Source organism: Gemmobacter caeni (assembly GCF_003054195.1).
GTDB classification, from domain to species: domain Bacteria; phylum Pseudomonadota; class Alphaproteobacteria; order Rhodobacterales; family Rhodobacteraceae; genus Gemmobacter; species Gemmobacter caeni.
On sequence record NZ_QBKP01000014.1, the window covers coordinates 54611 to 111182 of the forward strand.

A 56572-nucleotide genomic window follows, 5' to 3' on the forward strand; every position below is an offset into this window, starting at 1 on the left:
TCATGGCATATTACCGGCGCGACTGGATGCGGGAATTCGTGACCCGGCAGCCGCGCATGTATGATGCCTCGGTGCTGGATGGCTTGCGGCAGGGCATCACCTTTTACGCCTCGACCTGCATGCTGGCGCTCGGCGGTGGCCTCGCGTTGCTGGGCGATACCGCCCCGCTGGAGGGGCTGGCCGTTGCGTTTTCCCTGCATGATGATCCGGCGCTGGTGATGAAGGTGAAGATCGTCTTCATCCTGTCCTTCGTGGTGAACGGTTTCCTGAAATTCGTCTGGTCGCACCGGCTGTTCGGCTATTGCTCGCTTCTGATGGCGTCGGTTCCGAATGATCCGGAGCATCCCGCCGCCTATGACCGCGCCGCCCGCGCCGCCGAGGTGAACATCACCGCTGCCAAGAACTATAACCGGGGCCTGCGCTCGGTCTATTTCGCGATCGGCGCTCTGGGCTGGCTGGTCGGGCCCTGGGGGCTGTTCCTGACCATGACGGCAACATTCGCCACGCTGATCCGGCGCGAATTCGCCTCGCAGTCGCGTGCGGCCATGCTGCCGCGCCTGTCGGAAGACCCCTCAGACCACCACTGACAAACGGGCCGCGACCGCCTGCGCGACGGCCTCCCCCGACAGACGGGCACCGCCGGCGGTCTGCACGAGGCCAGCCCCCGCCAGCGCCTCGCCCGCGAACCAGATGCGGTCGCCCACAGACTTTCGCAGCACGTCCCGTGCCCCCGCCTTGCCGGGCCGCGCCGCCGCATAGGCCCCGCGCACCCAGCGCTCGCCGCCCCAGCGTGTCATTGCGCCCCGCCCGATATGGCGCCGCACATCCGAGCCGAACATGTCGGCCAGCCGGTCGCAGACGAAGTCCACCCCGGCCTCGGCCCCTGCCGCCTCGATCTCCCATGCGAAATCGCCGCCGACGAATCCGACCATCTGGTCGAGGTCGAAAGGAAAGCACAGAAAGTACAGATCATGCCGCGCATGGCGCTCCATCAGCAGATCGTCGAAGGGCGCAAGGCCCAGCCGCGTGCCACTGACCGCGACGGGGATCTTGGTCAGCAGCCCCATCGGCAGATCGAAAATCGCCTCCTGCTGTGCTTCGGGCAGCGCAGGGGCAAAGGTGATGCCATCGAATTGCAGCACCCCGGTCGAGACGGTCACGATCACAGCCCGTGCGCGCTGCGTACCCCGATCGGTTTCCACCTCGACCCCCGGCCCGTCCCAGCGGATCTGCCGCACCGGCGTGCGCAGCCACACCGGCACATCGGCCCCCCAATGGTGGATCAGCGCACCAAATCCTTCCCGTGTGAAGTAATTGGGGTCCAGATCCGCCGCTGCCCGGAAATCGGCGATGGAGATTTCGTCATCATCGGCACCGAAATCCATCGGCCCCGCAAAGGTCGACGAGGCGCGCAGATAATGGCAATCCGCCAGCACCGCGGACAGCCGGTCCTCCGCCCCTTGGTGCGCGGCAATGCAATCCGCCATCGCCCGCTCTGCCGCCCGCATCCGCGCCAAATCGTCATCAGAGGCCCGGCGCGATCCGAAGTACAGGTGATCCAACCCCATGTCGTGATGATAAAGCGTCCAGCCCGCCGCCTGTGCTTCGGGAAAGAAGGGATTGCGATCGGCGGCATGCAGCCAGGCGCAGCCGACGTCGAAAGGCACGCCGAAATCGGCGGTCGTGGTCCAGGCCCGCCCCCCGATCCGGCCCATCGCCTCCATCACCGTGAAACTCAGCCCCGCCGTGCGCAAGGCGCGCGCCGCAGCCAGACCTGCAACTCCGGCACCGACAATAACAACATCGACGTCCCCGCCCATGAATCCCTCCGCCGAAAATTTCCGTGAAAAAATCAAAGAACGGCAAAGCCGCAGACGCAGCATGCACCCGGCAGGGGATTCGGGGAAGCGTTCAGCGGCGGGCGGGCAGACGCCCCTCGCGCAGCCAGGCGGCAAGGATCAGGACGCTGGCCAGCAACAGCCATGCCCAGCCTGGCAGCAGGGCGGCAACCCGTACATCCTGCGTGAGGTAGGCCCCGCGCGGAGTGATGCCCAGCCAGCCGCGCCCGGCAGCCACCCGGCCCGGTGCAACCTGCCGCAGGTCGAAGGCGCCGTCCTCCAGCCGCAGCACGCCGCCGCCGGATTGCGCCAGAACCGGCTCCAGCACATCGGGCGCAGCGATGGTGCGTTCAAACTCTTTCGGCGCCGGGGGGCCAAGCGCCACGACCGTCTGCAACTCGCCCTGCTTCAGGCGGTAAAGCCCGACCTGTGGCGCGGCGATATCGGCCTCGTAATGCCCCGGCTCCACCTCGGGCAGCACCAGTTCGGTTTCTTTGCCATCCGGTGCGGTCAGCGTCACCGGACCAGGCGGCACTTCGGCCAGCGTGCGCCGGGTGACGATCAGACGCCCCGCGGCGCCCGCATGGGCCGACAGGGTTTCCTCTTCCAGCTCGGGCTCTTTCAGCATCCAGTGGGCTAGGCGGCGCAGCAGCTCCAGCTGCGGCCCGCCCCCCTCGTAGCCGCGTCCCCAGAGCCAGGCCTGATCCGAGGCCAGCACCGCGATGCGCCCCTGCCCTTCGCGCGCCAGAACCAGCAGCGGCTTGCCCTCGGCGCCTTCCATCACGACCTGACCGGCGCCACGCGCCGCAATCTCGATCTGGCGGAACCAGCGGCCCCACCCGGATTCGGGCGCCCCGGTCTCCAGCCCCTGCGTCACCGGATGGCGATGCCCCAGCGCAGTGATCTTCGGGCGAAAGCCCCCCTCCAGCACGCGGCTGGTGGTCGTGACCGGCAGGATATCGGCAAGGGGCGAGCGCCACAGACTGTCGGCCGTGCCGAACTCCGGCCCCGCCGCCACCAGAACCGTACCCCCACGCGTGACGTAATCGCGCACGTTTTCAAGGTATTGCAGCGGCAGGATACCGCGCAGGCGGTAACGGTCGAAGATGATCAGATCGAATTCCTCGATCTTCTCCACGAACAGTTCGCGCGTCGGAAAGGCGATCAGCGACAGTTCGTCCACCGGAATGCCATCCTGCTTTTCCGGCGGCCGCAGGATGGTGAAATGCACCAGATCCACCGACGGGTCGGATTTCAGCAGGTTGCGCCAGACCCGTTCGCCCGCATGCGGCTCGCCCGAAACCAGCAGCACCCGCAGCCGGTCGCGCACCCCGTTGATCGCGGTGACCGAGCTGTTGTTGCGGGTGGTCAGCTCGCCCTCCGAGGTCTGCACCTCGAATTGCAGGATGTTCTGGCCGCCATGCGGAAGGGTGACCGGCAGTTCCAGATCCTCTCCGACCGGCACGGAATACCAGCGCGGCTCGCCGCCATCTATGGCGATGGACAGCTGCGCCTCGCCCTGCAATGCCTCTGGCACGGCGCCGTCATCCTCGATCCGCAGCGTCAGCGTCAGTTCTTCGCCCAGAATGGCGAAGGCGGGCGCGTTCTTGACAATCAGGCGGCGGTCCCAGTCGGCGCGTTTGCCGGTCAGCAGCAGGTGCAACGGTGCGGGCATCTGTGGCGCAAGTTCGGTGTCATGCACCTGCCCGTCCGAGACGATCACCGCTCCGGCGACCCGTGCGCGGGGTTCCTCGGCCAGCGCCTCGGCCAGGGCGGTCATCACGCGCGAGCCACCATCCCCCGGCGCATCGCGCACCGTGATCTCGCGCAATTCGGTGCCGGGCATCGCCGCCACTTCGGCCCGCAGGCGGGCCAGCGCCGCCTCTGTCTGCGCCTCGCGCCCGCCGATGCCCTGACTTGCGGTGCGGTCCACCACAGCGATCACGATGTCCGACAGCGGCGCGCGGTCTTCTTCTTGCAGCGAGGGATTGGCCAGCGCCACCAGCGCCACAATGGCAGCCAGCCCGCGCAGCCACCACCCAGGCAGCCTGCGCCAGAAGGCCAGCGCCACCAGTACCACGGCCACCACACCCAGCGCAGCAATCACTGCAAGCGGCAATTGGGGGTCCAGCACGATACCGCCAGCCAGAACGGGTTTCATTGGCCCAGCCTTTCCAGCAGCGCGGGCACATGCACCTGATCGGATTTGTAGTTGCCGGTCAGCACATGCATGATGAGATTGATCCCGAAGCGATAGGCGATCTCGCGTTGCCGGTCCCCGCCAGAACCGCGCCCGACCGGATGCGAGGGGATGCCGATTTCATCCACCGCCCAGGCCGCCGCCCAGTCATTCCCGCCGATCACAACCGGCGTCACGCCGTCATTGAGATTACGAAACGGCATGCCCTCGGCCTGGGCCGCATCGGGGGGTGCCGCCTCGACCCAGACCGGCCCGGAATAGCGGCCCGGAAAATCCTGCAACAGATAGAAGGTGCGGGTCAGGACGTGATCTTCGGGCACAGGCTCCAGCGGCGGGATGTCCAGGCCCGAGGCGATGAGTTGCAGCCGCTTCGATTCCGGCGTGGTGCCGCCGCTGACGCCCGCATCCCGCGTATCGAACAGGATCATGCCGCCGGTGCGCAGAAAATCGTTCAGCTTGCGATAGGCATTGACCGAAGGCAGCGGCTGGTCGGCGGTGACCGGCCAGTAAAGGAAGGGAAAGAACGCCAGTTCGTCGCGTTCGATATCGACGGCCATAGGGTCGCCCGGTTCGACGGTGGTGCGTTCGAACAATCTCATCGACAGGCCGCGCAGCCCCGCCTGCGCCAGATCATCCACCCGCTTGTCGCCAGTCAGGATATGGGCGAGACGCACCTCGCCCGTCGCCTCGATGGCAAAGGCATCCTCTGCCGCATCGGCCCGCGCGGCGGGCGCCGGGAAGGTGAGCATCAGCGCCAGCATCAGCCGCGCCGCCAGCCCGCGTGACAAACGGCCCGAAATGCCCAGCGCCGCCAGAATATCAACCAGCATCAGGGCCAGCGCAGCCCCGAGGAGCGGCCCTTTAAGGGGACGTTCCGTGTCGCGCGCGGCGCCCTCGACCGGGGTGCCCGCAGGCCAGATCGCCGCTTGCAGCGTGGTGTCCGCTGCGGTCACATTCAGCGCCACGCGGCGGTCTTCCTCCTCGTAAAGACCGGGCAGCAGGTCGGGGCCGGGGCGCCCCACCGCCAGAGCCTCTCCCGTCACACCCGGCAGATTGCCCGCATCCTGCGCCACGCCGAAGGCATCCAGCACCTGCACCGGCGCAAAGCTGTGCCCGGCCAGCGCGCGATCTTCGGTCATCCCGATGCGGGCAGCCGTAACCAGCCGGTCCAGCATCTGCACGAACAACCCCGACAGCGGCAGCGAGGACCATTCGGCATTGGCCGTGACATGGAACAGCACCACCTGCCCCGCGCCCGTCTCCTTGCGCGTCACCAGCGGCGTGCCATCGGCCAGCGCGGCAATGGTCCGCGCGGCCAGTTCCGGCCCCGGTTCAGCCAGCACCTGCCGGGTCACCGAAACCTCGTCAGGCACCGCCAGACCGAAAAACGGGCTGCCCTCGGCAAAGGGCGCCAATGTGCGGGGGTCGCCCCAACTCATCGCGCCGCCAAGATTACGGCCCCCCGCGCGCAAACGCACTGGCAGCAACGGGTCATCCTCGCCCGGCGCCCATTCGGCGGCGGCCAGACGCGGCCCGGCGAAGCGCAGGAGCGTGCCCCCCTCGGCCACCCATTTCAGCAGCGCCTCGGCCTCGGCGTTGCCCAGCCGCGCAACATCGGTCAGCACCACCACATCGGGGCTGGCCAGCAGCACATCCGACAGGCCGCCCTCGATCAGATCAGCCTCGGGCGCCATCGCCTGCCGCAGATAATGCGCAGGCGACAGCAGGATCAGCCCCTCGGCATCCGCCTCGCTGCCTACCAGCGCCACTTTGCGCCGCTTGAGGCTGTCATCGGTCAGCGAGACCGCCCCCGCCGTCGGCTGACCAGCGATTTCAAACCGCGTCAGCCGGTTGCGCAACTCGGGCGGCAGGTCGAGCGTCCCCTCGGCCACACCCTGCCCGGTGGCGAACACCAGCGTGGTGCGGGCCAGTTCGCGTTCGATCCCGGCAGGGTCCGGGCCACGCGCGGAAATCTCGATCTCCTGCTGCGCGCCGGCAGGCAGGCGCAGCGCGGCAAGCTGCACTGCCCCATCACGGAACACCGGCGGCTTCAGCGCGATCACCGGACGCGGTGTTTCAAACACGGTCAGCGGGCCATGTGTAGCCATGGCGGCTGCCAGATCGGCACGCCCCGGATGGTCCAGCCCGTCGGACAGCCAATAGGTTTCAAACCGCCCCTCGCCCAGCGCAGCGGCCCAGGCCGACAGATCGGCAGGCGCGAAAGGTTGCGGTACCAGCCCGGCCAGACGGTCGCGGATGGCAGCAGCGCTGTGGAACACCGGAGCCTCGGGCCGGTCGGTCAGACGGATCAGCCCGACCGTGCGCCCGGCACGGCCGGCCGCCTCGGCCTTGGTCATCGCGCGGTCGATGCGGCGCGGCCAGTCACGGGCATCGGCCCAGGTGCCATCCACCACGATCAGCAGCGGGTCATCCGTCGCAGCCGCAGGCGGCGCGGGGTTCAGCACCGGCCCGGCAAAGGCGATGATCGCCGCCGCCAGCGCCGCCATGCGCAGCAGCAGCAGCCAGAGCGGCGTGCGCTCCGTCTCGGCATCCTCGTCGGTCAGGCCCAGCAGAAGGGCCACACCCGGAAAACGGCGACGCAGGGGCGCGGGCGGCACCGCACGCAACAAAAGCCACAGCAGCGGCAGTGCAGGCAAAGCCAGCAGCAGAAGCGGCGCGGTGAAACCGACAGGGCCCAGCATCCACATCAGAGCGCGGCCTCCAGCGCCCGGTAAAGCCACAGCAGAGCCGGTTGCGGCGCGGTGCCGGTGTGATGCGTGGTCACATGCCAGCCCGAGGCGGCGGCAAGTTCAGCCAGCCGCGCCTTGCGTTCGGCCAGCCGCGCCAGATAGCGGTCGCGCAGGTCACCCGCACGGCGGGTTTCATGGCGCAAGGTGCCGCCCATGGATTCAAAGATCGTGCGGCCGTCGAAAGGAAATTCCTCCTCCGCCGGGTCCAGCACCTGAAGCAGAACGCCCCGCGCGGCGCGCGCCGTGGCGGCTTCCAGCGCGGCCTCCACCCCCGCCAGATCGCCAAGGAAATCAGAGATCAGCACGACGCGGCCATGGTGCGGCAAGCCGCCAACCTCGGGGCGGCCGTAATCCTCGGCGCTGTCCTCGGCCAGCGCCAGCGCCAGCCGTTCGGCCTGCGCCCGGCCCGAACGCGGCGCGATGTCACCGCCCGCCAGCCCGACCCGCTCGCCCCCGCGCAGCAGCAACACCGCCAGCGCCAGCGCCAGAAGCCGCGCACGGTCGGCCTTGGTCGGTCGGTTCTTCGCGCCGGAAAACCGCATCGAAGCCGCCGGATCGACCCAAAGCGCCACACTCTGCGCCGCCTGCCATTCGCGTTCGCGCACGAAATGCGCATCCGACCGGGCAGAGCGACGCCAGTCGATACCGCGCGCGCCATCCCCGGCATGGGCCGGGCGATACTGCCAGAATTCATCCCCCAGACCGGCGCGACGGCGGCCGTGGTCGCCCAGAACCACCGCCTGCGCCAGATGATCCGCCGCCGCCAGCAACGGCGGCAGTGTGGCGCCCAGCGTTTCGGCCCTTGCACGCAGGTCGGGGGAAGCGGTCACGCGGCGGCCTCAAGCCCGAGGCTGCGGGCCGTGGCGGCGGCAATGACATCGGCAAGGCTTTCGCCCCGCGCCCGCGCGGCAAAGGTCAACGCCATGCGATGCACCAGCACCGGCTGCGCCAGCGCCGCCACATCGGCAACCGACGGGGCCAGACGCCCCTCCAAAAGAGCGCGCGCGCGCACTGCCAGCATAAGCGCCTGCGCCGCACGCGGCCCCGGCCCCCAGGCCAGCGTACCGGCCAGCGCGGCCCCCTCGGGTTCACCCGGACGGCAGCCGCGCACCAGATCGAGGATCGCCTCGACCACGCTGTCGCCCACCGGCATGCGGCGGATGACCTCTTGCGCGGACAGCAGTTCTTCGGCGGTGAACACCGGATGCACCACCGCCTCGGTCGCGCCGGTGGTGGCCAGCAGGATGTCACGTTCCGCCTGACGCACCGGATAGGCGACGTCGATCTGCAACAGGAACCGGTCAAGCTGCGCCTCGGGCAGCGGATAGGTGCCCTCCTGTTCAATCGGGTTCTGCGTCGCAAGCACATGGAACGGGCGGCCCAGCGGGCGGTGCTGCCCGGCGATGGTCACCTCGCGTTCCTGCATCGCCTGCAACAGTGCCGATTGCGTGCGCGGGCTGGCGCGGTTGATCTCATCCGCCATCAGAAGCTGGCAGAACACCGGCCCCTCGATGAAACGGAAGGCGCGGCTGCCATCGGCGGCAGTTTCCAGCACTTCGGAGCCGAGGATATCGGCGGGCATCAGATCGGGCGTGAACTGGATGCGGTTGCCATGCAGGCCCAGCACGGTGGACAGCGTATCGACCAGCCGCGTCTTGCCCAGACCGGGCAGTCCCACCAGCAGCGCATGCCCGCCACACAGGATCGACGCAAGCACCAGATCGACCACTTTTTCCTGCCCGATGAAGCGCTTGTCGATCATGGCCTTGGCCGCTGCCAGCCGGTCGCCCAGCGCCTCGATCCGCGTCACCAGTTCATCGGTCATGACATCTGCCCTTCGTAGACTATATTCACATTAGAACGGATCACGGGCGCGGGCACAAATGACAAAAGCGAAATCGGGACCAAAGGTCGAAACTTCGGGAATTCTGGAACAGGCGCAGCGCGCGGCGAAGAAAGGCCCGCCGCCGGTGCATCTGTGGAACCCCGATTATTGCGGCGAGATGGACATGCGCATCGCCCGCGACGGCACATGGTTTCACGAGGGCACCCCCATCGGCCGCGCACCGCTGGTGAGACTGTTCGCCTCGATCCTGAAGCTGGAGGACGGGCGCTTTTACCTCGTCACCCCGGTGGAAAAGCTGGGCATCGTGGTCGAGGATGCGCCCTTCATCGCGGTGGATTTCACCCGCGAGGGCACGGGTGACAGCCAGCGCCTGACCTTCACCACCAATGTCGGTGATGAAGTGACAGCGGGGCCGGAGCATCCGATCCGGGTCGAGCGCCACGGGACGGAAGGCGAACCCGCCCCTTACGTCATGGTCCGGCGCGGGCTGGAGGCGCGGATCGACCGCAAGAGTTTCTACCGCCTCGTCGAAATCGGTGTCACGCGGCCCCATGAAGGGGCGGACTGGTTCGGGCTGATGTCGGATGGTGCCTTCTTTCCGGTCATTCCCGCCGCAGAACTGGGCAGCTGACGCGCAGGAGCCTCCGCACAAGGCAGCCTGCGCGGGCGCACAGGACAATGGCAGTGCCCTTGCGCTAACAGAAGCGCATTCCTGACCGAGGTTGCCATGATCCCCGCCCGTTTCTCCCCTGTCCTGTTCGGCCTGATCCTGTCGGGGCTGATGTCCTGGATCGTCAGCGGCATCGCCACCCTGCGCGCCCTTGGCCCTGCACCGGGCTTTTTGGGCGAATGGATGGGAAGCTGGCTCACCGCATGGGCCGTGGCTTTCCCGGTCGTGCTGCTGGTGGCGCCGGTCGCCCGCCGCATCGTGGCCCGGCTGACGGTCTGACGCCGCAGCGCGGCGCTTCGCCCTTGCCGCCCTCGCCGCCTGCTTTTATCATGCGTCAAAGGCCCTCAGGGCCAAGCCATGATCCATGAGGACAGCCATGACCATCGAAGCCCCGGAAACCCAGGTCGTCACCACTTGGAAAGTGGCCTGCGACGGAGGCGAAGGCGCGCTTGGCCACCCGCGCGTCTGGCTGACCATTCCGCAGGATACCGGCTTCGTCGAATGCGGCTATTGCGACAAGCGCTATGTGATCGACCGCGATCACGCCCACGACGACCACTGATCCCCGCACGATACCGCCGCTGACTGACCGGCAATTTGCTGGCTCGTCGATGCCGGGCAGGGTCGTGGCTTTTGACGACAGGGCGAATCGCCTGCCGCTGGCCGCAGGGCCGCGATGCGGGGCCAGTACCCGGCACCACGGCGTTGCGCCCGTCCCTTTCGCCTTCCGACGATCAGGCCAGCGCCACAGCAAATCGCGGCCCGGTCACCGGAAGCTCCGCCAGTCCCATCGCCCGATAGGCGGCCTGTGCGTCGGTATTCGCCGGATGGGTCGAGATGGTCAGCCCGCTGCGCCCTTCTTCCAGCGTCAGTTCCCGCGCCGCTGCGATCAGCGCCCGGCCCACGCCCGCCCGCCGGAAGGGCTGCTGCACGAACAGGTGATCCATCACATAGCCCACCTGCCCCGTCACCAGGTTCTGCCGCGCGACAAGCAGGGCATAGCCCACCGGATGCGGCGCCGGGCTGTCACTCAGACAGGCGACCATAAGCCGCGTTGCCGGGCTTTGAAATACCAGCCGCGACAGATCGGCGGGGGTGATGGTCGCCGCATCGCCATGATGCGCGGCCAGCGCGATCAGCATGCGATGCACCTCGGGCAGATGCACGGGTTCGGCGGTTCGGACGTTGACGACAGACATATGGAAGGTTCCTTTGCGTTTCGCCCGCTTGGGAACCCCGATCCTCATGGCCTGCCCCTCGCGGGCGGCCTGTGGGTCATTTGGAAATGCTGACCGGCCGCCTATGTAGCGTCGGACCAATAAAACGAGACGAGGGCGATCAGGTTCAGCATGGCGCGCACCATGGCGCCGCGCCGCGCGCGCGTCAAGCCCCGCGTTTGGCGCTGATCGCCCCGAGGATGGCGCCCAGCACCGCCCCTGCGGGCATCCAGAAGAACGCCACGCTCATCGCATAGGAGCCTTCGGCCTGCGAGACCGGCATCACATAGGTCAACCCGACCGCGATCCCCAGTGCGACCAGCGCCCCCAGCACGAAACCGGCCAATGCACGTCCCAGAACCCGCATCCATGCCTCCGATGGGTGGCAGACCGCCCCCGTTCGTGCCAATACTGCCATGAAACCGCGCGGAGAACGACCATGACTTTCGGCAAGGGCTGCCATCTTCACCTCATCGACGGCTCGGCCTTCATCTTCCGCGCCTATCACGCGCTGCCGCCGCTGACGCGCAAGACCGACGGCCTGCCCATCGGCGCGGTCGCCGGGTTCTGCAACATGCTCTACCGCTATATCGAGGGCAACAAATCCGGCGACGCCCCGACCCATGTGGCGGTGATCTTCGACCATTCGTCGAAAACCTTCCGCAACGAGATCTTTCCGGCCTACAAGGCCAACCGCCCCGAACTGCCCGAAGACCTGCGCCCGCAATTCCCCCTGACGCGGGAGGCCACGCGGGCCTTCAACATCGCCTGTATCGAGACCGAGGGCTACGAGGCCGATGACATCATCGCCACCCTGTCCTGCAAGGCCCGCGATGCCGGGGGCCGGGTGACCATCATCTCTTCCGACAAGGATCTGATGCAGCTCATCGGCGATGGCGTCGTGATGTTCGACGCGATGAAGAACAAGACCATCGACCGCGACGAGGTGTTCGAGAAATTCGGCGTGGGACCGGAACGGGTGGTGGATGTGCAATCGCTGGCCGGGGACAGCGTGGATAACGTGCCGGGTGCGCCCGGCATCGGCATCAAGACGGCGGCACTTCTGATCACCGAATACGGCGATCTGGAAAGCCTTCTGGCGCGGGCGGGCGAGATCAAGCAGCCCAAGCGACGGGAAACGCTGGTGAATTTCGCCGACCAAATCCGGGTTTCCAAGGAACTGGTCACGCTGAAATGCGACACGCCGCTGGATTTCTCGCTGGAAAGCCTTGAAGTGAAGGAGCCGGAGCCCGAGGCGCTGATGGCCTTCCTCAACGCGATGGAATTCCGCACCCTGACCAAGCGCGTCGCCGACAAGCTGGACATCACGCCCCCCGCGATGCCCACCGCCGCCCCCGTTGCGGGCGAAGAGGTGGCAGAGCCGGTCGCCCTGCCCTTCGATCACAGCGCCTATGAGGGCGTCACCACCCCCGAGGCGCTGGACCGCTGGATCGCCCGCATCCGCGAGGCGGGGCATGTGGCGTTCGACACCGAAACCACCAGCCTTGACGAGATGCGCGCCGATCTGGTGGGCATCTCGCTGGCAGTCGATGCAGGGGCGGCCTGCTATATCCCGCTGGGGCATCGGCAGGGCGGCGGCGATCTGTTCACCTCCGATGCGCCGGTGGAAGGGCAGATGCCGCTTGAAGCCGTCATCGCCGCGCTGAGGCCGGTGCTGGAGGATGCGGCGATCCTGAAGATCGGGCAGAACATCAAATACGATCTGAAGATCATGGCGCGCCACGGCGTCAACCTGTTCCCCATCGCTGACACCATGCTGATGAGCTATGCGATGTTCGCGGGCCTGCACAATCACGGCATGGACGAACTGTCTGACCGTTACCTTGGCCACAAGCCCATTCCGATCAAGGATCTGATCGGCAGCGGCAAGTCGCAGATCACCTTCGACCGCGTGGCCATCGCTGATGCTGTGAAATACGCGGCCGAGGATGCCGATATCACGCTGCGGCTCTGGCAACGCTTCGCGCCGATGCTGCATCGCGCGCAGGTCACGACGGTCTATGAGACGCTGGAACGTCCGCTGATCCCGGTTCTGGCCGAGATGGAGATGGCGGGCGTGAAGGTGGATCGTGATGTGCTGTCCCGCATGTCAAACGCCTTCGCGCAAAAGCTTGTGCAGCTTGAAGAGGAAATTCAGGGCATCGCGGGCAGCAAGTTCAACGTGGGTTCCCCCAAGCAACTGGGCGAGATCCTGTTCGACCAGATGCAGATCCCCGGCGGGCAGAAAGGCAAGACCGGCGCCTATGCCACTGGCGCCGATGTGCTGGAAGATGTGACCACGCTGGAAGACACCCATCCGCAGGGCGCGCAACTGGCGGCCCGCGTGCTGGACTGGCGGCAGATCGCCAAGCTGAAATCCACCTATACCGACAGCCTTCAGGACCATATCAACCCCGATACCGGACGGGTGCATACATCCTATTCCATCGCCGGGGCCAACACCGGGCGTCTGGCCTCCACCGATCCGAACCTGCAAAACATTCCCGTCCGCAGTGAGGAAGGCCGCCGTATCCGCGAGGCTTTTGTGGCGCCCGAAGGCCGGGTGCTGGTCAGCCTCGATTACAGCCAGATCGAATTGCGCATCCTTGCCCATATCGCCGACATTCCGGCGCTGAAACAGGCGTTCCGTGACGGGCTGGATATCCATGCCATGACCGCCTCGGAAATGTTCGGTGTGCCGGTGGAAGGCATGGACCCGATGATCCGGCGGCAGGCCAAGGCCATCAACTTCGGCGTGATCTACGGGATTTCCGGCTTCGGCCTTGCCCGCAACCTGCGCATTCCGCGGGCCGAGGCGCAGGGCTTCATCGACCGTTACTTCGAACGCTTCCCCGGCATCCGCGCCTATATGGATGACACCATTGCCTTCGCCAAGGCGCACGGCTTCGTGCAGACCCTGTTCGGCCGCAAGATCCACACGCCCGAGATCAACGCGAAAGGCCCCGGCGCCGGGTTTGCCAAACGCGCCGCGATCAACGCGCCGATCCAGGGCACGGCGGCCGATGTGATCCGCCGCGCGATGATCCGCATGCCTGCCGCCATTCAGGGCATCGACGCGAAGATGCTGTTGCAGGTGCATGACGAACTGCTGTTCGAAGTGGCCGAGGATCAGACTGACCGCCTGATCGCCACGGCCCGTGAGGTGATGGAAAGCGCCGCCGAACCGGCGGTGAAGCTGAGCGTTCATCTGCAAGCCGATGCCGGACGCGGCCCGAACTGGGCGGCGGCGCATTGATTTCCGACTGGCCCGCTCTGAAGGCGTTTGCGCTGGGGCTGGGCCTGCCCCGGATCACGGTGGAACACCCCTGGGGCAACGAGGCGCTGAAGGCGCATGGCAAGATGTGGTGCTGGTGGTCGCCGCTGGTTGATGCCGCGGTCTTTCGCGCCGAACCGGAAGAACGCGAGATGCTGATGCAGGCGGATCCCGCCACCTTCTTCCTGCATCCGCATTATGCCCGCAGCGCGCTGCTTCTGGTGCGGGCCGGACACATCGACCCCGGCTGGGCCCGCCCGCGCCTGATCCGTGACTGGCGCGCGGCGGCACCGAAACACTGGTTGCGGGACTGGGATGCCGCGCAGACCCCGGATGGTCCGGGCCGCGAAACCGGGTGAAAGAAACGGCATCCGCTGCTAGAGTGTCCCGATTGGAACCAAAGCAGACAGGACAATGCCGGATCAGACGCACAAGGGTCAGCTTGCCGATCAGGCGTTTCTGTTCGGCCCCGAGGACGGGCGCGCGCCGGAAGACGGCGCCACGGCCGATCCGATCGACATGCAGATCGTGGCAAGCACCTATCGCTCTATCGTCGATCAGGATGCTTTCGAGGATATGATCGCAAGCTGGGCCGCCAAGCTGGACCAGATCGAACCGGAAACCGGGCGCAGGCGGGGCCTGTCGCAGCAATTGTTCGGCCAGTTGATGATGGCTCGGCACACGCTGGAAACGCTCGACATCCCGGCCGAGAACGACCCCCTGAAACGCGCGATTACTGATGTGCCGGGGCCTGCGGTCGTACTGACACCCGATGGCCGGGTGGCCATGGCCAATATCGCGGGCGAGCGCGCCTTTGCCACCAAGCAGGGCGCCTTTCTGGATACCGAGGTGATCGCCCCCGCCTCGCTTCAGGATTACACGGCACTGATGCGGGCGGCGCGCGGCCAGGGCAATGCGGCGCAAGCCATCCTGACCGTGATCCCGCCCCCGGAAACAGAGCTTCCGCCCTTTACCGCCGAAGGCTACATGATCGCCGTGCGCGGCCAAAGCGGTGCGCATGTGGCGCTGCGCTCGCTCGAAATCGCGTGGGAGCCTTCGGTCTCGGCCCGCCTGCGCGAGGCCTTCGGGCTGAGCGCCGCCGAAGCGGAGGTGGCGCGGCTGTTCTTCCTGCTGCGTGACATTGACCGCATCGCCGAGGCACGGGCTGTGTCGCGCCTGACCGTGCGCACGCAGGTCAAGACCATCATGTCCAAGGTCGAGGCCCCGACAAACGTCGATCTGATGCGGCTTCTGGCGATGATCGCAGGGCGCGAGGCGATGGGCCAGCGCGGCGAAAGCCCGGTCTGGCAGGATCCGCTGGGCCGCGAGGACCGCATCGAGACGCCAGACGGCCGGGTGGTGACCTGGACATGGATGGGCGCGCGTGACGGCCGCCCCGCCGTGCTGCTGCGCGGCTTTCCGATGACCTATATCCTGCCGCCCGAGGCCGAGGACCGGCTGCGCCGCGCCGGGGTGAAACTTTATGCCCTGTCGCGCCCCGGCTATGGCAACAGCTCGCTCCACAAGGATCTGGATGTACGGCAGGACAATCAGGCCGCCCTGCGGATATTTCTGGACAGGGTCATCCGCCAGCCCTGCCTTGGCATCGGTATGTCCAACGGCTTTGTTCCGCTGCTGGAGGAACAGCAAGCCAATCCGGCGCGATTTCATGCGCTGATGGCCATTGGCTATACCGGCGTGCTGGACCGCAGCGGGATACACCGCCTGCAACCGATCCAGCGCACCATGATGCGGATGGCGGCACATACACCCTGGCTGGCGGAACTGGTGGCGAAATCGGCGCATCGCATGATGCGGCAACATGGCGTCGACTGGTATCTGGAGCGGGCCTACCGCACCCGCCCGCTGGACATGCGCACCTGTCAGAACCCAGAGGTGGCGGCGCTGATCCGCAACGCCTGTGAACACCTTCTGAAACAGGGACATGGCGCTTTCGTGCGCGACCTGCAACTGGCGGGTGCGCCAATCGACGCGGCCATCGAGGCGCTGACCATCCCGCTGCTGTTTCTCGCCCCCGTGCTGGACGGGGTGTTCGACGAGATGCGCTACCGCCAGATCGAGCGGCGCAACCCCAGGATCCGGGTCGAGCCTGTCGCCGATGCGGGCGAACTGATCTTCTACCAGCAAAGCCGCCTGATTGTAGACCGGATCATCGAACTGTCGCGTGCGCCGCAGCCCGCCTGACCGGGGCGGTTCTGTTGCAATGGCAGGCATTCTGGCGGATAACCACGGCGATGACCAAGTATTCCTATCAGATCGAAAATGCGGTCGCGCTGCGCGGCTCGATCTCTGTCGGCGAGTTGTCCGATCTGCTGGGCGTATCGGATCAGACCATCCGCAGGGTCATCAAGCCGCTGGTCGATGCGGGCAAGGTGCGCAAGGTCCATGGCGCCATCGTCGCGGTGTCGAAGCCGGTGGATGCGCCCTATCACGCCCGGATGCAGCTCATGCGGCAGGAAAAGACCGCCATTGCCACGATGGTCGCCTCGATGGTGCAGGACGGCGAAAGCCTTGCCATCGACACCGGATCGACCTCGGGCTTCATCGCGCAGGCGTTGCAGATCCGGCGCAACCTGACGGTGGTCACCAATTCCACCTTCGTCGCCTCGACACTGGCCACCGTACCGGGCAACAAGGTCTATATGGCGGGCAGCCAGTTGCGCGACCATGACGGCGCCGCCTATGACCGGCAGGCCTTCGCCACCATCGAACGGATACGGGTCGGGCGCTGCATCCTGTCAGCCTCAGCCGTCGATCCCCGGCGCGGCTTTCTGGCCTTCGAGCAATGCGAGGCCGATATCGCCGATGCCATGCAGGCGATCGCCGAAGGCACGATCATGGCGGTGGATCATTCCAAATTCACCGAAGGGCGCCGCCCGCCCAGCGCCTTTCAGGTGCAACTTGCCCCCGACAGCCAGATCGTGACGGACCGGCCGCCTGCCGCCGATTTTACCGAAGTGCTGGCGCCGTTCCGGCTGGTGTCCTGCCAGACCGGCGCCTGAGCCTCAGGCCTTCACCCGCGCCATCTTCGGGTCGTAAAGCGGCGCCAGAGAGACTTCGGCGGGCACCCGGATCGTCGCCACCTCAAGCTCATACCGGCCTGACAGCACATAATCGGCACTGACCCCTTCGGGGTTGCGGACATAGCCCATACCGATGGACCGGCCGAGCGTATGGCCGAAGCCACCCGAGCTGAGCCAGCCGACGCGCTGCCCGTCACGATAGATCGTTTCGCGGCCACTGAGGATGATGTCGGGCGAGGTGGTGAAGGTCGCCATCATCTTGCACACCCCGCTCGCCCGCTGCGCCGCAACCGCCTCGCGGCCCCGGAAGGGGATGTCTTTCTTCAGCTTCACCGCCCAGCCAAGGCCCGCCTCGTCCGGTGTGTGGTCCGGCCCGATCTCGGCGCCCCAGGCCCGATAGCCCTTTTCAAGACGCAGCGTTTCAATGGCGCGGTAGCCCGCATTGCGCAGCCCATGCGCCGCGCCCGCCTTGTGCAGCGCGGCATAGACGGCGCTGGCGTATTCCACCGGGAAATGCAGTTCCCACCCCAACTCGCCCACATAGGTGACCCGCATCGCCAGCACCGGGCAACCGGCGATGCCAATGGTCTGGGCCGTGCCAAAGGGGAAGGCGGCGTTCGACACATCTGCCCGCGTAACCGCTTGCAGGATGGCGCGCGCGCGCGGCCCCATCAGCGACAGCACTGCATGGGCCGAGGTGATGTCGAACAGCTGCGCATTCATGCCTGCCGGGATATTGCGCGAAATCCAGTCAAAATCACGGGTGGCGAAGCCGGTGCCGGTGACGATGTAGAACTCGTCCCGCGCCCGGCGCACCACGGTCAGATCGGCCTCGATCCCGCCCCGGTCGTTCAGCATCTGGGTATAGGTCAGGCTGCCGACCGGACGCCCCACATCATTCGCGGCAATCCATTGCAGCGCAGCCTCGGCATCCGGGCCTTTCAGCGCGAATTTGGCGAAAGAGGTCTGGTCGAACAGCACCGCCGCCTCGCGGCAGGCGCGATGTTCGCGGCCCACCGCATCGTGCCAGTTCGGCCGCTGGAAGGTGTAGATATCCGCCTGCCCCTCGCCTGCCGCCAGATCGGCGAACCAGTTCGGCCGTTCCCAGCCCAGCTTTTCGCCGAACACCGCGCCATCGGCCTTCAGCGTGTCATACAATGGCGATTTGCGGCAGGGCCGGGCCGAATGGTGTTCCTCGCTGGGCCAGGCCATCGTGTAATGCTTGCCGTAAGCCTCATAGGTCCGGCTGCGAATCCAGTCGGTATCGAAATGGGGGCGGCCGAAGCGGCGGATGTCGGCGGGCCAGAGGTCAAAGGGTGCCTGCCCCTTGGCCACCCATTCCGCCAGCGCCATGCCCGCCCCGCCACCCGAGGCGATGCCGAAGGCGTTGAACCCGGCACCGACGAAGAAATTCCGCTGTTCCGGTGCCTCGCCCAGAATGAACATCCCGTCGGGGGTAAAGCTTTCCGGCCCGTTGATCATCTGTTTCACGCCTGCCCGTTCCAGCGCGGGCACACGGCCCAGCGCCAGCTCCATGATCGGGGTGAAATGGTCAAAGTCATTGTCCAGCAGCGTGTAATGGAACCCCGGCGGCAGAGATCCGTCGCGCCAGAGCTTCGGGTTCGGCTCGTAGCCGCCCATCACCAGCCCGCCAACCTCTTCCTTCCAGTAAGTCAGGCGATCAGGGTCACGCAGCGTGGGCAGGGTAGAGGTCACGCCCTCGATCCGTTCTGTGACGATATACTGGTGCTCCACCGGCACGAGCGGCACGTTCACACCATGTGCGGCGCAGAAGGGGCGCGTCCACATGCCGGCGCAGACCACGACCTTTTCACAGTCGATGCGACCCTGTTCGGTGACGACACCCCGGATCACCCCGTTCTGGATGTCTACCGAAAGCACCTTCACATCTTCGAAGATCTGCGCCCCGGCCATGCGCGCGCCCTTGGCCAGCGACAGCGTGATGTCGGACGGGTTGGCCTGCCCGTCAGTCGGCAGGAAAGCCGCGCCGACGACATCGCCGATGTCCATCAGCGGCCACAGATCCTGCGCCTCCTGCGGCGACAGAAGCTGCATGTCCAGCCCGAAGCTGTGCGCCGTGGTCGCCTGCCGCTTCACCTCGGTCCAGCGTTCCTCGTTGCAGGCCAGCCGCAGCCCGCCGTTCATCTTCCAGCCGGTCGCCTGCCCCGTCTCGGCCTCCAGCTTCTTGTAAAGGTCGATGGAATAGCCAAGCAACTGCGTCACATTCGCATTGCTGCGCGCCTGACCAACAAGGCCCGCCGCGTGGAAGGTGGTGCCCGAGGTCAGCTTCTTGCGTTCCAGCAGCACGACCTCGACGCCCATCTTGGCCAGATGGTAGGCGGTCGAGCAGCCGACGATACCGCCGCCGACGATCACGACCTTTGAGGATGAAGGAAGGCTGGTCATCACAAAGTCCTCACAGGGATTGATAAGCGTGATAGGCCGCGCGGAAGGCGGCAAGGTTTTCGGCGGTATAGGCGCCGTAGTCGAAATCCAGCGCCGAGGTCAGTTCGCTGACCATGCTCCACAGCGTTTCGCGCAGGAGAGAGGCGCATTTCATCGCGGTATATTGCCGCCACAGCGCATCGCTGACCGGCTGACCGTGGTAAGCGGCCAGCAGTGCCAGTTCCTCGGCCCCGGTAAAGCCGTTGTTCGAGGCGATCCCGCCCAGATCGAACAGCGGGCTGCCGAGACCCGCATATTCCCAGTCGATCAGCCAGAACCGGCCATCGCCCTTCAGGATGTTGCCCGGCAGCAGGTCGTTATGGCCCAGCACCGTGGGGGTGGGGCCGATGGCGGCCTCCAGCGCCGCCGCCTGATCCATCAGGCCGGGCAGGAGCGCGATATGGGCCGAGTCGTTGGCAGACAGCCGCCGGGCATAATCGCGCAGGATATGGAACACCCAGAACGACAGGACAGGGCCATCCAGCCGGGCAAAGACATCGTGATGCACACGGCGCAGCAGATCGGCCAGCGCGGGGATCGTGGCGGGGGCGGCGCGGTCCTCGGGTGTCAGCGGCCGGGCATCGACGAAATCCACCACCATCACCCCCGGCGCGGCATGGCGCACGGCGGGGCCGATGCCCGCCGCCTCGGCCGCGCGCGACACCGCCAGTTCGTTCCAGCGCAGGATGCCATGTTCGGGGATGTCGACGCCGAAGCGCACGACGAAGCGCGCGCCGCCATCCTCGACCAGCAGGTTGAGGTTGGTCTTGCCCCCCTCCAGCGGCGCCACCCGTGTCGGCGCGGTGAAACAGGGCAGCGCCGCCGCACGATCCAGAAGCTGTTGCAGCGTCTCAGGCATGGTCCTCCCCCCTCTTGCGGTTCACTGCGGCGGTGATGATCCGGTCGCTCATGATGGCGAGGAAGGCCACCGCCAGACCGGCCACCACACCCTTGCCGACATTGGCCTTGGTCAGCGCGATATAAACCTCCTGCCCAAGGTCGCGGGTGCCGACCAGCGCGGTGATGACCAGCATCGACAGTGCCAGCATGATGGTCTGGTTCAGGCCCAGCAGGATTGAGGGCATTGCCAGCGGCAGCTTCACCTTCCACAAAAGCTGCCGCGGCGTGCAGCCAGAAACCAGCCCGGCCTCGACAAGCTGGCTGTCAATGCTGCGGATGCCGTGGGCGGCATAACGCACGGCGGGCACCACGGCATAAAGCACGACCGCAATCATGGCCGAGAAATCACCGACCCGGAACAACATGACCACCGGGATCAGATAAACGAAGGTCGGCAGGGTCTGAAGCGTGTCGATGACCAGCGTGAGCACGGTATTGGCCCGCGCGTTCTGTCCGGCCCAGACGCCCAGCGGCACGCCGATCAGCATGGCGATGACGACAGAGACACCGCAAAGGTAAAGCGTGATCATCGCCTCGGGCCAAAGCCCGCTCGCCGCGATGAAACTGGCCATGGCAAGGCCCATGGCGCCCAGCCGCCAGCCCCCGATCTTCGCAGGAATCGCAAATGCCAGCGCCAGCCCCCAAGGCCACGGGATACCCAGCAAGAGTTGCTTCACCGGCACCAGAATCCAGGTCAGGGCAAAGACTTTCACCGCCTCGATCTGGTCATAGAGGTTGAGGTTGATCCATGAAATTACCCCCTGCCAGAAGCTGCCGGTGCTGAGCTGCCAGCTTTCGGGAAAGCTGTTCAGCGCGGGCAGCAGCACGCCCAGCGGGTAGCTGACCAGCAGCACCACTAGCAAGGCAAGGCTGCGCGGGTGGCGGGCCATCCACCCCCCTTGTGCCTGCACCACCGGGCCACGGCGCGCGATGGCCTGGCTCAGCCTATCCAGCGCCACGGCAAGGATGACGATGCCGAACCCGGCCTCGACCCCCGCGCCCACGTCCAGCTTGCGCAGCGCGGTCAGCACCTGAAAGCCCAAGCCCCCCGCCCCGATCATCGAGGCGATGATGACCATGTTCAGCGTCAGCATGATCACCTGATTGACACCGACCATCAGCAGGCCCCGCGCCGCAGGCAGCCGCACCTTCCACAGGTTCTGGCGCGGAGTGCAGCCCGACATGCGCCCAGCCTCGACAATTTCTTCCGGCACACCGCGCAGGCCCAGAGTGGTGATCCGCACCATGGGTGGCATCGCGTAGATGATCGTCGCCACAAGTGCCGACATGGCGCCAAAGCCGAACAGGAACAGGATGGGCACCAGATAGGCAAAGACCGGCACGGTCTGCATCAGATCCAGCAGCGGGCGCAGGCCTGTGTCGACCCAGCGGAAGCGGAAGGCCGCGATACCCAGCAGGATGCCCAGCCCGACGCCCAGCGGCACCGCGATGGCGACCGAGGCCAGCGTGACCATGGCGCTTTCCCACAGCCCGAACAGCAGAAGATACAGGAAGCTCGCCACGACCAGCGCCGCCAGCCGGAAGCCGCCAGCCCGATGCGCCAGAAGGCCGAAGCCCAGCACGACGACCAGCCAGCTGACATGCGGCAGCACCGGCACCGCCTGCTGACCCTGCCCGATCTGGAACCCGTCGATCAGGAAATCGCGCAGTACGAAATAGGGCGCCTCGACCAGCGCCGACAGCAGCCGCGTCAGATCGCGGAACCGCAGGGGGCCAAGGGCCGCATCCTCGACCAGCCATTTCATCGCGGTCGAAATCGCGCGGTCAGCGTGCAACTCCCAGCCTTTGGGGAATTTGGTCAGCCATTTCCAGCCCGTCGCCGCCCCGATCTGTTTTGACGCCAGCGACAGCACCAGCGTCACCAGCGCAAGCCCGCCCCAGAACAGAAGATCGGCCGGGCGCCAGCGTCTCATCGCGCGACCTCGCGGCCGATCAGGATGTCGATGACGGTGCGGCCATCGATCTCGCCCATGGGCGCGCCATCCCCGGCCAGTACGCGGAACGGCAGGCCCGCCGCCTCGATCCGGTCGGCGGCCTCAGCCACGCGCAGACTTGCAGTCAGATCACCGGCGAACGGCCCCGGCCCCAGCGGTTTCGCCGCCGTGCCCAGCCGCACCACCTTGGCGCGCGGAATGTGCTGGGTGAATTCGGCGACGTAATCGTCGGCGGGATTCAGCACCAGTTCCTCGGGCGTGGCAGTCTGCACGATGGCGCCATCGCGCATCACCGCGATGCGGTCGGCCAGACGGATCGCCTCGTCAAAATCATGGGTGATGAAGACGATGGTCTTGTGCAGCCGCGCCTGAAGACGCAGCAATTCATCCTGCATCTCGCGCCGGATCAGCGGGTCCAGCGCCGAGAAGGGTTCATCCAGAAACCACAGATCGGGCTCGACGATCAGGGATCGCGCAATCCCGACGCGCTGCTGCTGCCCGCCCGAAAGCTCGTGCGGATAGCGGTTCTCGCGCCCTTGCAACCCGACCAGTTCCATCACCTGCATGGCGCGGTCGAGCCGGGTCTTGCGGTCGATACCCTGCACCTCCAGCGGGAAGGCTGCGTTTTCCAGTGCGGTCAGATGCGGCAACAACGCGAAATGCTGAAACACCATCCCCATCTTGTGCCGCCGCAACGCAATCAGCTCCGGCCCTGACATGCCCAGCAGGTCGCGCCCTTCGAACCGGATCTCCCCGGCGGTCGGCTCGATCAACCGGGCGAGACAGCGCACCAGCGTCGATTTGCCCGATCCCGACAGGCCCATGATGACGAATATCTCGCCCTTGCGGATGGTCACATCGGCACTGCGCACCGCGCTGACGATATTGGCACGGCGCAGCGCCTCGGGCGTGGCCTGCATGCCGTGGCTTTGCAGAAAGCTGTCGGCACTGGCGCCATAAAGCTTCCAGACATTGCGGCATTCAAGGATGATCGGCTGTTCCATGGCGGTCCGGTCCGGGCAGTGAGGAAGGACGGGGGGCGGACGCCCCCCGACGGGCCATTACTTCAGCCAGCCTTGCCAGACGGATTCATTGGCGCCCATCCATTCGGCCACCACTGTCGGGATCTCGGCGCCATCTACATCGACCTTGTAGATCATCTCACCCATCTCCGGGTTTTCAACGTGGAACGCCCGGATGATCCTGGCCGCGCCCGGCCACTTACCCTCCAGCCCCGCCCAGCCAGCTTTCCAGATCGGGCCGGTCGGCTTGCCGCAGTCATAGGCCGCATCGGGGTTCTCGCCCCAGGCGGGATCGGTGTAGCAGGCCGGTTCATAGGGCGGGAATTCGACGTATTTACCCTCGTATTTCTCGGGCGCCCAATGCGGGGAATAGAGCCAGAGCACGATGGGCGCCTTGCGTTCATAGGCCGATTGCAGTTCGGCAAACAGCGCGGCGTCAGTTCCCGCGTGGACCACCTCGAAATCCATGTCCAGCGCCTCGACCCGTTCCTCGTCGAAGCCGCCCCAGGTCACCGGGCCACCCAGATAGCGCCCCTTCGGGGCTGTCTCGGCGGTCGAGAATGCCTCAGCGCAATCGCGCAGCGCCTTCCAGTCGGGCAGACCGGGGCAGGTTTCCTCCATATAGGCCGGATACCACCATTCCTCTTTCGCCTTCATCCCGGTCTCGCCGAAATTCACCACCCCGCCCGAGGCGACGGCCTCGTCCAGCGCCTCTTGCCCGGTGGTTGCCCAGATCTCCATCGCCAGATCCAGATCGCCGGTCTTCAGCCCCGCGAACTGCGCCAGATAGTCGGCCTGCACATATTCCACATTGTAACCCGCCTTCTTCAGCACCTCGCCCATCAGCGTTGCGCTGATGATCTGGCCAGACCAGTCATGCGTGGTGATCTTGATCGGGTCGTTGCTTTCCACCTCGGCCGAGGCCGCACCCGCAGCGAGCGCGGCCGACAATGCGAGTGCGACAGGCGTGAACGTCTTTTTCATTTCGGACTCCCTGTGTTTTTCGATTGTATTGGCACCCGCTGAATCAGGCGCTGAAGAAACGGTAACAGCAACTCAACACATGGCAACATAATTTCAACATATACGCTCATCATTCTGCCATTCATGTGGATTTATGTGCGCTCGATGGCTAATCTTTCGTCAGAGCCCCGCATCGGATGCCCGGAATGAGCGATCTTGACCCCACTTCGAACCACCGTCAGGCCGAGATCCTGCATGCCCTGCGCCGGGCAGGCGGTGCCGCGCGGGTGCAAAGCCTTGCGCATGAGCTTGACGTTTCGGACGAAACCATCCGCCGCAACCTGCGCAGGCTGGCCAAGGGCGGCCTGGTGGAAAAGCTGCATGGCGGCGCGCGGCTGGTCGAACATGCGGTGGAGGCCGATCTGCAAACCCGGCTGATGGAACAGGCCGAACCCAAGCGCCGCATCGCGGGCGTAGTGGCGGGCATGGTGCCGGACGGCAGCTCGCTGTTTCTGGATGTCGGCTCCACCACCAGTTTCATCGCCGATGCGCTGCATGCCCATCGCGGGCTGACCATCGTCACGAATTCCGTCGCGGTGGCCTACAAGCTGGCCACCCGCAACGGCAACCGGGTGTTCTTCGCCGGGGGCGAGTTGCGCGCCAATGATGGCGGCGCCTTCGGCCCCGAGGCGCTGGGGTTTCTGGAATATTTCATGCTGGATCTGGCGATCCTCTCCACCTCGGGCATCTGTCCGCAGCGGGGGTTCCTGTTCTCCGACCTGTCAGAGGCGCGGCTGACCCGCACCATGATGCGGCGCGCGACCCGTTGCATCGTCGCCGCCGACATGCGCAAGTTCCATCGTATTGCCCCCGTCTCGCTGGGCGACCCGACAGAGATCGACCTGCTGGTCTGCGATGCGGCCCCGCCCGGCGACATCGCCGCCGCCGCCGCCGACTGGGGCGTCTCGATCTGCGTCGCCGCCGACATGCCTGCTGAAGGAAAGTGACCATGACCCAGACCCTGCTGGCACAGGCCATCGCCATCGCCGAACGCGCCAGTGCCATTCCGATGGCGCATTTCCGCAAGCCCCTGGAACTGGTGGCGAAAGAAGATGACAGCCCGGTCACCATCGCCGACCGGGGGACAGAACGGTTCATCCGCGACGCGCTGGCCGAAGCCTTTCCGCAGGACGGCATCTTCGGCGAGGAATATGGCGTGACCGAAGGCCAAAGCGACGCGACATGGATCATCGACCCGATCGACGGCACGCGGTCCTTCATCACCGGCCATCCGCTGTTCGGCATGCTGCTGGGGCGGCTGGTGGCGGGCGTGCCGCAAATCGGCGTGGTGCGGATGCCCGCGCTGAACGAAACCTTTGCGGGCGCGCGCGGCCATGGTGCCACGCTGAACGGCACCTCCATCGCGGTGCGGCAGACCCGCGATCTGGCGCAGGCCATGGTCTATATCAACGAGGCCGAGAAGATCGAGGCCGCCGACCCCGCCCGTTTCGCCCGGCTCTGCCGCGTCGGCCATACCCGCCGCATGGCCTATGATTGCTACCCACATGCGCTGGTCGCGGCAGGGCAGATCGACGTTGTGGTGGACTGCGGCTTGCAGCCCTACGACTATCTGCCGCTGATCGCGCTGGTCGAGGCGGCAGGCGGGCTGATCTGCGACTGGCAGGGCAAAGCGCTGACGCTGGAATCCGACGGCCGCGTCATCACCGCCGCGACGCCGGAACTGCGCGACGCGATGATCGCGCTGCTGGCCGCCTAAAGCGCCGCGACCAACTCGCGCACCCGGTCGGCATTGTCGCGGGCCGGGCTGCCATCGGCATTCAAAAGGTTGTTCTCAAACCCGATCCGCGCCTTGCCGCCCTGCGCGATGGCCGCCACCAAACAGGCGGTTTCCGCCGGGCCGAAAGCACAGACCGCCCAGTCGGCCTGCAAGCCCGCCGCCCGCTGCCGCGCCAGCGGCTCCGCCAGATCGGCAGGGGCCGAAACCTGACCAGCCGTGTAACGGCCCAGAACATGCAACACTTGCACTTCGCCCGCAGGCACCACACCCGCGCCTTGCAGGGCGGCCAGCCGGTCCACATCGGCCGCGTCATAAAGGATATGCTGCACCGCGATCCCGGCGCCCGCGCAATCGTGATAGAAGGCGCGGGTCAGCCGCTCGTCGGGTTCCGTGGTGATCTCGCGCAGTGCGACCGAAACCATGGCTGGCCGCAGCGCCATGACCAGCGCGCGCTGTTCGGCGGCGCTATAGCGCCCCACCGCCTCGGTGGTGATCTGCGCCGCCATGCCCGGCACGGCGCGGGACAGTTCTGCGAGCAATTCGGCATAAAGCCCGGCGTCCAGCACATGCGCGCCTTCGGCATCGCGGACATGGGCATGGATGGCCCCTGCCCCGGCGGCCTGACAGTCCACCGCGCAGGCCACAATTTCGGGAATGGTGAGCGGCAGCGCCGGATGATCCGCCTTGCCCAGCCGCGCGCCCGTGGGTGCCACCATGATCCGCGGCAGGCTCATGCAGCCAGCGCGCCCCGGATCGCGCCGGAAAGTTTGCTTACCAATTCGTCGATCTGTGCATCCTCGATGATGAAGGGCGGCGCGAGAAGGATATGGTCGCCGCGCTGGCCGTCGATGGTGCCCCCCATCGGATAGCAGATCAGCCCGGCCTCGAAGGCCAGCGCCTTGACGCGGGCATGCAGCTTCAGCGCCGGGTCGAAAGGGACTTTCGTCTCCCGATCCGCGACCAGTTCAACGCCGCGGAACAGCCCCCGCCCCCGGATGTCGCCGATATGAGGGTGCTGGCCCAGCGCTGCCTCCAGCGCGGCTTGCAGCCTGGCGCCCTGTTCGCGCACCCGCGCCAGCAGCCCGCGCGCGACAATCGCCTCCAGCACCGCATTGGCCGCCGCCGCCGCCATCGGATGCCCCATATAGGTGTGCCCGTGCTGGAAAAAGCCCGAGCCCGCCGCGACGGCGTCATAGATCCGGCCCGAGGTCAGCAGCGCCCCGATGGGCTGATAACCCGCCCCCAGCCCCTTGGCGATGGTGATGAGGTCGGGCGCCACGCCATCTTCCTCACAGGCGAACAGGTGGCCGGTGCGGCCCATGCCGCACATCACTTCGTCCAGGATCAGCAGGATGCCATGCTGATCGCAAATCTCGCGGATGCGGCGGAAATAGCCGGGCACAGCAGGCACCGCCCCGGCAGTTGCGCCGACCACCGGCTCGGCGATGAAGGCCATCACCGTTTCGGGGCCAAGGCGGTTGATTTCGGCCTCCAGCTCGTCCGCGACGCGCAGGCCATAGGCCTCGACCGTTTCACCCGGCGCGCGGTCGCGGTATTCGTAGCAGGGCGCGATATGGCTGGTTTCCACCAGCAGCGGTGCGAATTGCGCGCGCCGCCAGGCATTCCCCCCCGCCGCCAGCGCACCCAGGGTATTGCCGTGGTAGCTTTGCCGCCGCGCAATGACGCGGTGGCGCTGCGGCTGGCCGATTTCCATGAAATACTGTCGCGCGAGTTTCAGCGCCGCCTCCACCGCCTCCGACCCGCCCGAGACCAGATAGACCCGGTCGATCCCCGGCGGCGCATGGGCGATCAGCCGGTCGGCCAGCGCCTCGGCCGGTTCGGAGGTGAAGAAGCCGGTATGGGCGAAGGCGAGCCGATCCAGCTGGTCATGCAGTGCCGCCCGCACCCCCGCATCGGAATGGCCAAGGCAGGACACAGCCGCGCCACCCGACCCGTCGAAATAGCGTTTGCCCGCCGCGTCGATCAGATAGCACCCCTCGCCCCGCACGGCGACGGGCAAGGCCCCTTTCGTTGACCGCCCGAACAGATGATCCGGCATGATCCGCACCCTTTCCCGCTGATCCGCCGCTTGCGGATCAGCGGGAGTATCAAGCTACCGCCCTGTGAAAGCCAGTCCGAAACAGCAGGCCACCGTGCCTGTTCAGCCGCAACCATTCCCGCAAGGGTTGACAGACCCTTGGAAAGCTGCCCTTACGGAAAGGACCGAATCGGAGTTAAATTTTTTCCCAGACAAAAATTCGTGTTGCAATGTCGCAGCAATTCGGATGAACTTCCTCTGGGGCAAGATTCTGCGATCAAGGATGACAATGGCAAGGAAACCCGCAGGCGCGCCCGTCGCTCTGGGACAACGGATACGCAAGCGCAGGCAGATGATGTCGATGACCTTGCAGGAGTTGAGCAATGCCTGTGGTGTATCGGTGAGCTATCTCAGCCAGGTCGAACGCGACAATGCGACCCCGACACTGGGAACGCTGGCGGAAATCGCGGCGGCGCTCGATGTGGGAATCGAACATTTCATCGCCACCCCCCGCCAGTCCGACAGCGTCACCCGCGCCTCTGAGCGCCAGCAATTTGCGGTTTCCGGCACTTCGGTGATCTATGAACGGATCGGTGCCGAGTTTCCGGGCCATGAACTGACCTCCTTCGTCCTGAACGTGCCCGCAGGCTATGCCTCCGAAACCATCCAGCACGCGGGCGAAGAGCTGATCTTCGTTCTGGACGGCGAAATTCTTCAGGTGGTGGACGGACAGCAGTTCCTGCTGCGCCCAGGCGACAGCATCCATTACCTTGGCCAGCACCCGCATTCCTGGTCCAACCCCGGCGACCGCATGGCGCGTCTGCTGTGGACCGGCAAGATGCTGCACGGCGCCACGCCGTCAGCCCATATCCCGCACGAGATTTCATCATCCCCCGTGCCGGACGAAACCCGACTCGACGCGCCGGAAGGCGCGCCCGACGCAACCGCCAAATAGCTGGCGGACGACTTCAAACCTCAAGGGAGTATAAACGTGAAGCGATTTCTCGTATTTGCCTCGGCGCTGGCCATGAGCGCTGCCATGGCGGAAGCCAAGACCTTCGTCTATTGCTCGGAAGCGTCGCCCGAAGGGTTCGACCCCGCGCCCTATACCGCCGGCGGCACCTTCGACGCCTCGGCCCACCCGGTCTACAACCGCCTGACCGAGTTCAAGAAAGGCACGACCGAGGTTATCCCCGGCCTCGCCGAAAGCTGGGATGTGTCGGAAGACGGCACCGAATACACCTTCCACCTGCGCAAGGGCGTGAAGTGGCACTCGAACGAAAAGTTCACCCCGTCGCGCGACTTCAACGCCGATGACGTGGTCTTCTCGTATGCGCGTCAGGGCGATGCCAGCAATCCGTGGCACCAGTACATCTCGGGCATCACCTACGAATACTACACTTCGATGGACATGCCGAACCTGATCAAGTCGGTCGAGAAGATCGACGATTACACGGTCAAGTTCACGCTGAACCAGCCGGAAGCGCCGTTCCTCGCCAATATCGCCATGCCCTTCGCCTCGATCGTGTCGAAGGAATATGCCGATACGCTGGACGCCGCGGGCACCAAGGAAGACCTGAACAACCTGCCGATCGGCACCGGCCCGTTCAAGTTCGTCGCCTATCAGAAAGATGCCGTGATCCGCTACGCCAAGAACCCCGACTACTGGGGCGAGGCGCCGATCATCGACGATCTGGTCTTTGCGATCACCCCCGACGCCGCAGTGCGTCTGCAAAAGCTGAAGGCCGGTGAATGCCACCTGATGCCTTATCCGGCCCCGGCCGATATCGAGGCGATCAAGGCCGACCCGAACCTGAAGCTGGACGAACAGGCCGGTCTGAACGTGGGTTATCTGGCCTACAACACGACCATGGCGCCCTTCGACAATCCGAAGGTCCGCAAGGCGCTGAACATGGCCATCAACAAGCAGGCCATTGTTGACGCGGTGTTCCAGGGCGCGGCCGAACCCGCCAAGAACCCGATCCCGCCGACCATGTGGTCGTACAACGACTCGATCAAGGACGATCCCTACGATCCGGAAGCCGCCAAGGCCATGCTGGCCGAGGCCGGTGTCACCGACCTGTCCATGAAGATCTGGGCGATGCCGGTGCAGCGTCCCTACATGCCGAACGCCCGCCGCACGGCAGAGCTGATGCAGGAAGACCTGTCGAAGGTCGGCGTCAAGGCCGAGATCGTGTCCTACGAATGGGGCGAGTATCTGGCCAAGTCGATGGAACCCGGCCGCGACGGCGCCGTGATCCTGGGCTGGACCGGCGACAACGGCGACCCGGACAACTTCCTGTCGGTGCTGCTGTCCTGCGATTCCGCCGGTGAAGGCGGCGCGAACCGTGCCTTCTGGTGCAACGAGGACTTCTCGAAACTGCTGAAGGACGCCAAGGTTACCGCCGACCCGGCCGAGCGCACCAAGCTTTATGAAGAGGCTCAGGTCATCTTCAAGGAGCAGGCGCCCTGGTTCACCATCGCGCACTCGACCCAGTATGTGCCGATGTCGAACAAGGTCTCCGGCTTCGTGATGAGCCCGCTGGGCGACTTCACCTTCGAAACCGTGGACATCGCCGAATAATCGGGCCGCATCTAACGGAAACCGGACGCGCGGGGACATGGTTCCCCGCGCGTTCTACAAGGAAAACGGTGCATGGTCCGGTTCATCCTCTCAAAGCTTCTGTATCTGGTCCCGACCTTCCTCGGGATCACCGTCATTGCCTTCAGCTTCGTACGCATCCTGCCCGGCGACCCCGTGCTGCTGATGGCGGGCGAACGCGGCGTCAGCCCTGAACGGCACGCCGAACTGACGGCGCAGCTGGGTTACGACAAACCCGTGGTGATGCAGTATTTCGACTTCCTCGGCCGTCTGCTGCAAGGTGATTTCGGCAATTCGCTGGTCACCAAGAAGCCGGTGCTGACCGAATTCCTGACCCTGTTCCCGGCAACGGTCGAGCTGGGTCTGTGCGCCATCATCATCGCCACGCTGATCGGTGTGCCGGTGGGTGTGCTGGCCGCCATCAAACGGGGAAGCTGGTTCGACCAGATTTCCATGACCGCCGCACTGGTGGGCTTTTCCATGCCGATCTTCTGGTGGGGCCTGCTCCTGATCATCCTGTTTTCCGGTATTCTGGGCTGGACCCCGGTGTCGGGCCGCATCAGCCTGCTGTATTTCTTCCCCAATGTGACGGGCTTCATGCTGATTGACAGCCTGATGTCGGGGCAAAAGGGCGCCTTCACCTCGGCGCTGAGCCACCTGATCCTGCCCTCGGTCGTGCTGGCGACGATCCCGCTGGCGGTGATCGCCCGGCAGACCCGCTCCGCCATGCTGGAGGTGATGGGCGAGGATTATGTGCGCACCGCCCGCGCCAAGGGGATGCCTACCTACCGCGTGATCGGCGTGCATGCGCTGCGCAATGCCATGATCCCGGTGATCACCACCATCGGCCTGCAAATCGGCGTGCTGATGGCGGGCGCCATCCTGACCGAGACCATCTTTTCCTGGCCCGGCATCGGCAAGTGGATGATCGATTCCATCTCGCGCCGTGACTATCCGGTGGTGCAATCCGGCCTCCTGCTGATTGCCGCGCTGGTCATGGTCGTGAACCTGCTGGTCGATCTTACCTATGGCCTCATCAACCCGAGGATCCGCGTCAAATGACCGATACGTCCCAAACCAACGCCCCGGTCAAGCTTTCGGACGCCGCAATCCGCCGCCGGATGATCGCCGAGTTCTGGTTCTACTTCAGCCAGAACCGCGGTGCCGTCGTGGGCCTCGCCGTCTTCATCCTGCTGGTGCTGATCGCGGTATTCGCCTCTGTGCTGGCACCGCATGACCCGACCACGCAATACCGTGAGGCGCTGCTGGTCCCGCCGGTCTGGCAGGACGGTGGCAGCGCCAGCTACCTGCTGGGCACCGATGCCGTTGGCCGGGACATCCTGTCCCGCCTGATCTTCGGCGCGCAGTATTCGCTGTTCATCGGCATCGTCGTCGTGTCCATCGCGCTGGTGGGCGGCATCGTCATCGGCCTTCTGGCCGGGTTCTTCGGCGGCTGGGTGGACAGCGTCATCATGCGGGTGATGGATGTCATTCTTGCCTTCCCGTCGCTGCTGCTTGCCCTTGTGCTGGTGGCCGTGCTGGGGCCGGGGCTGACCAATGCGATGATCGCCATTGCCATCGTCTATCAGCCGCATTTCGCCCGCCTGACCCGCGCCGCCGTCATGTCCGAGATGAAGCGCGAATATGTCACCGCCGCCCGCGTGGCGGGGGCCGGCAATATCCGGCTGATGTTCAAGACCATCCTGCCGAACTGCCTTGCACCGCTGATCGTGCAGGCCACGCTGTCCTTCTCGTCCGCCGTGCTCGATTCCGCCGCCCTGGGCTTCCTTGGCATGGGGGCGCAGCCGCCCGCGCCGGAATGGGGCACCATGCTGGCCGAAGCGCGCGAATTCATCCTGCGCGCCTGGTGGGTCGTGACCTTCCCCGGCCTCGCCATCCTGATTTCGGTGCTGGCGATCAACCTGATGGGCGACGGTCTGCGCGACGCGCTCGACCCCAAGCTGAAGCGGAGCTGACATCATGGCGCTTCTGAACATCCGTAACCTGACGGTCAAATTCGCCACCGCCACCGGCAGCTTTACCGCCGTGGACGGCATCGACGTCCGCGTCGACCGGGGCGAGGTTCTGGCCATCGTGGGCGAAAGCGGGTCCGGCAAATCAGTGTCGATGCTGGCGGTAATGGGGCTTCTGCCCGATACCGCCACCATCACCGCCGATGAAATGACCTATGACGGCCGCGACATCCTGAAGATGAGCGGGTCCGAACGCCGCCGCCTGATCGGCCGGGAGATCACGATGATCTTTCAGGAACCCATCGCCTCGCTGAACCCCTCGTTTACCGTGGGCTTCCAGATCGAGGAGGTGCTGCGCCTGAACCTCGGCCTGTCGAAACGCGACGCCCATGCCAAGGCGCTGGACCTGTTCCGCGCCGTGGGCATCCCCGAGCCCGAGGTGAAGATCAACGCCTATCCGCACCAGATGTCGGGCGGGCAGTGCCAGCGTGTGATGATCGCCATGGCCATCGCCTCGAACCCGCGTCTGCTGATTGCGGATGAACCGACCACCGCGCTGGATGTGACGATCCAGAAACAGATCCTCGACCTGCTGATGAAGCTGCAGGAGGATTACGGCATGGCGCTCATCCTCATCACGCATGACATGGGCGTGGTGGCCGAAACCGCTGACCGTGTGGTGGTGCAATACAAGGGCAAGAAGATGGAAGAGGCGGATGTGCTGTCGCTGTTCGAGGCGCCGCAGCACCCCTATACCCGCGCGCTTCTGGCCGCCCTGCCGGAACATGCGACCGGCGACCGCCTGCCCACCGTTTCCGATTTCTTCCAGCAGGAGGGCGTGTGATGACTGCAACCCCCGTCGTTGAAGGCCGCGCCATTGTTCAGGACTACCACATTCCGGGCAGCATGTTTTCCGGCGCCAAGGTGGTTCGGGCACTGAAGGGCATCGACTTTGCCGTACAGAAGGGCAAGACGCTGGCCATCGTTGGCGAAAGCGGATCGGGCAAATCGACGCTGGCCCGCGTGATCGCGCTGATCGACGCGCCGTCCGGCGGCGAGTTGCGGATTGACGGCCAGCCCGTCGACATCCGCCGTCAGCGCCCCGGCCCCGCCATGCGCTCCAAGGTGCAGATGGTGTTCCAGAACCCTTATGGCAGCCTGAACCCGCGTCAGAAGATCGGCGACGTGCTGATGGAACCGCTGGTCATCAACACCGATGTTCCTGCCTCGGAACGGCGCGAACGGGCTGAGGCGATGCTGAAGAAGGTCGGGCTGCAACCCGAACACTTCAACCGCTATCCGCATATGTTTTCCGGCGGACAGCGGCAGCGGATCGCCATTGCCCGGGCGCTGATGCTGAACCCCTCGCTGCTGGTGCTGGACGAGCCCGTGTCAGCACTGGATCTGTCGGTGCAGGCGCAGGTGCTGAACCTTCTGGCCGATTTGCAGGACGAGTTCGATCTGACTTACGTTTTCGTCAGCCATGACCTGTCGGTGGTCCGCTATATCGCCGACGAGGTCATGGTGATCTCGAAGGGCGAGGCCGTGGAACAGGGTTCGCGGGAGGAACTGTTTGCCGACCCGAAGCATCCCTATACCAAATCGCTGTTCGCTGCGACGCCGGTGACGGATGTCGAGGCGATCCGCGCCCGCGTCGCCCGCCGCAAGGCCGCCCGGCAGGCCCAGCCCGCATGAGATGCCGCCGCCCCCGCATCGGGGGCGGCCCGATTGCCCGGTCCCGAAGGACAGTCCGATGACCGACTATGATACATTGCTGGCCGGGTTCCGCCCGGTCGATGTGCCCGCCATTCCCTCCGCCGAACTCTCGGGCCGTCTTGATACGCTGCGCCACGCCATGCGCGCGGGCGGGCTGGATGCGGTCTGGCTCGATGCCACATCGTCGCTGACCTATTACACCGGGCTGGCGCTTCATGCCTCGGAACGGCTGCATGGCGCGCTTGTGGGAGCAGATGGGTCGCTGACCTATGTGACGCCGAATTTTGAACGGCCCAAGCTGGAAACCATGATCCGCATTCCCGGTGCAATTGCAGTCTGGGAAGAGGACGAAGACCCGTTCGCCCTGATCCCCGCCCGCGTCTCCGGTCGCATCGGGCTGGACCCCGGAATGAGTTTCGGCTTTGCCAACCGGCTGATGGCGGCAAACCTGTCCGTCACCTCGGCCGGGCCGCTGATCGCGGCGCAACGGCGGATCAAGTCGGCCACCGAACTGGCCATCCTGCAAACCGCCATGGATGCCAGCCATGCGGTGCAGAAGGCAGTTCATACGGGCCTGCGCCCCGGTGTGACCACGGGCGAGGTGGCTGCTTTCGTGACCGCGGCGCATCAGGCGCTGGGTCTGCGCCATGTCTTTGTCGCCGTGCAGTTTGGCGAGGCGACGGCCTATCCCCACGGCGTGCCCTACGAGCAAAGCCTGAAGGACGGTGACATGGTGCTGGTTGACCTTGGCGGCAACCTGCACGGCTATCATTCCGATATCACGCGCAGCTATGTCTTCGGCACGCCGACCGACCGGCAGCGCCATCTCTGGGACTGCGAGTATCGCGCACAGATGGCGGGATTTGCCGCCGCCCGCCCCGGTGTGGCCTGTGCCGATGTCGATGCCGCCGCGCGGGACTCGCTCGTCGCCGATGGCTTCGGCCCCGGCTATGCCGTTCCGGGCCTGCCGCACCGCACCGGCCACGGGCTCGGACTGGACCTGCATGAAGAGCCATGGATCGTCGCAGGCGATACCACCCCGCTTGCCCCCGGCATGTGCTTTTCCATCGAGCCGATGCTTTGCGTCTATGGCGAATGCGGTGTCCGGCTGGAGGACATTGCCTATATGACCGAAGAGGGGCCGCGCTGGTTCTGTGCCCCCTCGGCCAGTCTGGACCGCCCGTTCGAATGATGCTGCGGCGCCCCTTCGCGGGGCGCCTTTGCCTTACTGGGCGGCAACCTGCCCGATCACATAGCCGAACACCAGCGCCGGGCCCAGCGTGATGCCCGGCCCCGGATAAGCCCCCGACATGATCGAGTTGATGTCGTTACCGCAGGCGAACAGACCGGGGATCGGCTGACCCTGCCGGTCTTTCACCCGGCCTTCCGCCGTCACATCCAGCCCCATCGAGGTGCCGATGTCACCGGGGAAGATCTCGATGGCATAGAACGGTCCTTCCAGCGGGCGCAGGCAGGGGTTCGGCTTGTTCTCGGCATCGCCCAGATAGCGCTGATAGCTCGTGGCCCCCTTGCCGAAGGCCGCATCCTCGCCCCTCACGGCACCGGCGTTGAAGGCCCGCACCGTCGTTTCCAGCGCTGCCGGGTCTATACCGCATTGCCGCGCCAGCCCATCCAGCGTGGCATCGCGCTTCAGATAGCCGCTGGCGATATGCTTGCCGATCCGCGCCGGGAAGGCATGGGCCGCCCCCAGACCATAGCGCCGCACCGCCCGGTGATCCGCCACCAGCCAGGCCGACCGCTGCCCCTCGGCCAGCAGTTTCGCAATCAGCCCCTGCACGAAATCGTGGTAGCTGGCGGCCTCGTTCACGAAACGCTGCCCGTCATGGCCCACGGCAATGACACCCGGTTTCGCACGGTCAAGAAACAGATGCGGGAAGGGCCGGACCGAGCCATCAGTATTGCGCAGCAGCGACACCGGGGTCCAGAAACCGCCATTGGCATTGGTGTCAACAAAGGCCGCACCGATGGCTTCGGCCGCCGCAATCGCACCGCCGGTGCCGGTGGCGGGCGACATGGAATAATGCGGCAGACCGCGTTTCACATGATCGAAGGTCCCGGCCCGTTTCGCCGGGTTCTGCGGATAGCCGCCCGCCGCCAGCACCACACCACGCCTGGCCGCGATGCGGCGCAGGCCCTTCGGCCCCTTGACCTCGGCCCCCGTGACGCGGCCTGTCTCATCACGGGCCAGACCAATCAACTCGTGCCCGGTGCACAGCGGAATGCCCAGCGCGAATACCGTTTCCGCCAGCCGCCCCGACACCGCAGCCCCCATCACCAGCCGGGTATTGCGGCCATGGGTCACCCGGTCGCGCAGATACCGCAGCACGGTTTTCGTGGCATAGGTCGCGGATTTGACCGAGCGCGCCATGCGCAGGAAGTGAAAGATGTCGGGCCGCCCCAGCGGCATACCGCCCAGGATCGTGAAATCGGCAATCGGCGGGCGCATGCGATAAAGATCGGCGCCCAGCTTGCGGCCGTCGTAGTCATCGGCATCCAGCGACCGGCCGCCTTCCGTCGCTCCCTCGGCGTCGGAATGGTAATCCGGCGAATACGCCCGGTGCGCCAGCTTCAGCGCGGTCTTTTCATGGAAAAAGCCGATGGCCTCCGGCCCCTTGTCCAGAAAGGCATCGACCAGTTCGGCGTTGAACAGATTGCCTGTCTCGCCCTTGATATAGGTGCGCGCGGCCTCGCGGCTGTCGGTCATCCCGGCAGCGGCAGCCAGCGGGTTGCCGGGCACCCAGATCGCGCCCCCCGAAACGGCGGTGGAGCCGCCGAACACATCGGATTTCTCGATGATGACCGGCGACAGGCCATGGTGACGGGCGGAAATGGCGGCGGCCATGCCCGCCGCGCCGGAGCCGACGATCAGCAGATCGCAGCTTTCCGGCAGATCAGGCACCAGAGGTTTACGCATAGATCGCCTCCTCCCTCGGATAGCGGCCCATGGCCCAGCCGCCATCAACGGCAAGGATCTGCCCGGTGATGAACGACGCCTCGTCAGAGGCGAGGAAGCGCACGGCTCGGGCGACATCCTCCGGCGTGCCGACACGGCGCAGCGGGGCGCCGTCGATCATCTGATGCCGCCGCCAGGCCTCGGTGCGGATGCGTTCGGCGGTCAGCGGCGTTTCGATCAGACCGGGGGCGACCGCGTTGACGCGGATGCCGTTCGGCCCGAAATCGTTGGCCATCTGCCGCGTCAATCCGATCACCGCCGCTTTCGAGGCGGAATAGCCGCAGGAGCTTTGCGCGCCGATCTGTCCGAAGATCGAGGCGGTGTTGACGATGGCGCCGCCGCCATTGCGCATCATCCGCCCCACAGCCCAGCGCGACAGGCGGAACAGGCCCAGCACGTTGATATCGAAATACCGGGTGAAATCCGCATCGCTGGTTTCCAGCGCATGCGCGCCGCGCGCGACACCTGCATTGTTTATAAGGATGTCCGGCTGTCGCCTCTCTGCCGCCAGCGCGGCATCAAGCTGGTCGGGCAGGCCCGCGTCGGTCACATCCCCCTGCACGGCGGTCACGCCGGGACGGGTGGCGAGCGCCGTAATCCCGTCGGGTTCGCGGTCCACCGCCACGACATGCGCGCCTGCGGCCAGAAGCGCCTCGGCAATCGCAAGGCCGATGCCCTGCCCTGCGCCGGTTACGATGGCGGTACGGCCGTTCAGGGTGCTTGGTTGCAAAGTCATCTCGAATCCCTCCTCAGAACGCTGCCGTGCCGCCGACGGACCGGCCGCCGTCAACGATCAACACCTGCCCCGTCACATATTCGGCGCGCGGATCTGCGAAGAAGGCGACCGCATGAGCAATATGTTCGGGCTGTCCAAGCCGCCCCGAGGGTTGCTGCACACGCAGCCCCTCCAGCCCCTCGGAACGTTCCAGCAGCATGTCGGTGACGATGACGCCCGGTGCGACCGCATTCACCGTGATCTGCTTTTCCGCCAGTTCCAGCGCCAGCGCCTTGGTGAACCCTGCCACCCCGGCCTTGGAGGCCACATAATGCGCATAGTGCCGCGCCCCGAACGCCGCACGCGAGGCAAGGTTTATGATCCGCCCGCCTTCGGGCAACACGCGCGCCGCCTGCTGGCAGAGCGTGAACATGGCGACCAGATTGACCTCATACATCCTGCGGAAATCATCCGCCGTCAGCCTGTCGAAATCGCAGGTGTTGAAGATGCCCGCATTGTTCACCAGCACCCTCAGGTTGGCCGCACCGTCGATCAGCGCCTGTGTGGCGGCCGGATCGGTGATATCCAGCACTGCGGCCCGCGCGGTATGGCCCTTCGCCTGCAACTGGCGCACCGTTTCCTGCGCACCTTCGGCGGCCCGGTCGGCCACGATGACGGCATAGCCGTCGTCGGCAAGACGATGGGCGATGGCCCGGCCAATGCCGGAGCCTGCGCCGGTCACGATGGCGGTGGATTGAGGTTCTGTGGTCATGGGGGTCACCAGAAGATTCGGACTGGCCATTGCGGCCCGGAGAAAGACCCCGCGCAGGCATCTGCGCGGGGCTGTCGTGTCAGTTCAGGCCAAAGCTGTTGGCATCGAGCCTGGCGTAGATCTGTTCGTTCACCAGCTTGGCGATGGCCTCGGTATCATTGCGGTCCACGCCTTCCAGCAGGCCCGACCATTTCGCGACCAGTGCCAGATATTCGTCGATGATCGGGGTCGGGTCGGCGATGCCGCGTGCCTCCATCGTGCGCTTGGCAAGGCCCGCCAGCATGCCATCCTGGAACTCTTTCAGCTTCGCAGCCATGTCGGGATTGGCGTCCTCGATCACGATGCCGCGTTCGGCCGAGCCTTTCAGCGCGGAATCGACGCCCTGATGATAGGCGACCTGCGCACGGGCCAGCGCCATGCCGGTCAGATCAAGGATGGCGCGGCGGTCTTCCGGTGACAGCCCTGCCCAGAACTCCTTGTTCATCACATAGGTCGCGCCCAGCGACGATCCCTGCGGCAGCCGGTTCACATATTTGACGATTTCCCAGAACTTGTAGCCGAATTTCAGATTCGTCGGATCCGACAGCGTGCAGTCCAGCGAGCCGCGCTCCAGCCCGGTATAGACATCGGTCATCGGCACGGCGACCGGGGTGGCGCCAAGGAAGGCGATCCATTCGTTCTGCGCCGTGCCCGCGGTGCGGATCTTCAGCCCCTTGACCGAGGCCGGATCGCTGATCGGCTTCATGCAGAAGAAATTGTAGATCGGCGTCGAATAGCCACCCAGAAACACGGCATTGTGCTTGCCGTATTCCGCCACCATCTGCGGGTTCAGCACGCCGATTTCGGTCAGGGCGAAGGCCGCCGCATAATCGTCCTTCGCAAGGAAGGCGAGGTCATTGATCACGCCCGACAGCGGCAGTTCGGACGGGGTGTAGGAGGCGGCAACAATGCCAAGCTGCGCCACCCCATCGCCGATGGCCTGAAGCGTGGTCGGCGCCGGAACCAGCGAACCCGAGGAATAGACCTCGAAATTCACCCGGTCACTGGTGGCCTTGGCGATTTCCTGAACGAAGGGGCCATAGGCGACGCCATTCAGGATATGCGAGGGCGCCATCCAGTTGGTCGCCTGATACATGTCGGCGGCAGCAGGCAGCACAAGAAAGGGAAGCGCCGCTGCCGCAAGAAGCGTTGATTTCATCTTAGGGGGTGTCCTGTCGGTTGTTGCCCCTGCCCTGTGGCGGGCCGGGGAAGGTTCAGTCAGGCGTCATTCCAGACCGAAGCTGTTTTCGTCGATCTTGTCGTAGAGATTGGCTTTCAGGATCGCGGCCACCGCATCTGCGTCGGTGCGGTCGACATCGGCCAGAAGGCCCGTCCATTTCGCCTCAAGCGCGGTATAGTCGTTCAGCACGTCGGTCGGATCGTCGATACCGCGTTCGGCCATCGCCTTGGCGGGCAGCTTGCTTGCCACCTGCGACTGGAAGGCGGCGAGCGTATCGCGCATTTCCTGGGTCGGTTCGGTCACTTTCAGCCCACGCTCCTTCGAGCCTTCCAGCGCCGCCTGCACGCCGACGTGGTAAGCCACCTGCGACCGCGCCAGCCCGGTGGCCATGGCGTCAAGGATGATGCGGCGCTGTGCCGGTTCCAGCCCGACCCAGAAATCCTTGTTCATCACATAGGTCGCGCCGACCACCACGCCCATCGGCAGGGTGTTCACGGTCTTGGCGACCTCCCAGAACTTGTTGCCCTTGTCGAGGTTGGTCGGGTCCGACATGGTGCAGTCAATAGAGCCGCGCTCCAGCCCCGAATAGACATCGCCGATCGGCACCGAGACCGGCACGCCGCCCAGCGATTGAATCCATTCCGTCTGTGCCGTGCCCGCGACGCGCACCTTCTTGCCCGCCACATCGGCCGGGGTCACGATTTCCGACATGCAGATGAAGTTGTAGAAGGGCGTCGAATAGCCGCCAGCGAAGATACCACCATTCTTCGACCATTCGGCCTGCACCTTCTTGTTGGTCAGGCCGAGTTCGGTCCAGGCGAAGGCGGCGGCAAGGTCATCCTTGGCGACGAAGCCCATGTCGTTGATCGTGTTGTTCAGCGGCAGTTCCGAAGGCGTATAGCCCGGATAGACAATCCCGATCTGCGCCACGCCATCGGCCAGGCCCTGCATCGTGGTCGGCGCGGGTACCAGAGCGCCCGAGGAATAGACCTCGATCTCCATGGCGCCACCTGAGGCGGCGGCCACATCTTTGGCGAACTCCTGATACGGGAATTCGTTCAGGATATGGGCGGGCGCCATCCAGTTGGTCGCCTGATAGGTTTCGGCACTTGCCGCACCGGCCAGAAGCGGCAGAAGCGTTGCACCAAGCAGCAGTCGTTTCATTGGTATTCCTCCCTTTTTGGCGATGCCCGCCCTCCCGCGGCGCATCTGCCCCAGTTGCGCGCCAGGCGGGCGCTTAACGGCTCATCATTCCCGGCAGCCACAGTGCGATCTGCGGAAAGCCGATCAGCAGCGCCAGCACCAGCAGATCCACCGCGATGAACCAGCTCACCCCGGCGAAGATCTGGTTCAGCGACACCCGATCCCCCAGCGATGTCTTGATGACGAAAACATTCATGCCGACAGGCGGGCTGATCAGGCCAATGGTCATCAGCTTGATGACCAGAATGCCGAACCACGTCAGATCCACCCCGTGCTGGTGCAGCAGCGGCACCAGAACCGGCATGGTCAGCAGCATGATCGAGATTTCCTCCATGAAGGTGCCCATCAACACCAGCAAGACGCAGATCAGCAGAATGATCGTCAGCGTGTCATAGCCTTCGAAGAACCCCATCACCCAGTTCGGGATGGTGGCCAGCGCCACGAAACGGGCGAACAATGCGGCGCCCAGCACGATCATGAAGATGGCCGAGGTGCCCGCCGCCGTGTCGATGACCGACCGGACCAGCATCGGCCGGTTCAGCCGCCCACGCAGCGCTGCGATGACACAGGCGAGAAAAGCCCCCACAGCGCCGGATTCGGTTGCGGTGAAAGCGCCGGTGAAGATGCCGCCCATCACGATGGCCGTCACCACCGGCAGGGGCCAGGCATCGCGCAGCAGCGCCCATTTCTCGGCCCGTGTGCTTTGATCCACATAGCGAGGCGCAAGGCTCGGCTTCAGCATGCAGCGCAGCGTGATCATGGTGATGAAGGCCAGCGCCGTCAGGATACCCGGCAGCACACCTGCCATGAACAGCGTGTTGATCGAGGTATCGACCAGCAGACAATAGACAATCATCAGCACCGAGGGCGGGATCAGAGCCGCCAGCGTGCCCGAAGCCGCGACCGAGCCCGTGGCAAGGCCAGGGTCATATTTGCTGTGCAGCATCTCCGGCACCGCGATGCGTGAGAAGGCGGCAGAGGTCGCCACGCTGGACCCGCTCGCCGCGCCGAACAGCGCCGAGGCGAAAACGGTGGATGAGGCAAGCCCGCCCGGAATGCGCGCAAGGAAAATGCGCGCCGCCCCGAACAGCCCACGCGTCAGCCCCGCCTCGACCGCGACGAAGCCCATGAACAGGAACATCGGGATAGCCGACAGGTTCCAGTCACCGATCAGGTTGAAGGGAATGGCCTTGGTGATGCCGACCGCAGGCTTGAAGCCCATCATCGCCCAGATGCCGAAGAAGGCGGTCGACCCCATGGCGACCCCGATGGGCACCCGAATGCCGATCAGCAGCATGATGGCGGCGATCCCGGCAAAACCGATTTCAAGACGTTCCATTGGCTTTCCTCAGAGATCTTGGACGGCAGGCGTGCCGGTGGTGCGGATCTGGCCGCGCGGGCCAAGGATCAGCCGCAGCAGGATGACCACCACCGCCAGCACAAAGCCGAAGGGCAGCAGGAATTTCGCGGGCCATGTGGTGATGCGCCAGATCCCGTCCACGGTTTCGCCGATGCGCCAGGCATGAGTGGCGACATCCCAGGAAAACCACGCAAGGATGCTGTAATAGACGGCCGATACCAGATCGGCGATCCAGCGCATCGCGCCCTGCACCCGGGCCGGCACCTTGTCGTAAACCACCTCGACCACGATCGAGCCGCCCGAGGCCTCGACCCAGGCGAGCGGCAGGAACACGCAGCCGATCATGTAATAGGCTGCCACCACCTCGGCCGTGCCGGGCAAGGGGGCGTTGAAGGCATATTTGCCGATCACGTCGATCATCACATGCAGCATCATCAGCACCACGGTCGCCCCGGCGGCCCAGCCCAGAAGATGCGTCAGCCTTTCGGCAATCTTAACCATCGTCCCCTCCCCTGCCGGATGCATCACTGCATCCGGTAGCCGCCGTTCACGTCGATCACCGCGCCGGTGATGTATCCGGCGTCCTCGCCCATCAGAAACGATACCGCCCCGGCCACATCGCCTGGCGAGCCGATCCGGTTCAGCGGGATATTGGCAGCCACCGTGCTGTCCTTTTCCGGCGGCAGCGACTGGCGCAGCATCGGCGCGTCAATCAGACCCGGCGCCACCGCATTGACAGTGATGCCCAGTGCCGCTGCCTCGCGGGCGCCCGCTTTCACCAGCGCCAGGACCGATCCTTTGGACGCGATATAGGCCGCGCTGGAACGATAGCCGCCCAGCTGCGCCGCGACCGAGGCGAAGCCGATGAACCGCCCGCCGGTGGCGCCGCGACGCGTCGCTCCGCGCAGGTATTCTCGCAACAGCAGGAAGGTGCCGGTCGAGTTCACGCGCTGGGTCAGCTCCCATTCTTTCACCGAAATGTCGGTGATCGGCGGGCGGTCGCCATTCGCTGCGAACAGCAGGATTCCCGCCGCTGCAACCACATGTTCCACCGGCGCACCCGCAGCCTCGGCTGCGGCGAAGGCATCCGCCACCGCCGCTTCGTCGGAAACATCCAGCGCGATGGCGCGGTGCCCCTGCCCCGGCAGACCGGCCACGACGCGTGCCGCCGCCTCGGCCGACAGATCTGCTGCCAACACCCCGAAACCGTCCGCCGCCAGCCTGCGGCACACACTTTCCCCAATGCCGCCAGCCGCGCCGGTGACAAGTACGATTCTCGACATTGCCGAAGATCCTCCCCTTCGTTGCAAACGAAATGAACACATTTAATCGGTAATTGCAAAATGAATCTTCCGTAAATACAATTTTTGGATACATTAAGCGAAACAACCCAAGGGAGGGGTGGCTTGACCGAGGCACATACAAGCACGGAACTGGCCATCGAGAAGCTGCGCGAGGCGATCCTCAGCGGCGAGCTTCTGCCCGGTGACCGTCTGCATCAGGATCGCCTGGCTGAAATGCTGGGTATCTCGCGCACACCCCTGCGCGCGGCGCTGACGACGCTGGCCCAGACCGGGCTGGTGTCCTATGAAAGCAACCGCGGCTTCTATGTGCGGGAGTTCTCGATTGCCGAAGTCTCGGGCGCGTTCGAGGTGCGGGCCGAGCTTGAGGCGATGGCCTGCCGCCTTGCCGCCGCCAATATGACCGATGCCGCCCGCAAGTATCTGGCGGATCTGGTGGCCGAAGGCGACCGACTTCTGGAGCCCGGCGCGCTGCTGCCGGAAAACCTTGGCGCCTACCGCCGGATGAATGTCAATTTCCATACGGCGGTGATGGATCTGTCCGGCAATGCCTGGATACGGACCTTCGTGCAAAGCCTGCACAATGTCCCCGCCGCATCGGACCGTGTGATCATGTGGCGGGATTTTCGCGTGATCGAACGGTCGCACGACGATCACCACCGCATTGCCCGCGCGCTGGCCAAGGGCCAGGGTGAACGTGCGGCGGCGATCATGCGCGAACATATCACCTTCGCGCTGGAGCATCTGGACCTGCAACTGAAGCTTTACCCGCAGGATTTCCTTCGCATGCCCAGCCCCGACAAACCCGCGAAGGGCCGCAAGGCCAGCCGCAGCAAAAGGAGTTCAGAATGACCATCCGCGTATTCCATTCCCCCGCCTCGCCCTATGTGCGCAAGGTGATGGTGACCGCCGCCGAACGCGGGCTTGCGGACCAGATCGAAAAGCTGCCTTCGGCTGCCGGGCCGGTGAAACGTGATCCGGGCATCGTGCAGCACAATGCCTCGGGCAAGGTGCCCTGTGCGCTGCTGGCCGATGACACGCCGCTGTTCGACAGCCGGGTCATCACGCAATATGTCGACAGCCTGGGCGTTGCGGGTGATCCGCTTTACCCGCAGGATGCCCGCCGCTTTGCTGTGCTGACCGCCGAAGCGCTGGCCGAATCCGTGCTCGATGCCGCCCTGCTGCACCGTTATGAAAACGCGCTGCGCCCCGAAGAAAAGCGTTGGGAGGACTGGTCACGCGGGCAGATGGACAAGATCGATTCGGGTCTGGACGATCTGGAAGGGCGCTGGTTCGCCACGATCACCGACGGGTTCAATGCAGCTTCCATCGCCGCCGCCTGCGCGCTGGGGTATCTGGATTTCCGCTTTGCCAGCAAGGACTGGCGCAGCACCCGCCCGCGTCTGGCCGAATGGTTTGCCACGGTCAGCGCCCGCCCTTCGATGAAAGACAGCTTTCCCGCGGGCTGAGCCTTTTCCTGTCAGTCGAAGAACGGCGTCATCTGCGCCACCACGACCGAATTTTCCTCAAGCGCGCGCTGCATCAGCGCGCGTTCCTCGTCGGGGATCTCGTCGCCTGCCTCAATCCGTTCGTCTAGCGTGCCGTAGCCCGACACGTCCAGCGGTGCCAGGTCGGCCTGTTTGAGGATGGCGACCGTTTCGCGCACCGCCTCGGCCTCGTCCACGCCGCTGGCATAGATCATCAGCGCGGCGCCGGTCGCCTTGTCGGGCAGGCCGTCCCCCGATTTGCGGCCGACCTCGACCACCAGCGTATAAACCTGCTGCGGTCGCTTCACCTTGCCGTCATCGCTTGCCATGCCACCCTCCGCGCCTTGCCGTTCCGCGCCCACAGCTACGCCGGATCGCCGGGCCGGGCAAGCGCGCCAATCCTGACCAGCGCCGCCTCCAGCGGCAGCCAGTCATCCAGCCGCAGCCGCACCGGCAGTGTCAGCACCTTCGGGCGGAAGGCGGCGGGCAGGCGCACAGCATCCTTTTCAGTTGTGACCAGCTGGGCGCCCAGCATCGCCGCGTCCCGCTCCAACCGCGCCAGCAGCGTGGGCGACAGCGGCTGGTGATCATCCAGCGGCACTTCGCGGGCGATGATCGCACCTTCGGCCCTGAGCGAGGCGAAGAACTTTGCAGGCTGGCCGATGCCGGCGAAGGCAAGCACCCGCTCCCCCTGCCAGCCCATGCCGGTGGGCAGAACCTCCAGCCGCCCGCGCAGATGCGGCACGGGGGCGGTGAAGTCCGCCGCGAACCGTGCCTGGGCCGCCACATCCCCGATGGACAGCAGGAAATCCGCCCGCGCCAGCCCCGCCGTTACGGGTTCACGCAGCGGCCCGGCAGGCAGGCACAGCCCGTTGCCGAAGCCCTGCGCCGCATCGACCACCACGATGGACAGATCTTTCTGCACCGAAGGATTCTGGAACCCGTCATCCAGCAGAATAACCCGCGCCCCGGCGGCCTCGGCGGCCTTCACGCCGACAGCGCGGTCCTTCGCCACCCAGACCGGCGCGAAAGGGGCAATCAGCAGCGGCTCATCCCCCACCTCGGAGGCCAGATGCCGGGGCTGCACCTGCACCGGACCGGCAAGCGTTCCGCCATGGCCGCGCGTCACCACATGGACGCCATCGGGAAGCCGTTCCAGCAGCGCGAGGGTCGTCGGTGTCTTGCCCGTACCGCCCGCGTTCAGGTTGCCGATGCAGATAACCGGAACCGCCGCGCGATAACCGGCCCGCGCCACCCGGCGTGCCGTCGCGGCCGCGTAAAGCGCACCCAGAGGGCGCAACACCTGCGCGGCAAGACTCGGTGCGGGCTGGAACCAGAAATCAGGTGCGCGCATCGGCTACCCCTCCCCCAGTAATTGCCGCATGAGGGCCAGGGCCTGCGCCGTCGCCTCAGTCCCTTCGGATGATACGATCCACGCCGCGCGCGCCAGCAACGCCGCCCGGTCGGGCGCCAGCAATTCTGCCACCGCCTCGGCCAGATCGGGCGCCGAAGCAACGGACCGCGCACCACGCGCCGCGCCCAGCCGCCCCAGCGCGGCCCCCCATGCCCCCGGGCGCGGCCCGTGGATCAGCGAGGCACCCAGCGCCGCCGCCTCCATCGGGTTGCGGATGCAGCCGGTTCCGGCCAGAGATCCACCCAGAAAACAGATCGGCGCCAGCCGATACCACAGCCCCATCTCTGACGTATCGGCAAGGAAGACCTCGGTATCGGGCTCGGGTTCCTCATCCGCACTGCGCTGTGCGACCTGCCACCCCTCAGCCTCCTCCATGCGGTGTGCCAGCAGCGGTGCACGGGCCGGGTCTTCGGGCACAAGGATCAGCAGCAAACGATGCGCCTGCCGCAGCGCGGCGCGGTGCGCCTCGATCACGGCTGTTTCCTCGGCCTCCGGCAGACAGGCCGCCAGCCAGACCGGACGCGCCGCAAACAGATGCGCCAGCGCCTCGCGTTCGGCCTCGTTGCCGGGCAGCACATGGCTGGGTTCTTCCAGACGACCCGCGACGCTGATGCGATTGGCGGCCACCGACCGGCGCAGACTTCGGGCCGCCGCATCGTCCACCGCACAGATCTGCGTAAAATCAGCCAGCGCCGATTTCACCAGACCCGGATACCAGCCATCGCGGCCCGGCGGCAGATGTGGCGCCCGAGCAGCCAGCATGGCCATCGGTATCCTGCGCTCCGCCGCCTCGTGCAGGATCGAGGGTCGCAACTCTCCGCCCGAGAACAACACCACATCGGGACGCCAGTGATCCAGAAACAGCCGCACGCCCGCAGCACTTTCCCCCGGCGGCGCCTGCCAGATCGCCCCGTCAGGCAAGGCGGCAGGTAGCTCGGGCGCGGTCAGCAGGACAGGGTGGCCATCCTCCTCGCGGATATGGCGGGCCAGTTCGGCCATCTGCGGCGCCAGATCCGCAGTCGGCGCATGCAGCCACGCCAGCCGCCCCGGTGGCCGCTCCGGCCAGTCGGGCCGGACCAGCGGCTCTTTCCGTGCCGCGATCTGGTATAGCGTCAGGCCGATGGAGGGCATTCATGCGCCCGGGGGAGATCAGGCCCCCAGCTCCTCGGTCGGCGAGGCGGGCTCTGCCTCATCCCGCAGGCGGTGGATATGGGCGATGAAATAGCGCATGTGGGCGTCATCCACCGTGCGCTGCGCCTCGGCTTTCCAGGCGCTGTAGGCGGTCTGGTAATCGGGGAACATGCCGACGACATGGATCTTTGACACGTCCTTGAAGACGTTCTTTGTCGGGCTGACCAGCTCGCCGCCAAAGACGAGGTGCAGACGTTGCGCCATGTATAAGCTCCGCTTTCAGATATGTCGCCAAGCTAACGGAAGCAGCGGCGAAGTTAAAGCCGCCGCCCCGTCACAGAGCCGCATTTACAGGGAAAAATCGGGACTTGCCCGAAAATTCACTCGCCCAGGATTTCTGCCTGATGTTCGCCCAGTTTCGGGGAAGGCCGGTCCAGCGACAGTTCGGCCCCCGAGAAGGTGAAGGGCGAGCGCACGCCCGGCACACCGTCCGGCACGATCTGCAAACCGCGCGCCACGATCTGCGGATCGGCAAAGACCTCGGCCATGTCATTGATCGGTCCGGCAGGCACGCCCTGCGCCTCGCAGGCGGCCAGCAGATCGGCTTTGGTCATCGCACGCGTCGCCGCGCTGAGCGCCTCGGTCATCACCTCGCGGTGGGCGATGCGGTCGGCGTTGGTCAGGAAGCGCGGATCATCGGCCATTCCGGGCAGGCCGAGCAGACCGCAAAGCTTGCGATACTGGCTGTCGTTTCCGGTGGCGAGGATGATCCAGCCGTCGGCGCAATCGAACACCGCATAGGGGGCAAGGTTCGGATGCGCATTGCCCATCTTGCGCGGCGCCGTGCCGGTGGCGAGGTAGTTCATCGCCTGATTGGCCATGATCGAGGTCGCCACATCCATCAGCGCCATGTCGATGTGCTGCCCTTCGCCGGTGCGACCACGCTGCACGATCGCGGCAAGGATCGCGGTGGCGGAATAGATGCCGGTAAAGACATCGGTGACCGCCACGCCCACCTTTTGCGGCTGGCCCTCGGGCTCGCCCGTCACGCTCATCAGCCCGGTCATGCCCTGGATGATGAAGTCATATCCCGCGCGGGCGGCATAGGGTCCGGTCTGGCCGAAGCCGGTGATGGAGCAATAGATCAGCCGGGGATTCACCGCGCGCAGGCTTTCGTAATCCAGCCCGTATTTCTTCAGCCCGCCCAGCTTGAAATTCTCGATCACCACATCGGCATCGGCCACCAGACGGCGCACGACGTCCTGCCCTTCCGGCGTACGGAAATCGCAGGTGACCGAGCGTTTGCCCCGGTTGCAGCAATGGAAATAGGCGGCACTGCGGTCGCCCTCGCGCTCGATGAAAGGGGGTCCCCAACGGCGCGTATCGTCGCCTTCCGGCGCCTCGACCTTGATGACTTCGGCACCCAGATCGGCCAGTGTCTGCCCGGCCCAAGGCCCGGCAAGAATCCGGGCCAGTTCGATCACGCGAATACCTTCCAGAGGTGCGGGCATCTTACTTGGCAAGCTCCGCATCTAGCAGTGCCTTCAGGTCGGCATAGCTCATGTTCGAATGCTTGGCGCCATTGATGAACAGGGTCGGCGTGCCTTCCACCCCGTCGGCTTCCATGTTTTCCTGGAATTTCGTGACCATGGCCTCCGCCATCGCCTGATCCTTGAAGCAGGCGTCAAGCTGATCGTCCGTCATCCCGGCACTGCGGCCGATGGTCTTGAGATTGTTGATCACCACATTCGGATCGTCCGAAGCGGCCCAGTCGCGCTGCTTTTCGAACAGCAGGCCGTTGATGCCGAAATAACGCATCTCGCCGCCGCAGCGCGCCATCATCGCCGCCCACAGCCCGTAGCGGTCGAAATACACCTCGCGATAGACGAACTTCACCTTGCCGGTGTCGATGTAGTCGGCCTTGAGCGGCTTGAAGACATCGCTGTGAAAGTTCGCGCAATGCGGGCAGGTGTAAGAGGCGTATTCGGTCAGCGTGACCTTCGCGTCCGGATTGCCCAGCACAAGCTCCGTGACCTCTGGCGCGGGCGTGGCCTCCGCCGGGGCGGGCACGGCCTCGGTCTGCGCGAATGCGGCACTGCCGCCCAGCAGGCTGCCGAAAAGGCCGATGGCCGTGGTGGACAGGGCAAGGCCAAGCAGGCCGCGGCGGGTCAGAAGGTTCATGGCAGTGCCTTTCAGCTTTTCCGGCGAGTTAAGATATTCTGCGCCAGCGTTTCAAGGGCGCTTCTCAGCCCCTCGTCCTGCACGCCCTCGGCGGTGGCGCGTGCCTTGCTGGCGATTTCGGGCGCGACGGGTTTCGGCGCCGCAGGAGGCGCCGGAGCGAACTGCGCCTGTCCCTCGGCAAAGCCCGAGGGCGCGGTCTGGGTCAGGCTGATGCGGCCGATGGCAGCATAGCCGTAGCAGGCGTTCACCCGTTCTTGGATGCGCGGCAATTGCATCTGCACCATGGGCGCATCTGTGGGTTTGACCAGCAGCGTCAGCGTCGCCCCGAAGGCTCCGCGCGCGAAGCCCACCTTCACGGGCCGGGTGATGCGGGCCAGATCGGCGCCCACCACATCGGGCCAGTGGGTCAGAAGCCGCGTCACCGCGAAGCCCCGGCTTTCCCCCGCGCTGCGGATGCGATCCTTCAGCAAGCCCGAGGCCGCCTCGAACCCGCGCATGCGCCGACCCTGCCGCTGTGTGCGGTCGGGGCGGGGCGTATCGCCGCGGTTGTCCTCGGTCATGGGCCTGTCTCCGTGGCCTGTCTCGGTCATTGGCCTGTCTCGGTCTTTCGCAGCAGCTTAGCCGCCCGCAAGCCGACGGGCCAGCAGGCAGCATCGGAAAGACGCATAAAGATTGCGTGACAAGACAGGCGGCTTAGCCGCGCGGACGCAGGTCCAGCACGCGTTTCGCCTTGCCCTCGCTGCGTGGCGCGGTGCCGGGCGGGCCGAGACGCGCCGTGATGCTGATGCCCATCCCCTGTTTGACCCGCTTTTGCAGCCGGGACGCCAGTTCCACGCGGGCGGTTTCATCCAGGCCCGCCACGGTTTCGGCGACCACGGTCAGCGTGTCCATCCGCCCCTTGCGCGCCAGTTCGATCTGCCAGTGCGGCGCGAGGCCCGGCAATGCGAGGATCTGCTCCTCGATCTGCGAGGGGAACAGGTTCACCCCGCGCAGGATGATCATGTCGTCACTGCGCGCGGCGATCTTCTCGATCCGCCGCATCGAACGCGCGGTGCCGGGCAGCAGCCGCGTCAGATCGCGGGTGCGGTAGCGGATGATCGGCAGCGCCTCTTTCGTCAGCGAGGTCAGCACCAGCTCGCCCACCGCGCCGTCAGGCAGCACTTCGCCCGTGTCGGGGTTGATGATCTCGGGGTAGAAGTGATCCTCCCACAGATGCGGGCCATCCTTGGTTTCCACGCATTCCATGGCGACGCCCGGCCCCATCACTTCGGACAGGCCATAGCAATCAATGGCATGCATGTCGAATGCGGTTTCGATCTCGGCGCGCATGGCGTTGCTCCACGGCTCACCGCCGAACATCGAGGTGCGGAGCGGGCTGCGCGTCGGATCAAGGCCGCGCGCCCGGTATTCATCGAGGATCGACAGCATGTAGGAGGGGGTCGCACAGATCACCGTTGCGCCGAAATCCTCGATCAGGGTCACCTGCCGGGGCGTCATCCCGCCCGAGACCGGCACCACCGTGCAGCCCAGCCGCTCGGCGCCGTAATGCGCGCCGAAACCGCCGGTGAACAGGCCATAGCCATAGGCCACATGCACCACATCCCCGGGTCGCGCCCCCGCCGCGCGAAGCGAGCGCGCCATCAGCCCCGACCATGTATCCAGATCGTTGCGGGTATAGCCCACCACCGTGGGCTTGCCGGTGGTCCCGGACGAGGCATGCAGCCGGATCACCTGTTCGCGCGGCACGGCGAACATGCCGAACGGATAGGTCGCGCGCAGGTCATCCTTCACCGTGAAGGGAAACAGCCGGATATCTTCCAGCCGCTTCAGGTCAGACGGATGCACCCCATGCGCCCCGAACTTCGCACGCATCGCCGGGATATTCTCCCAGGCATGGGACAGCGACCATTTCAGTCGCTCCAGTTGCAGGGCCGCGATTTCATCGCGCGAGGCAGTCTCGATCGGGTCAAGACAGGCAGGATCGTTCATCTGGTCACGCATCATCGGCCATCCGGGCAGCTTTCCGGCCCGAGACTGGCGCCGGAATCAGGCGCGGTTATGGCTCGGGCGCGGCCTGCTCCGGTTCAGGCTACCGCTTTTTCGGCGGCGGGAATATAATTCAGCACCGGCGCCAGCCACCGTTCCGCCTCGTCCAGCGACATGCCCTTGCGGGCGGCATAATCCTGCACCTGATCGCGTTCCACCTTCGCCACGCCGAAGTAATAGCTTTCGGGATGCGCAAGATAGAGCCCCGACACCGAAGAACCCGGCCACATTGCCATGCTTTCCGTCAGCTGCACGCCGGTATGCGTTTCGGCCTCCAGCAGGCGGAACAGCATAAGCTTTTCGGTGTGATCGGGCTGGGCCGGATAGCCGGGGGCCGGACGGATGCCGCGATAGGGTTCACCGATCAGCTCCTGCGGATCGAAGGCCTCGTCCCGCGCATAGCCCCAAAGCTCGCGCCGCACGCGCTGATGCAGCATCTCGGCCATTGCCTCCGCATAGCGGTCGGCCAGCGCCTTGACCATGATCGCCGAATAATTGTCATTCGCGCGGTCAAAACGGTCGGCAATCGCCGCTTCCTCCGGACCGGCCGTCACAACGAACCCCCCGACATAATCGCGCGGCCCACCTTCAGGCGCCACGAAATCGGCGAGCGCCACATTGGGGCGCCCCGCCCGCTTGGCATGTTGCTGGCGCAGGCTGTGCAGGGTGGCCAGCGGCAGTTGGCGGTCCTCGCTCTGATACAGCCTGATGTCATCGCCCACCCCCTGTGCAGGCCAGAAACCGACGACCGCGCGCGGGCTGAACCAACGTTCCGCGATGATCCGCGCCAGCATGGCCTGCGCATCGGCAAACAGCGCGCGGGCGGCCTCGCCCTGCTTTTCATCCTCCAGAATCTTCGGATAGACGCCCTTCATCTCCCATGTCTGGAAGAATGGTGTCCAGTCGATATAGCGGGCAATCCCGGCCAGATCCCAGTCATTGACCGGCCGCACACCAAGTAATTGCGGCGCGGGCACCTGATAGCCTGCCCAATCGAGTTTCAGCGCATTCGCGCGCGCCTGCGCCAGCGGCAGCCGCAGCTTGGCCCGCTCGGCCCGTTCGTGGCGTTCGGTCACTTCGGCATATTCCGCCCGGATCCGGGCGACATAGGGCGCCTTCTGTGTCGGGCTGAGCAGGCTTCCCACCACCCCCACCGCACGGCTGGCGTCCAGCACATAAACCGCCGGGCCGGAATAGCGCGGCACAATCTTCACCGCCGTATGGACCTTCGAGGTCGTGGCCCCACCGATCAGCAAGGGAATCGCCAGCCCTGCCCGCTCCATTTCCGAGGCCATATGGATCATCTCGTCCAGCGAGGGGGTGATCAGGCCGGAAAGACCGATGGCATCGACCTTCTCGGCCTTCGCGACCTCAAGGATCTTCTGCGGCGGCACCATTACACCAAGGTCTATGATGTCGTAATTGTTGCAGGCCAGAACCACGCCGACGATGTTCTTGCCGATGTCATGCACATCGCCCTTGACCGTGGCCATCAGGATCTTGCCCGCGCTTTCACGCCCCGATCCGCCGTTCAGCCGCTTTTCCTCTTCCATGAACGGCAGCAGAACCGCCACGGCCTGTTTCATCACACGGGCCGATTTCACGACCTGCGGCAGGAACATCTTGCCCGCGCCGAACAGGTCACCCACCACATTCATCCCCGCCATCAGCGGGCCTTCGATCACATCCAGCGGGCGCGCGGCGGTAAGGCGCGCAGCCTCGGTATCGGCCTCTATGAATTCGGTGATGCCGTTCACCAGCGCATGTTCCAGCCGTTTCTCCACCGGCCAGTCACGCCAGGCCAGATCGCGGACCTTTTCTTCCTTTGCGCCTACCCGGAAGCGATCCGCGATCTCCAGCAGCCGGTCGGTCGCATCCGGACGGCGGTTGAGCACGACATCCTCGCAACGCGCGCGCAGATCGGGGTCGATCTGGTCATAGACCACAAGCTGCCCGGCATTGACGATACCCATGTCCATCCCCGCCGCGATGGCATGATACAGGAAGACGGCATGCATCGCCTCGCGCACCGCCTCATTGCCGCGAAAGCTGAACGAAAGGTTAGAGACGCCGCCCGATACATGTGCATACGGCAGGTTCGCGCGAATCCACCGCGTCGCCTCGATGAAATCGACACCGTAATTGTTGTGTTCCTCGATCCCGGTCGCCACGGCGAAGATATTGGGATCAAAGATGATGTCCTCGGGCGGGAAGCCGACTTCATCCACCAGAATGCGATAGGCGCGGGCACAGATCTCGGTCTTGCGCGCGAAGGTATCGGCCTGCCCCGTTTCATCAAAGGCCATGACGACCACGGCCGTGCCATAGGCCAGACACAGGCCCGCCTGATGCCGGAACGCCGCCTCCCCTTCCTTCATGCTGATGGAATTGACGACGGGCTTTCCCTGCACGCAGCGCAGGCCCGCCTCGATCACTTCCCATTTAGAGCTGTCGATCATCACCGGCACACGGGCGATGTCCGGCTCGGCGGCCAGCAGGTTCAGGAACTCGACCATGGCGGCCTTTGAATCGATCAGCCCCTCATCCATGTTGATGTCGATGATCTGTGCGCCGTTTTCCACCTGATCGCGCGCCACTTCCAGCGCAGCGGAATAGTCGCGGTTGACGATCAGCTTGCGGAACCGGGCCGAGCCGGTGACATTCGTGCGCTCCCCCACGTTCACGAAAGGAATGTCGGACGTCAGGGTGAAGGGTTCGAGGCCAGAGAGGCGCAGAAGCCGGGTCATTTCACACTCCTCGGGCGCAGGCCCGTCACGGCTTCCGCAATGGCGCGAATATGATCCGGCGTGGTGCCGCAGCAGCCGCCGACCACATTCACCAGCCCTTCGCGCGCGAAATCAGCCACTTGGCGGGCAGTTTCCTCGGGGCCTTCGTCATATTGGCCAAAGGCATTGGGCAGCCCGGCATTCGGATAGGCACAGATAGCCACATCCGCCGCCTGCGCGAGTTCGGTCAGATGCGGCCGCATGGCGCTGGCCCCCAGCGCACAGTTCAGCCCCACGGTGAAAGGCCGGGCATGAGCCACCGAATGCCAGAAAGCGGTCGGCGTCTGCCCCGACAACGTACGCCCCGAAGCATCGGTGATCGTGCCGGAAATCATCAGCGGGAGGCGCTGCCCTGCTTCGGCAAAAACCTCCGTACATGCAAAGATCGCCGCCTTGGCGTTCAGCGTGTCGAAGATGGTTTCGATCAGGATCAGATCGGCGCCGCCCTCAATCAGGCCCCGCACCTGCGCGCCGTAGGCGCGGCGCAGATCGTCGAAGGTGACGGCGCGATAACCGGGGTCGTTGACATCCGGGCTGAGGCTCGCCGTGCGGTTGGTCGGCCCCACCGCCCCGGCCACGAAGCGCGGCCTGCCGTCGATAGCCGTCGCCCGGTCCAGCGCCGCCCGCGCCAGCCGCGCGCCTGCAACATTCAGGTCATGCACCGCCGCTTCCATGCCGTAATCCGCCTGCGCGATGGTGGTGGCGGAAAAGGTATTGGTCTCGACAATATCAGCCCCCGCCATGGCATAGCGGAAATGGATCTCCTCCACTGCTGCGGGCTGGGTCAGGCTCAAAAGATCGTTGTTGCCCTTCTGCGGATGGTCCGAGTGATGGTGGCAGGCACATCCGTGAAAATCCTCCTCAGCCAGACCCAGCGCCTGGATCTGCGTGCCCATGGCCCCGTCGAGGATCAGGATACGCTTACGCACAAGATGGTTCAGAAGGTCGGTGTTCGGGCTGTCTGGAATCTGGAAAATCTGCATCGGATCATGGGCTTCTTCAGGAAGCCCGGACCCTAGGCAGATTGCCCGCAGGATTCAAATTCACATTTCTGGAAAAGGTTATGAGGAATTTCGATAATCCGGCCAGGCGCCTCTGGCTGGTTGCGGACCGGGGGTTTCACACCCCCGGACCCCCGTGGGATATTTGTGGACAGAAAATCCACTATATGCGGCGCCCTCATTTTCTGTCTGAAAATATCCTCGGGGGGTCCGGGGGGCGAAGCGCCCCCGGTCCGACAGATCAGTAGACGACCACAGCGCGGATCGACTTGCCTTCGTGCATCAGATCGAAGCCCTTGTTGATGTCCTCAAGGCTCAGCGTGTGGGTGATCATCGGGTCGATCTGGATCTTGCCGTCCATATACCAGTCAACGATTTTCGGCACATCGGTGCGGCCGCGCGCGCCGCCGAAGGCGGTGCCTTTCCACTGCCGCCCGGTGACCAGCTGGAAGGGCCGCGTGCTGATTTCGGCCCCCGCAGGTGCCACGCCGATCACCACCGAGACGCCCCAGCCGCGATGGGTGCATTCCAGCGCGTCACGCATCACCTTGACGTTGCCGGTGCAATCGAAGCTGTAATCCGCGCCGCCGATCTGATCGGCCGGGGTTTTCGTCATGTTGACGATATGCTGGACAACCGAACCCTCGATCTCTTTCGGGTTGACGAAATGGGTCATACCGAAGCGTTCGCCCCATTCCTTCTTGTCGTTG

At 65.4% G+C, this 56572-nt stretch carries 52 protein-coding genes (2 of these 52 cut by a window edge); 19 read left to right on the top strand and 33 right to left on the bottom strand.

Going from position 1 to position 56572, the window contains the following annotated elements; translation table 11 throughout:
* On the top strand, positions 1-587 hold the 3' portion of the coding sequence (locus tag C8N34_RS18650) for a DUF599 domain-containing protein (protein ID WP_108130098.1). 133 nt of this gene lie to the left of the window's left edge; the window shows 587 of its 720 coding nt (coding positions 134-720); its start codon lies beyond the left edge, outside the window; it ends in the stop codon at positions 585-587.
* Here the strand turns inward: C8N34_RS18650 and C8N34_RS18655 are convergent.
* From C8N34_RS18655 to C8N34_RS18675, 5 genes are all read right to left on the bottom strand, one after another.
* Positions 573-1820 carry a flavin monoamine oxidase family protein gene (locus C8N34_RS18655; protein ID WP_108130097.1) on the bottom strand — a complete coding sequence of 416 codons (1248 nt, stop codon included), beginning with the start codon at positions 1818-1820 and terminating at the stop codon, positions 573-575. The two genes, C8N34_RS18650 and C8N34_RS18655, sit on opposite strands and share 15 nt — an antisense overlap.
* A 91-nt stretch (positions 1821-1911) precedes the next feature.
* The gene (locus C8N34_RS18660) at positions 1912-3999 is read right to left on the bottom strand and encodes a glutamine amidotransferase (protein WP_108130052.1); all 2088 of its coding nucleotides are present in this window, start codon (positions 3997-3999) and stop codon (positions 1912-1914) included.
* Positions 3996-6746 (bottom strand): DUF4159 domain-containing protein, encoded by a 2751-nt coding sequence (locus C8N34_RS18665; RefSeq protein ID WP_108130053.1) that lies wholly within the window; start codon positions 6744-6746, stop codon positions 3996-3998. The genes C8N34_RS18660 and C8N34_RS18665 overlap by 4 nt, the downstream gene beginning before the upstream one ends.
* A complete protein-coding gene (locus C8N34_RS18670; protein WP_108130054.1) occupies positions 6746-7618 on the bottom strand; it encodes a DUF58 domain-containing protein in 873 nt (290 codons plus the stop codon). The genes C8N34_RS18665 and C8N34_RS18670 overlap by 1 nt, the downstream gene beginning before the upstream one ends.
* Positions 7615-8613: an AAA family ATPase gene (locus C8N34_RS18675; protein ID WP_108130055.1), complete on the bottom strand. Its 999-nt coding sequence runs from the start codon at positions 8611-8613 to the stop codon at positions 7615-7617. Before C8N34_RS18675 ends, C8N34_RS18670 begins: the two co-directional genes overlap by 4 nt.
* A gap of 58 nt (positions 8614-8671) precedes the next feature.
* Here C8N34_RS18675 and C8N34_RS18680 point away from each other — a divergent pair, with 58 nt between their 5' ends.
* The 3 genes from C8N34_RS18680 to C8N34_RS18690 all read left to right on the top strand — a co-directional run bounded on the left by C8N34_RS18680 (position 8672) and on the right by C8N34_RS18690 (position 9866).
* Complete coding sequence (locus tag C8N34_RS18680) at positions 8672-9265, top strand: DUF1285 domain-containing protein (protein WP_108130056.1); 594 nt, start codon at positions 8672-8674, stop codon at positions 9263-9265.
* Positions 9266-9361: 96 nt separating this feature from the next.
* Positions 9362-9583: a DUF2798 domain-containing protein gene (locus C8N34_RS18685; protein WP_108130057.1), complete on the top strand. Its 222-nt coding sequence runs from the start codon at positions 9362-9364 to the stop codon at positions 9581-9583.
* A 97-nt stretch (positions 9584-9680) separates the two neighbouring features.
* Positions 9681-9866 carry a zinc-finger domain-containing protein gene (locus C8N34_RS18690; RefSeq protein WP_054303907.1) on the top strand — a complete coding sequence of 62 codons (186 nt, stop codon included), beginning with the start codon at positions 9681-9683 and terminating at the stop codon, positions 9864-9866.
* A gap of 172 nt (positions 9867-10038) precedes the next feature.
* Here the strand turns inward: C8N34_RS18690 and C8N34_RS18695 are convergent, their stop codons facing one another.
* Together C8N34_RS18695 and C8N34_RS18700 are read right to left on the bottom strand one after the other, a co-directional pair.
* Positions 10039-10503 carry a GNAT family N-acetyltransferase gene (locus C8N34_RS18695; RefSeq protein ID WP_158640734.1) on the bottom strand — a complete coding sequence of 155 codons (465 nt, stop codon included), beginning with the start codon at positions 10501-10503 and terminating at the stop codon, positions 10039-10041.
* A gap of 184 nt (positions 10504-10687) precedes the next feature.
* Entirely contained in the window at positions 10688-10888 is a 201-nt protein-coding gene (locus tag C8N34_RS18700; protein ID WP_108130059.1) for a hypothetical protein, read from the bottom strand.
* A gap of 72 nt (positions 10889-10960) precedes the next feature.
* Here C8N34_RS18700 and polA point away from each other — a divergent pair, with 72 nt between their 5' ends.
* Genes polA through C8N34_RS18720 form a run of 4 tightly spaced genes read left to right on the top strand, consistent with a single transcriptional unit; the run spans position 10961 to position 16818 of the window.
* Entirely contained in the window at positions 10961-13777 is a 2817-nt protein-coding gene (gene polA / locus C8N34_RS18705) for a DNA polymerase I (protein ID WP_108130060.1), read from the top strand.
* Positions 13774-14154, top strand: a complete 381-nt coding sequence (locus C8N34_RS18710) for an MmcQ/YjbR family DNA-binding protein (protein WP_158640733.1) — start codon at positions 13774-13776, stop codon at positions 14152-14154. The genes polA and C8N34_RS18710 overlap by 4 nt, the downstream gene beginning before the upstream one ends.
* A 55-nt stretch (positions 14155-14209) precedes the next feature.
* A complete protein-coding gene (locus tag C8N34_RS18715; protein WP_108130062.1) occupies positions 14210-16000 on the top strand; it encodes a helix-turn-helix transcriptional regulator in 1791 nt (596 codons plus the stop codon).
* Positions 16001-16050: 50 nt separating this feature from the next.
* On the top strand, positions 16051-16818 hold the full coding sequence (locus C8N34_RS18720) for a DeoR/GlpR family DNA-binding transcription regulator (protein WP_108130063.1): 768 nt from the start codon (positions 16051-16053) through the stop codon (positions 16816-16818).
* Positions 16819-16821: 3 nt separating this feature from the next.
* Here C8N34_RS18720 and C8N34_RS18725 read toward each other — a convergent pair whose 3' ends face one another.
* Genes C8N34_RS18725 through C8N34_RS18745 form a run of 5 tightly spaced genes read right to left on the bottom strand, consistent with a single transcriptional unit; the run spans position 16822 to position 24166 of the window.
* A complete protein-coding gene (locus C8N34_RS18725; protein ID WP_108130064.1) occupies positions 16822-19266 on the bottom strand; it encodes a GcvT family protein in 2445 nt (814 codons plus the stop codon).
* A 10-nt stretch (positions 19267-19276) separates the two neighbouring features.
* A complete protein-coding gene (locus C8N34_RS18730) occupies positions 19277-20164 on the bottom strand; it encodes a choline kinase family protein (RefSeq protein WP_108130065.1) in 888 nt (295 codons plus the stop codon).
* Positions 20157-22139, bottom strand: coding sequence for an ABC transporter permease (locus C8N34_RS18735; RefSeq protein WP_108130066.1), 1983 nt, complete (start codon positions 22137-22139; stop codon positions 20157-20159). The genes C8N34_RS18730 and C8N34_RS18735 overlap by 8 nt, the downstream gene beginning before the upstream one ends.
* Positions 22136-23164, bottom strand: coding sequence for a quaternary amine ABC transporter ATP-binding protein (locus C8N34_RS18740; protein WP_108130067.1), 1029 nt, complete (start codon positions 23162-23164; stop codon positions 22136-22138). Before C8N34_RS18740 ends, C8N34_RS18735 begins: the two co-directional genes overlap by 4 nt.
* A gap of 57 nt (positions 23165-23221) precedes the next feature.
* A complete protein-coding gene (locus tag C8N34_RS18745) occupies positions 23222-24166 on the bottom strand; it encodes an ABC transporter substrate-binding protein (protein ID WP_108130068.1) in 945 nt (314 codons plus the stop codon).
* A gap of 185 nt (positions 24167-24351) precedes the next feature.
* On the opposite strand from C8N34_RS18745, the gene C8N34_RS18750 reads away from it, so the two are divergent.
* Both C8N34_RS18750 and C8N34_RS18755 read left to right on the top strand, forming a co-directional pair.
* Positions 24352-25152, top strand: coding sequence for a DeoR/GlpR family DNA-binding transcription regulator (locus tag C8N34_RS18750; RefSeq protein WP_199750706.1), 801 nt, complete (start codon positions 24352-24354; stop codon positions 25150-25152).
* A 2-nt stretch (positions 25153-25154) separates the two neighbouring features.
* Positions 25155-25922 carry an inositol monophosphatase family protein gene (locus C8N34_RS18755; protein WP_108130070.1) on the top strand — a complete coding sequence of 256 codons (768 nt, stop codon included), beginning with the start codon at positions 25155-25157 and terminating at the stop codon, positions 25920-25922.
* Here C8N34_RS18755 and C8N34_RS18760 read toward each other — a convergent pair.
* Positions 25919-26677, bottom strand: coding sequence for a beta-keto acid cleavage family enzyme (locus C8N34_RS18760; protein ID WP_242013846.1), 759 nt, complete (start codon positions 26675-26677; stop codon positions 25919-25921). The genes C8N34_RS18755 and C8N34_RS18760 overlap by 4 nt on opposite strands.
* Positions 26674-28002 carry an aspartate aminotransferase family protein gene (locus C8N34_RS18765; RefSeq protein ID WP_108130071.1) on the bottom strand — a complete coding sequence of 443 codons (1329 nt, stop codon included), beginning with the start codon at positions 28000-28002 and terminating at the stop codon, positions 26674-26676. Before C8N34_RS18765 ends, C8N34_RS18760 begins: the two co-directional genes overlap by 4 nt.
* Before the next feature lie 268 nt (positions 28003-28270).
* Here C8N34_RS18765 and C8N34_RS18770 point away from each other — a divergent pair, with 268 nt between their 5' ends.
* The 7 genes from C8N34_RS18770 to C8N34_RS18800 all read left to right on the top strand — a co-directional run bounded on the left by C8N34_RS18770 (position 28271) and on the right by C8N34_RS18800 (position 35464).
* Positions 28271-28936 (top strand): helix-turn-helix domain-containing protein, encoded by a 666-nt coding sequence (locus C8N34_RS18770; RefSeq protein WP_054303922.1) that lies wholly within the window; start codon positions 28271-28273, stop codon positions 28934-28936.
* Between the two features lie 84 nt (positions 28937-29020).
* Positions 29021-30565, top strand: a complete 1545-nt coding sequence (locus C8N34_RS18775) for an ABC transporter substrate-binding protein (RefSeq protein WP_235451311.1) — start codon at positions 29021-29023, stop codon at positions 30563-30565.
* Between the two features lie 72 nt (positions 30566-30637).
* Positions 30638-31645, top strand: coding sequence for an ABC transporter permease subunit (locus tag C8N34_RS18780; RefSeq protein ID WP_054303923.1), 1008 nt, complete (start codon positions 30638-30640; stop codon positions 31643-31645).
* Entirely contained in the window at positions 31642-32559 is a 918-nt protein-coding gene (locus C8N34_RS18785) for an ABC transporter permease subunit (protein WP_054303924.1), read from the top strand. Before C8N34_RS18780 ends, C8N34_RS18785 begins: the two co-directional genes overlap by 4 nt.
* A 4-nt stretch (positions 32560-32563) precedes the next feature.
* On the top strand, positions 32564-33400 hold the full coding sequence (locus C8N34_RS18790) for an ABC transporter ATP-binding protein (protein WP_108130072.1): 837 nt from the start codon (positions 32564-32566) through the stop codon (positions 33398-33400).
* A complete protein-coding gene (locus C8N34_RS18795) occupies positions 33400-34251 on the top strand; it encodes an ATP-binding cassette domain-containing protein (protein WP_054303926.1) in 852 nt (283 codons plus the stop codon). The genes C8N34_RS18790 and C8N34_RS18795 overlap by 1 nt, the downstream gene beginning before the upstream one ends.
* Positions 34252-34309: 58 nt before the next feature.
* On the top strand, positions 34310-35464 hold the full coding sequence (locus tag C8N34_RS18800) for a M24 family metallopeptidase (protein WP_108130073.1): 1155 nt from the start codon (positions 34310-34312) through the stop codon (positions 35462-35464).
* A gap of 33 nt (positions 35465-35497) precedes the next feature.
* Here the strand turns inward: C8N34_RS18800 and C8N34_RS18805 are convergent, their stop codons facing one another.
* The 8 genes from C8N34_RS18805 to C8N34_RS18840 all read right to left on the bottom strand — a co-directional run bounded on the left by C8N34_RS18805 (position 35498) and on the right by C8N34_RS18840 (position 43798).
* Entirely contained in the window at positions 35498-37207 is a 1710-nt protein-coding gene (locus C8N34_RS18805) for an FAD-dependent oxidoreductase (RefSeq protein ID WP_108130074.1), read from the bottom strand.
* Positions 37200-37982 (bottom strand): SDR family NAD(P)-dependent oxidoreductase, encoded by a 783-nt coding sequence (locus tag C8N34_RS18810; RefSeq protein ID WP_108130075.1) that lies wholly within the window; start codon positions 37980-37982, stop codon positions 37200-37202. Before C8N34_RS18810 ends, C8N34_RS18805 begins: the two co-directional genes overlap by 8 nt.
* A gap of 13 nt (positions 37983-37995) precedes the next feature.
* A complete protein-coding gene (locus C8N34_RS18815) occupies positions 37996-38733 on the bottom strand; it encodes an SDR family NAD(P)-dependent oxidoreductase (RefSeq protein ID WP_108130100.1) in 738 nt (245 codons plus the stop codon).
* 79 nt (positions 38734-38812) lie between these two features.
* Entirely contained in the window at positions 38813-39931 is a 1119-nt protein-coding gene (locus C8N34_RS18820; RefSeq protein ID WP_108130076.1) for a C4-dicarboxylate TRAP transporter substrate-binding protein, read from the bottom strand.
* 66 nt (positions 39932-39997) lie between these two features.
* Positions 39998-41116 carry a C4-dicarboxylate TRAP transporter substrate-binding protein gene (locus tag C8N34_RS18825; protein WP_054303930.1) on the bottom strand — a complete coding sequence of 373 codons (1119 nt, stop codon included), beginning with the start codon at positions 41114-41116 and terminating at the stop codon, positions 39998-40000.
* Between the two features lie 73 nt (positions 41117-41189).
* Entirely contained in the window at positions 41190-42494 is a 1305-nt protein-coding gene (locus C8N34_RS18830; RefSeq protein ID WP_054303931.1) for a TRAP transporter large permease, read from the bottom strand.
* Positions 42495-42503: 9 nt separating this feature from the next.
* Positions 42504-43016 carry a TRAP transporter small permease subunit gene (locus C8N34_RS18835; protein ID WP_054303956.1) on the bottom strand — a complete coding sequence of 171 codons (513 nt, stop codon included), beginning with the start codon at positions 43014-43016 and terminating at the stop codon, positions 42504-42506.
* A 23-nt stretch (positions 43017-43039) separates the two neighbouring features.
* Complete coding sequence (locus C8N34_RS18840) at positions 43040-43798, bottom strand: SDR family oxidoreductase (RefSeq protein ID WP_054303932.1); 759 nt, start codon at positions 43796-43798, stop codon at positions 43040-43042.
* Between the two features lie 123 nt (positions 43799-43921).
* Here C8N34_RS18840 and C8N34_RS18845 point away from each other — a divergent pair, with 123 nt between their 5' ends.
* Positions 43922-44668 carry a GntR family transcriptional regulator gene (locus C8N34_RS18845; protein WP_054303933.1) on the top strand — a complete coding sequence of 249 codons (747 nt, stop codon included), beginning with the start codon at positions 43922-43924 and terminating at the stop codon, positions 44666-44668.
* Complete coding sequence (locus C8N34_RS18850) at positions 44665-45285, top strand: glutathione S-transferase family protein (protein WP_108130077.1); 621 nt, start codon at positions 44665-44667, stop codon at positions 45283-45285. Before C8N34_RS18845 ends, C8N34_RS18850 begins: the two co-directional genes overlap by 4 nt.
* 11 nt (positions 45286-45296) lie before the next feature.
* On the opposite strand, the gene C8N34_RS18855 is transcribed toward C8N34_RS18850, so the two are convergent.
* The 11 genes from C8N34_RS18855 to C8N34_RS18905 form a co-directional block, all read right to left on the bottom strand.
* A complete protein-coding gene (locus tag C8N34_RS18855) occupies positions 45297-45632 on the bottom strand; it encodes a hypothetical protein (protein ID WP_054303935.1) in 336 nt (111 codons plus the stop codon).
* Between the two features lie 35 nt (positions 45633-45667).
* Positions 45668-46657 (bottom strand): tetraacyldisaccharide 4'-kinase, encoded by a 990-nt coding sequence (gene lpxK / locus C8N34_RS18860; RefSeq protein WP_108130078.1) that lies wholly within the window; start codon positions 46655-46657, stop codon positions 45668-45670.
* Between the two features lie 3 nt (positions 46658-46660).
* Positions 46661-47848: a 3-deoxy-D-manno-octulosonic acid transferase gene (locus C8N34_RS18865; protein WP_108130079.1), complete on the bottom strand. Its 1188-nt coding sequence runs from the start codon at positions 47846-47848 to the stop codon at positions 46661-46663.
* An 18-nt stretch (positions 47849-47866) separates the two neighbouring features.
* Entirely contained in the window at positions 47867-48112 is a 246-nt protein-coding gene (locus tag C8N34_RS18870; protein WP_054301242.1) for a DUF4170 domain-containing protein, read from the bottom strand.
* Between the two features lie 116 nt (positions 48113-48228).
* A complete protein-coding gene (locus C8N34_RS18875) occupies positions 48229-49359 on the bottom strand; it encodes a CaiB/BaiF CoA transferase family protein (protein WP_108130080.1) in 1131 nt (376 codons plus the stop codon).
* A 1-nt stretch (position 49360) separates the two neighbouring features.
* The gene (locus C8N34_RS18880; RefSeq protein WP_108130081.1) at positions 49361-50029 is read right to left on the bottom strand and encodes a DsbA family protein; all 669 of its coding nucleotides are present in this window, start codon (positions 50027-50029) and stop codon (positions 49361-49363) included.
* Between the two features lie 11 nt (positions 50030-50040).
* Positions 50041-50526: a DUF721 domain-containing protein gene (locus tag C8N34_RS18885; protein WP_108130101.1), complete on the bottom strand. Its 486-nt coding sequence runs from the start codon at positions 50524-50526 to the stop codon at positions 50041-50043.
* Between the two features lie 196 nt (positions 50527-50722).
* A complete protein-coding gene (gene paaK / locus C8N34_RS18890) occupies positions 50723-52030 on the bottom strand; it encodes a phenylacetate--CoA ligase PaaK (RefSeq protein WP_108130102.1) in 1308 nt (435 codons plus the stop codon).
* 83 nt (positions 52031-52113) lie between these two features.
* On the bottom strand, positions 52114-54822 hold the full coding sequence (gene metH, locus C8N34_RS18895) for a methionine synthase (protein WP_108130082.1): 2709 nt from the start codon (positions 54820-54822) through the stop codon (positions 52114-52116).
* On the bottom strand, positions 54819-55844 hold the full coding sequence (locus C8N34_RS18900; RefSeq protein WP_108130083.1) for a homocysteine S-methyltransferase family protein: 1026 nt from the start codon (positions 55842-55844) through the stop codon (positions 54819-54821). The genes metH and C8N34_RS18900 overlap by 4 nt, the downstream gene beginning before the upstream one ends.
* Before the next feature lie 259 nt (positions 55845-56103).
* Positions 56104-56572, bottom strand: partial view of an S-(hydroxymethyl)glutathione dehydrogenase/class III alcohol dehydrogenase gene (locus C8N34_RS18905; RefSeq protein ID WP_054301248.1) — the 3' end only. 662 nt of this gene lie beyond the right edge of the window; 469 of the gene's 1131 nt are visible here — the last part of the coding sequence; the start codon falls outside the window, past its right edge; it ends in the stop codon at positions 56104-56106.

What these genes read in the sequence shown, in the direction of transcription:
- C8N34_RS18880 (WP_108130081.1), bottom strand. Translation starts at nt 50,029, where the DNA reads ATGAACCTTCTGACCCGCCGCGGCCTGCTTGGCCTTGCCCTGTCCACC.
- C8N34_RS18735 (WP_108130066.1), bottom strand. Translation starts at nt 22,139, where the DNA reads ATGAGACGCTGGCGCCCGGCCGATCTTCTGTTCTGGGGCGGGCTTGCG.
- C8N34_RS18730 (WP_108130065.1), bottom strand. Translation starts at nt 20,164, where the DNA reads ATGCCTGAGACGCTGCAACAGCTTCTGGATCGTGCGGCGGCGCTGCCC.
- C8N34_RS18665 (WP_108130053.1), bottom strand. Translation starts at nt 6,746, where the DNA reads ATGTGGATGCTGGGCCCTGTCGGTTTCACCGCGCCGCTTCTGCTGCTG.
- C8N34_RS18720 (WP_108130063.1), top strand. Translation starts at nt 16,051, where the DNA reads ATGACCAAGTATTCCTATCAGATCGAAAATGCGGTCGCGCTGCGCGGC.
- C8N34_RS18810 (WP_108130075.1), bottom strand. Translation starts at nt 37,982, where the DNA reads ATGACTTTGCAACCAAGCACCCTGAACGGCCGTACCGCCATCGTAACC.
- C8N34_RS18765 (WP_108130071.1), bottom strand. Translation starts at nt 28,002, where the DNA reads ATGCCGGATCATCTGTTCGGGCGGTCAACGAAAGGGGCCTTGCCCGTC.
- C8N34_RS18675 (WP_108130055.1), bottom strand. Translation starts at nt 8,613, where the DNA reads ATGACCGATGAACTGGTGACGCGGATCGAGGCGCTGGGCGACCGGCTG.
- C8N34_RS18740 (WP_108130067.1), bottom strand. Translation starts at nt 23,164, where the DNA reads ATGGAACAGCCGATCATCCTTGAATGCCGCAATGTCTGGAAGCTTTAT.
- C8N34_RS18780 (WP_054303923.1), top strand. Translation starts at nt 30,638, where the DNA reads ATGGTCCGGTTCATCCTCTCAAAGCTTCTGTATCTGGTCCCGACCTTC.
- C8N34_RS18790 (WP_108130072.1), top strand. Translation starts at nt 32,564, where the DNA reads ATGGCGCTTCTGAACATCCGTAACCTGACGGTCAAATTCGCCACCGCC.
- polA (WP_108130060.1), top strand. Translation starts at nt 10,961, where the DNA reads ATGACTTTCGGCAAGGGCTGCCATCTTCACCTCATCGACGGCTCGGCC.
- C8N34_RS18775 (WP_235451311.1), top strand. Translation starts at nt 29,021, where the DNA reads ATGGCGGAAGCCAAGACCTTCGTCTATTGCTCGGAAGCGTCGCCCGAA.
- C8N34_RS18700 (WP_108130059.1), bottom strand. Translation starts at nt 10,888, where the DNA reads ATGCGGGTTCTGGGACGTGCATTGGCCGGTTTCGTGCTGGGGGCGCTG.
- paaK (WP_108130102.1), bottom strand. Translation starts at nt 52,030, where the DNA reads ATGCGTGACCAGATGAACGATCCTGCCTGTCTTGACCCGATCGAGACT.
- metH (WP_108130082.1), bottom strand. Translation starts at nt 54,822, where the DNA reads ATGACCCGGCTTCTGCGCCTCTCTGGCCTCGAACCCTTCACCCTGACG.
- C8N34_RS18865 (WP_108130079.1), bottom strand. Translation starts at nt 47,848, where the DNA reads ATGCCCTCCATCGGCCTGACGCTATACCAGATCGCGGCACGGAAAGAG.
- C8N34_RS18805 (WP_108130074.1), bottom strand. Translation starts at nt 37,207, where the DNA reads ATGCGTAAACCTCTGGTGCCTGATCTGCCGGAAAGCTGCGATCTGCTG.
- C8N34_RS18830 (WP_054303931.1), bottom strand. Translation starts at nt 42,494, where the DNA reads ATGGAACGTCTTGAAATCGGTTTTGCCGGGATCGCCGCCATCATGCTG.
- C8N34_RS18855 (WP_054303935.1), bottom strand. Translation starts at nt 45,632, where the DNA reads ATGGCAAGCGATGACGGCAAGGTGAAGCGACCGCAGCAGGTTTATACG.
- C8N34_RS18795 (WP_054303926.1), top strand. Translation starts at nt 33,400, where the DNA reads ATGACTGCAACCCCCGTCGTTGAAGGCCGCGCCATTGTTCAGGACTAC.
- C8N34_RS18690 (WP_054303907.1), top strand. Translation starts at nt 9,681, where the DNA reads ATGACCATCGAAGCCCCGGAAACCCAGGTCGTCACCACTTGGAAAGTG.
- C8N34_RS18900 (WP_108130083.1), bottom strand. Translation starts at nt 55,844, where the DNA reads ATGCAGATTTTCCAGATTCCAGACAGCCCGAACACCGACCTTCTGAAC.
- C8N34_RS18800 (WP_108130073.1), top strand. Translation starts at nt 34,310, where the DNA reads ATGACCGACTATGATACATTGCTGGCCGGGTTCCGCCCGGTCGATGTG.
- C8N34_RS18725 (WP_108130064.1), bottom strand. Translation starts at nt 19,266, where the DNA reads ATGACCAGCCTTCCTTCATCCTCAAAGGTCGTGATCGTCGGCGGCGGT.
- C8N34_RS18835 (WP_054303956.1), bottom strand. Translation starts at nt 43,016, where the DNA reads ATGGTTAAGATTGCCGAAAGGCTGACGCATCTTCTGGGCTGGGCCGCC.
- C8N34_RS18715 (WP_108130062.1), top strand. Translation starts at nt 14,210, where the DNA reads ATGCCGGATCAGACGCACAAGGGTCAGCTTGCCGATCAGGCGTTTCTG.
- C8N34_RS18770 (WP_054303922.1), top strand. Translation starts at nt 28,271, where the DNA reads ATGGCAAGGAAACCCGCAGGCGCGCCCGTCGCTCTGGGACAACGGATA.
- C8N34_RS18870 (WP_054301242.1), bottom strand. Translation starts at nt 48,112, where the DNA reads ATGGCGCAACGTCTGCACCTCGTCTTTGGCGGCGAGCTGGTCAGCCCG.
- C8N34_RS18825 (WP_054303930.1), bottom strand. Translation starts at nt 41,116, where the DNA reads ATGAAACGACTGCTGCTTGGTGCAACGCTTCTGCCGCTTCTGGCCGGT.
- lpxK (WP_108130078.1), bottom strand. Translation starts at nt 46,657, where the DNA reads ATGCGCGCACCTGATTTCTGGTTCCAGCCCGCACCGAGTCTTGCCGCG.
- C8N34_RS18840 (WP_054303932.1), bottom strand. Translation starts at nt 43,798, where the DNA reads ATGTCGAGAATCGTACTTGTCACCGGCGCGGCTGGCGGCATTGGGGAA.
- C8N34_RS18685 (WP_108130057.1), top strand. Translation starts at nt 9,362, where the DNA reads ATGATCCCCGCCCGTTTCTCCCCTGTCCTGTTCGGCCTGATCCTGTCG.
- C8N34_RS18875 (WP_108130080.1), bottom strand. Translation starts at nt 49,359, where the DNA reads ATGCCCGCACCTCTGGAAGGTATTCGCGTGATCGAACTGGCCCGGATT.
- C8N34_RS18760 (WP_242013846.1), bottom strand. Translation starts at nt 26,677, where the DNA reads ATGAGCCTGCCGCGGATCATGGTGGCACCCACGGGCGCGCGGCTGGGC.
- C8N34_RS18850 (WP_108130077.1), top strand. Translation starts at nt 44,665, where the DNA reads ATGACCATCCGCGTATTCCATTCCCCCGCCTCGCCCTATGTGCGCAAG.
- C8N34_RS18695 (WP_158640734.1), bottom strand. Translation starts at nt 10,503, where the DNA reads ATGTCTGTCGTCAACGTCCGAACCGCCGAACCCGTGCATCTGCCCGAG.
- C8N34_RS18660 (WP_108130052.1), bottom strand. Translation starts at nt 3,999, where the DNA reads ATGAAACCCGTTCTGGCTGGCGGTATCGTGCTGGACCCCCAATTGCCG.
- C8N34_RS18745 (WP_108130068.1), bottom strand. Translation starts at nt 24,166, where the DNA reads ATGAAAAAGACGTTCACGCCTGTCGCACTCGCATTGTCGGCCGCGCTC.
- C8N34_RS18885 (WP_108130101.1), bottom strand. Translation starts at nt 50,526, where the DNA reads ATGCGCGGGTTCGAGGCGGCCTCGGGCTTGCTGAAGGATCGCATCCGC.
- C8N34_RS18655 (WP_108130097.1), bottom strand. Translation starts at nt 1,820, where the DNA reads ATGGGCGGGGACGTCGATGTTGTTATTGTCGGTGCCGGAGTTGCAGGT.
- C8N34_RS18680 (WP_108130056.1), top strand. Translation starts at nt 8,672, where the DNA reads ATGACAAAAGCGAAATCGGGACCAAAGGTCGAAACTTCGGGAATTCTG.
- C8N34_RS18785 (WP_054303924.1), top strand. Translation starts at nt 31,642, where the DNA reads ATGACCGATACGTCCCAAACCAACGCCCCGGTCAAGCTTTCGGACGCC.
- C8N34_RS18750 (WP_199750706.1), top strand. Translation starts at nt 24,352, where the DNA reads ATGAGCGATCTTGACCCCACTTCGAACCACCGTCAGGCCGAGATCCTG.
- C8N34_RS18820 (WP_108130076.1), bottom strand. Translation starts at nt 39,931, where the DNA reads ATGAAATCAACGCTTCTTGCGGCAGCGGCGCTTCCCTTTCTTGTGCTG.
- C8N34_RS18815 (WP_108130100.1), bottom strand. Translation starts at nt 38,733, where the DNA reads ATGACCACAGAACCTCAATCCACCGCCATCGTGACCGGCGCAGGCTCC.
- C8N34_RS18755 (WP_108130070.1), top strand. Translation starts at nt 25,155, where the DNA reads ATGACCCAGACCCTGCTGGCACAGGCCATCGCCATCGCCGAACGCGCC.